The organism is Streptomyces sp. NPDC087420 (assembly GCF_044744165.1).
Taxonomy (GTDB): Bacteria; Actinomycetota; Actinomycetes; order Streptomycetales; family Streptomycetaceae; genus Streptomyces.
In genome coordinates this window covers 1-57,671 of record NZ_JBIUXU010000024.1, presented here as the reverse complement: position 1 = coordinate 57,671, position 57,671 = coordinate 1, and the positions used below count along the sequence as shown (strand labels likewise).

The window sequence follows — 57,671 nt, the reverse complement described above, 5'->3', positions numbered from 1 at the left end:
GTGCGAGGGCGCCACCGCGCACCGGTGGTACCCCACGACGGCGTTCGACAGCCGGGCCGGAGTGGTGGAGAAATCCGCGAAGACCGGTTCCATGAGCGTCCCTCAGTAAGCGAGCAGTGGTCCTGCGCTGACGGCCCGTGGACAACCCCCGTCCTCGGACACCACGAAGCTACCGGCACCCACTGACAACGCTCCGACGCGTCACGCCCCGACGTCACGCCCCGACCCGTCACACGGCGACCCGTCACGCCCCGACCCGTCACACGCCGACGGCGTCCCGGATCGGGGTGTCGTCATCCAGCTCGCCGCGGAGGGCGCCGAGGGCGAAGGCCACCATGGAGGCCAGGAGGAGGAGCGCGAGCGGCCCCCAGACCGCCGGGATCGCCCACATCGGCCAGTCGTTGGCCGCCTGGGCCCAGAGCGCCAGGATGGCGGTGGCACCCAGGCCGACGCCGTGCCACCGCACGACGGCCGCCGCTTTCGCGTGACGCCGGTTGCCGGGTACGAAGAGGGGCCACAGGCCCCCGACCAGGGCGGCCAGACCGAAGGAGACGGAGGCGAGGGCGCCGCCGAGGCGGTCCTCGGGCCACCCCAGGGGCCCGTCGGACGTCTGCTGCCGCCGTCCGTCCGCGTCCCGTACCTCGACCACCCGCCCGTGCCAGATCACGCCGACGACGTGGTCGCCCCGCTCCAACACCGACACCACGGGATCAGTCCGCGGGAAGGTCACCTTCCACGGCTCACCGGACGGCGGCGACAACTCCGCTTCCGGCGGCTCGTTCTTCTCGCCGCGGTGCGTGTCGGCCGTCCGTACGGTGAATTCCTGTTCCCACAGGCATCCCGACGCCTTCACAGGTACGGAGGCGCAGGTCGGCGCGGCACGGAACTCCCGTTCCCGGTCGAGCGCTTCGCGGATCTGAAAGGCCGACACCACCCCGAGGGGGAGAGCCACGGCAGCGATCACCAGCCATGCCACGGTCCGTATCACCTTGTGCTGTGCCGAGCCCATGTGTCCCCCTCGACCCTTTCCCCGAGCCTCCGTATGTCTATGGGAACACAGGGGCCCACGGCGGCCCATACCCGTCACCCACCCCTCACCGGCGTCACCCACCCCTCACCGGCGGCGCGCGCCCGATCCGGCGGCGGCCACGCCCCCCGTCTGTCGCGGCCTTCCTCCGTTTGTCGCCGGGCCCCTTCGGATTCGTCTGCGATCGGTAACACAGGGAGCCCGCAGGGGCGTTCGTGTGTCTTGATGGGTGCACGGCAGGGTGCACGGCATCGGCGGAATCAGCCCACAGGAACAGCCGGCGGAGACAACAAGGGGCGGGCGACATGGCACGGCACAAGCGCATGGGATGGCACAGCAGGGTTCTCGCGGCGGCGCTCGGGGTGACGGCGGCGGCCGTCGCCACCTCGATGTGGACCGTGCAGGCCGCCCCCGCGGGCGAGTCGAAGCCGCAGGCGCGCGTCTCGGCGCCGGACACCGGGGCCAAGGACCGTACCGTGGCCAAGGTGGCGGCGGACATCGCGCACGCCTCGGACCGCGGTGCCCGGGGCGTCAACATCACCATCGACGACGGACCGGACCCGGCCTGGACGCCGCAGGTGCTGCAACTGCTCGAGGACAACGACGTGAAGGCCACGTTCTGCATGGTGGGCACGCAGGCCAAGGCGTACCCGGACCTGGTCAAGGACGTCGTGGCCGCCGGGCACCGGCTGTGCAACCACACCGTCTCGCACGACACCACCATGGACACCAAGTCCGAGGCCTACCAGTCCCAGCAGATCCTGGACGCCGAGCGCATGATCACCGAGGCGTCCGGAGGCGTCCGGCCGCAGTACTACCGGGCTCCGGGCGGCGCCTTCACCCCGTACAGCCGGAAGCTCGCCGCGTCCCGGGGGATGCGGCCGCTGGGCTGGAACGTCGACTCCAAGGACTTCGAACGTCCCGGCGTGGACACCATGGTCGCCACCGTCCAGAGGGAGATCACCGAGGGGCCGACCGTCCTCTTCCACGACGCGGGAGGGGACCGCTCCCAGACCGTGGCGGCGCTGCGCGAGGTGCTGCCCTGGCTGAGGGAGCAGGGGTACTCCTTCGGTTTCCCCGTACGGTGAGTGTGACCCGCGCGGTGTGACACACGCACGCACGCACGCCTCCCTCCCTTCTCAGCGGATGAGTGAGCGGACTGTGGGCGCCAGCCGCAGGAGTTGGGGAGCCGCGGTCTGCGCCCGCTCGACGGCCGGGAGAATCTCGTTCCGTACGAGGGGATGGGCCGTCGTGTCGGCGAGGTGGCGGCGGTGAGCGTTCTCGTCCGGGTACGAGGTGAGGACGGCGACGACGTTCTCCCCGGTGCGGACCGGGAGCCTGGGGAAGGTGTTGGCCGCCGGCTCCGTGGTGAGGACCGCGAAGGGCGCGGGCCCTGTCCGCCGCAGGAGTGGGACGAGGCCGTCCTGGATCAGTTCGCCGCCGTGGTGGGTGCCGGGAGGGAAGTGCCACAGCGCGGCGGCCACGAAACGGTCCGGTGCCGCGGCGCCCGCCCGCCGCCGTCGGGACGGGTCCCTCGCGTCCATTGCGTCTGCCGCGTCTGCCGCGTCCGTCGCGTCCGTCGCGAAGCCGCGCCCGGCGGGCGAGGGCCGCAGCAGCAGGACGTTGTCGGAATCGACCATGGTGGCGTTGGCCTGGGGGCCGTACGCGGCCCAGACCGGCCCGCCGTAGAAGGCTGACAGAGCCTCCCGCCGGGCCTCCATGTCCGTGAAGCCGCGCAGCCAGACGAAACGGTCCGGGTGGTCGAGGTCGCGGAACTGGCCGAGCACGCTCATCCCGGCCTCCTCCTGCGTTTCGACGAACTCCCGCTCGAACAGCTCGATGAGCTCGTCCCGCCGGCCGGGGCGCAGGGTGTACTGGCGCAGCTCGATCACGGCGGGGTGGCCGGCGGGCTCGGTTCTGGACACAGCGGACTCCGTTCTTTCTCGTACCTCGTGGGCCGGGTGGACCGACCCCTCCCGACGGTAGGGCCCGGGTGTGCCAGGACCTGTCAGTGTTCCGGAGCAGAATCGGCGTATGCCCGCCCCCGACCGGTTGCTGCTGACCCTGCTGTTGCTCCAGACCCGTGGCCGCATGTCGGCCCGCCGGCTGGCCGACGAGTTGGGGGTCTCCGTACGTACGGCCTACCGCGACCTGGACCGTCTGCGGGCCACCGGGGTCCCGGTCTACGCCGAGCAGGGCCGCGCCGGCGGCTACCAACTGCTCGACGGTTACCGCACCCGCCTCACCGGGCTGAACGAGCGCGAGGCCCGGGTGCTGTTCCTCGCCGGACTGCCCACGCCCGCCGCCGATCTGGGTCTCGCCGACGAAGTGGCCGCGACGCGGCTGAAGTTGCTGGCCGCTCTGCCCGAAGGCATGCGCGAAGAGGCGACGCGGACGGACGCGGTGTTCCACCTGGACGCGCCGGGTTGGTACCGGGAGGCCGAGGCGACCCCGTATCTGCCCCTGCTCGTGGACGCGGTGTTCGGCCGGCGGGCGGTGGACGTGCGGTACCGCCGCTGGCGCGAACCGCGCGAGGTGGAACGCCGGTTGTGTCCCTACGGCGTGGTGCTCAAGTCCGGCACCTGGTACCTCGTGGCAGCGGCCGGGGGCCGCACCGCCACGTACCGGATCACCCACATCCTCGACGCGGTGCTGAGCGACGAGCGCTTCGAACGGCCGGAGGACTTCGTCCTGAGTGCGTACTGGTCGTCCTACCTGGACGACTTCGAATCGCGCCGTTACACGGGCACCGCCACCATCCGGCTCTCGCCGAGGGGCCGCGAGCGCCTGGCCGCCAACGTCCCTCCCGAGGTGGTACGGGCATGCGCCGCCACCGCGACCCCAGTGGGCGGTGACGGCTGGAGCGAGGCGGTCATCCCGACCGAGAGCACCGCGCACGCGTGCGGCGAGCTGCTACGACTCGGTGTCGACGTCGAGGTCGTCGCCCCGGAGGAGCTGCGCCGGGCCATGGCCGACGCGGTGGGCGTACTCGCGCGGACGTACGGACACCTCGGCCCCGGCGGGACGGAGGCGGGGGTGTCCGGGGTACGTGGCGCAGAGGCGCGAGATGCCTGAACGTCCGCGCCGGCGCGTCTGTAGGCGCGCGGCCACGTCGCTGTCAGGCCCGTTCCGCCCGTTCCGCCCGTTCGGCCCGCTCGGCCAGGCGGTTCACGGTGTCGGTCACTTCGGCTACCAGGGACTCGGTGTCCCCGACGGTGAGGCAGACCCCGCGAGCAGCCCCGGCCCGGCTGCGGGACCCCCGTACCGGACACCATTTGGCGGGATTTTGGTGAGGTTCTGGAGCGCTCCCCGAAGGTGAGTGAGTACGTCCGATCCGCCACTCCAGGAGGTAACCCATGAAGAAGATCCAGATCCGCAAGGCCGGTCCCGTCCGTCTGACGACCGCGGGCTGCTCCGTCTACCCGAGCGCCTGATCCAGGCTTAGGGCGGAAACGCCCTAGGGCGCACCGCCGTCCCGCAGACCACCGCGGGGCGGCGGCACCCGCCCGCCTCAGGGCGCGCGGCGGTACAGGGCGACCGGGGGCGGTCACGGAGAAGCGAGGGTGAGCGGTGCCGGAACAGACCACCAGCCAGGGCACGGGGAAACCGGTCCTCTTCCACCCGTTGGTCTATCTCGAAGACGGCGACGACGTGACGATCGGCCGCGCGGACATCGACTCGTACGCGGTCTTCCCGCCGGACGGCGCCCAACTCGTCCGCTGGCTCGAAGCCGGCGCGACCGCCGAAGAGGCCGCGGACCGCTACCGGCGCGCCTACGGCGAGAGCGCGGACGTCGAGGACGTCCTGGCGGCGCTGGAGGAGCTGGGCTTCACCAGGACCGCCGACGAAGCCCCGGTCGAGACCGCTCCTCTGCGGTGGACGCGCCTGAGCCGCGCGGTGTTCTCGCCGTACGCCTGGTTCTGCTACGCGGCGCTGGTGCTGGCGGCCGTGGTGATGATGGTGCGTTCGCCGAGCCTCGTGCCGACGTCGTACGACCTGGTCTTCAGCTCCTACTACTCCGTGGTCAATCTGACCCTGCTGGTCGCGGTCACCCCGCTGATCGCCCTGCACGAGATCTTCCACGCGCTGGCCGGACGCCGGCTCGGCATCCGCTCGCGCGTGTCGATGTCGTACCGCTTCTACTTCCTGGTGGTCGAGACCGCCCTCGACGGACTGGTGGCGGTGCCCCGGCGCAAGCGCTACCTGCCGATCCTCGCGGGCATGCTCGCCGATGTCCTGGTGCTGAGCGCGCTGGTGGTCCTCGCCGGTGTCCTCGGCGGGGCGGGCGCCGACCCGTCGCTGGGCGGCCGGATCTGCCTGAGCGTCGCCTTCGCCACCTTCACCCGTCTGCTGTGGCAGTTCTTCTTCTATCTGCGTACCGACATCTACGTGCTGATCACCACCGTGCTCGGCAACGTCGACCTGCACACCGTCGCGCTGAAGACGTTGCGCAACTGCTTCTTCCGCCTCGTCGGCCGGCGCGACCGGGTCACCGACCTCAGTACGGCGTATCCCGTGGACCTCAAGGCGGCCCGCTGGTACTCGTGGCTGGTGCTGGTCGGCTACACGATCAGTCTCAGCACCACGCTGTTCGCCCTGCTCCCGGTCTTCGTCCACATGTTCCTGGGCTCGGTCGAGCGCTTCGGCTCCGGGGAGTCGAGCGGTCTGCGCCTGCTGGACGCGGTGGGTTTCCTCGTCCTGTTGCTGGCGCAGATCCTGCTTCCGGTGTGGATCGCGTTCAGGGACCGCCGCGCGCGCCGCCGTTCCTCGTCCACCCACCTCACCGCCTGACGGCCCCCGCCGCCCGACGGCCCCTCACCGCCCGACGGCCCCCGCGCCCCGAGGCACAGACCATTCCGCCGCTCGAAAGGCAGGCTCATGAGCAGCCACTACTGGATACAGGCGCCGCTGCGGGCCGACCGTGACCGGCTGATCGCCGGCCTCGTGCTGCCGCCCGTCCTCGCGACGGTCAGCGCACACCGCCACCTGCGCGGGCCGTACACGGCGGTCGGTACGCTCCTGCGGCGGATCGCTCCGGAGACGCTGCGGCGCGACCCCGGCCTCGCGCAGCGCCACCGCATCGAACTCCAGGAGACGACACCCGAGTTGGCGGGCCTGGTGCCGGCGATTCTCCGTCCCCTGGAGGCGAACGCCACGGGGCCGGTCGCGCTCAGCCGGTACCCCGCGCGCCTGCACTCGCTGCGCGTCTGCCACGGTCTGGTCGACTTCATCGAGAGCCACCTCGGCGAGGCGGGCGGACAGGGGCCGGGGGACACCCCGTACACACTGGTCGTGACCGACGTCGAACACGCCGACCCCACCGACCAGGAGTTCCTGGCCGTGCTGCTCCGGCGGATTCCCGCGCGGCTGCTGACCGTTGTGGTCGCCACCGGCCTCGACACACCGCCCGAGCAGCCGGGCCCGGTCTCCGAGTCCCTGCCGCAGGCCCTCCTCGCTCACACCGAGCGGATCGTGTCGTCCGACGTAGCGCCCGCGTCCGACGTAGCGCCCGCGTCCAACGGGGTGTCGGCGTCCAACGGGGCCCTGCCCGCCCCGGACGACCTCGCCCTGGCCTTCGTCGAGTCCGACGGCGTCTCCGACGATACGGCGGTGCTTGCCGCGTACGAGGCCCTGGACCCGGCCCGGCGTACGGCGCTGCACGACGCGCGCGCCGCCGTACTGGCCGCCGCCGCCGAGGCGGAACCGTCGCTGCGGCTGGGCTCCCTGCCGTACCACCTGGAACGCGGCAGCGCTCGCTCCACCGATGGTGTCAAGGCGCTGCGCTGGGCCCAGACCCGCTGCAAGTACCTCGGTCTGTACGCGACCTCCGTCGAGTACGGCAGGCGCGGGCTGCTCCTGGTCGACCCGGAGCGACAGCCGGACTTCTGGTGGGAGTTCACGCGGGACACCGCGGTGTCGCTCGCCGCGGCCGGCCGTGCGGACGAGTCCGCGGCGCTCCAGGACGAGGCACGGCGGATCACCTTCGACCCGTCCGTGCACATGAAGCTCGCGTACGAGACCGGCATGCTCTACGCCCGCCACTTCGGCCCGGAGAAGCGGGACCCGGCCGTGGCCCGGGCCTGGATCAACCAGGCGATCGCCATCGCGTCGATCCTGGAGGACCCGCGGGAGCGGACGTTCTTCTCCGTCTTCAACCGCAACGGACTCGCCCTCGTCGCCACCCGCACCGGCGGCATCGACGAGGCGCTGCGGCTGCTCGACGAGGGGATCGAGCGGCTGGACAAGGAACTCGGCCTCGGCGAGCGCAGTTGGCACCGGGTGGGCCTGCGGTACAACCGCGCCCAGGCCAACGCGATGAGCGGCCGGCTGGACGACGCGCTGGCGGACTACGCGGTCGTCATGGAATTCGACGACTCGTTCTCCGACCACTACTTCAACCGCGGCAACATCCTGCGCCGCCTGGGCCGTACCGAGGAGGCGCTGGCCGACTACGAGCACGCGCTGACCCTGGAACCGCCCTTCCCCGAGGGCCACTACAACTGCGGGGACGCCCGGTTGGAGCTGGGCGACATCACCGGCGCGCTCGCCGAGTTCGACCGTACGCTGGTCCTCGACCCCCGCAACACCGACGCGTTGCTGAACCGGGCGGGGGTGCACGCCGAACTGGGCGACGAGGAGTCCGCACTGCGCGACGTGGCGACGGGCCTCGAACTGGACCCCGGCAACGCCCAGTTGCTCTCTCTCAAGGGCCGGCTGCTGGCCGAGCGGGGTGAGGCGGAATCCGCGCTCGACGCGCTCGCCGCGGCCCTGGAGAGCGATCCGGCTCTGTCGGAGGCGTGGGCGGTCAAGGCGGAGATCGCCTTCGGCGCCGGCGATCTGGAGACGGCCGCGGCCGACTTCGACCGGGCGATCGGGCTCGGCGGCGGGATCGAGATCCGGTACAACCGGGGTCTGGTGTACGAGGCGGCGGGCCGTTTCGCCGAGGCCGCGAGCGACTTCGAGGCGGTGCTGGCGGAGACCGACGACGAGGACGCCCGCGCCCACCGCGCCTCGTGCCTGCGGGGCGAGCGGGCCGGAGTGTAGGGCGGACAGGCTCCAGGAGAGGCTCCAGGACACGCCTTACGACACGCCTTACGACACGCCTTACGACACGTCTTAGGAAACGCTTTAGGACACGCCGCCGGACGGACGCGGCGGGATCGGGGCCCGGAACCCCCCCGATCCCGCCGCGTCCGTCCGGCTCTGTCATCGGCAGCGCGGATGCCCCGTCCCGTACGGCTCACGGCCTTCCAGGGCGGCGAGTTGGGCCGCCTTGAGGCCGGGTCCCGGCTCGATGCCCAGCTCGGCGATCATCATGCCGCGCACCCGGGCGTAGACCATGAGCGCGTCGGCGCGGCGGCCGACTCGGCACAGGGCGCGGATCAGCTGCTCGTGGAACGACTCCCGCAGCGGGTGGGAGGCGCACAACTCGTGGAGTTCGCTGATGACATCGACGACCTCGTGACTTCTGCCGCGGCACAGGACGACGTCGATGTAGTCGCCGAGTGCCGACAGGTGTTCCTCCTCCAGGCGCACTCGGTACGAGCCGAGTCGGCCGGAGTGTTCCATGCCGGAGAACGGACGCCCGCGCCAGAGCGCCAGGGCCTGTCTGAGTGCCACTCCCGCCTGCTGACATCGCCCGGCGGCCAGGTGGCGGCGGCCGGCCGAGGTGAGGGAGCGGAAGCGGTCGAGGTCCAGTTCGCCCGGCGCCAGCCGCATCTGGTAGCCGCCCGCCTCGGTGCTCAGCAGCGGGTGGTGCCGGGGGTCACGGGACGCCGCGCCGTGCGCGGGGTCCAGGGCGCGGCGCAGGCCGGACACGTACATCTGAAGGGTCGCGCCGGCGGCCTGCGGCGGGCGCTCCCCCCACAGCCCCTCGATCAGCCGGTCGGTCGGGACGGGAGAGTTGGCGGAGAGCAGTAACAGGACGAGCAGAGCCCGCTGCTTGAGGGCGCTGGGCGTGCACAGCCGGCCGTCCTGGTACATCGCCACCGGCCCCAGCACGAAATAGCGCGGGCCTTGCGTTTCGTGTGAAGCGACGATTCCTGGTGACGCTGAGGTGAGCTGACTGACCACGGCAGGTCTCCGAATTCTGTGTCATCTGACTGATCGTTCCGACAGAGCTGATATCGTCCTTGTTTCGCGCGCGTGACGCGCGTAGAAAAAACGTCGGATCGCATGTTTGCCGCAGGAGTGGGGCGCATCGTGCACCAGACGGATTCCGGGTGGGCAAGGGCCATTGAGGGGATCTGTTGCGGTGCCATTTCGACACCATGACCAGTGGCGTTCATCCGGCGGCCGAAAGGCGAGCCGACGTACTTTGTACGGGGTAAAGCCTCCCCAGAATGGGGTGCTTTCTTACGACCTTTCGACGGGAGCAAACCCTTCCAGGAACCGGCTATGCGGCACAGCTGGATTCAGGACAAAAGAAGGGTTGAGGCCCCCCTCTCGGCGGGGGTGGCCGACTGGCTGGTCAGGACGGGTCGGCGCGGTTCCGGGTTGGCCGGTTCGGTCGCCGTCTGTCGGCGTGGAGCCTTCCCGCCCAGCCCATGGATGCCATGGATACCCGCTCGAATGGGCGTGTTGTGAACTTGACAGACCTCCACCGAAAGTGCGGTGACCGGCAGGTCGGCGAGCCGCTGCCCCTCGGTCCTATGGTCGTCACCGAGGCGCTTTTTGGCGACTCTGCAGCCCAGTTCGAGCGAAGCTCGAGTTTGGTACGGCACAGGCACGGCACGGGCCCGGCACAGCCCGGCGGCTCGGCGATCCGCACATCCGCCACCCGCTGCTCACCGCCGATCGACCCCCCGCCCCCTAAAGTGCGGAGTGGCCGCGTTCGTACCGCGCGGACCTGAACGCTCGAAAGGGAAACCGTCGTGAAGACCTTCACCATGCCCGGCACCGACATCCTCGCCCCGAACGTCGTGCTCGGCCTGATGCGTATCACCGACAAGACGGACGACGAGATCCGCGAACTCGTCCGCACCGCGCGCGACGCGGGCATCGACTTCCTCGACCACGCGGACGTCTACGGCGGCGAGTTGCACCACTGTGAGCGCCGCTTCGCCGAGGCGATGGCGCTGACCCCGTCGCAGCGCGACGAGATCACGATCCAGACCAAGGCGGGAATCGTCACGGACGGGCCGTACTACGACTTCTCCTACGAGCACATCGTCAAATCGGTCGAGGGCTCCCTCGCGGCCCTGGGGACCGACCGCATCGACATCCTGCTGCTGCACCGCCCCGACGCGCTGGTCGAGCCCGAGGAGGTCGCCCGCGCCTTCGACGAGCTCGAATCCGCCGGCAAGGTGCGCGCTTTCGGTGTCTCGAACCAGACGCCGCGCCAGATCGACCTGCTGCGCAAGTACGTACGCCAGCCCCTCGTGGCCAACCAGCTCCAGCTGTCGATCACCCATGAGCCGATCATCGCCCAGGGGGTCTCCACGAACATGCTCGCGGAGCAGCAGTCGGTCACGCTCGACGGCGGAGGGATCGTCGACTACTGCCGTCTGCACGACATCACCATCCAGGCGTGGTCCCCCTTCCAGGCCGGCTTCTTCACGGGCGTCTTCCTCGGCTCGCCGGACTACCCCGAGCTCAACGCCGTCATCGACCGTCTCGCGGGCCAGTACGACGTCCCCGCCATCGCGATCGCGACCGCCTGGATCACCCGCCACCCCGCGCAGATGCAGGTCGTGCTGGGCACCACCAGCCCGGAGCGCGTCGCGGGCGCGGCCCAGGGCTCCGAACTCCCCCTCACCCGGGCCGAGTGGTACGAACTGTTCCGCGCCGCGGGCCACCTCGTCCCCTGAGTCCGGACGCGCGGCGGGAGCGCCGGGGCACGGCGGGTGCCGCACCGTAGGTGCCGGGTTGTAGGACCGGGTTCCGTGGCGCGCGTGGATCAGGACGAAGCGGCGGGGGCGTCAGGGGGCGGGGAGGCGGGGGAGCCGTTCCAGCGGAGGGTGACGTCGAGGTGGGCGCCGGCGTTGGAGCTGGCGATGACCCCGCCCAGTTTGGCGTCCAGGACGACGCCGAAGGTGACTTCGACCTCGTCGGGGCGGTGGGCGAGGGTACGGAACCCGTCGATCACCTCGACGGCGGCACCGGTGATCGGGGCCAGGGCCTCGCGAAGGCTCTGGCGCGCGGCTTCCAGGTGGCGGCCGAGGCCGACCGCTCCCGTGCCGGCCCGGGCGGGAAGTGCCACGAGGACGACGGTTCCGTCGGCGAGGGTGAACTGGACGGCGTCTGGCATGAGATTCCTAGGGTGAGGCGGCGTCGGGGATTCAGGGGATTCAGGGATTCAGGGGGTGGGGGGGAAGCGGGCACGCGGGGTCAGGACGGAGGGGCGCACAGGCCGTCCGGCGGGACCGGCGACTCGCCCCGGTCGGCCTGGACCTCGTCGAGCCCCTTGAGGAGATCCGGCAGCAGCGACTTGTCGGCCGAGTAGTCGAGGACCGCCCGGTAGAAGGCGGCGGACAGGTCCGGTGTCATCGCGTCGGCGGCGCTGAAGCACAGCGTGTAACCGGATTCCGGCCGCAGCATCGTGGCGATCCGCCGCTGCGCGGCGTTGCGGTACTGGGCGGGCAGCACCTGACCGTCGGCCGAGAAGCCGTACCCCCCGGGCTGGTTGACCCAGGTTCGCTGAGCTTCGGCGCTGGAGAGGTAGGTGATGAGTTCGGCGGCGTTCGGGTTCTTGGTGAACCTGCCGACGAAGTCCGCCGAGACCTCCAGCCGGCGCGCGGGCTCCGGCGCCGACGTCACGAAGTCGTACGCCGTCCCCGCGGCGGCGGAGCTGGGGAAGCCCATGGCGGACAGGGTGCCGTGGCCGAGCGAGCAGGTGGGCGGCTCCGTGCTCATGCCCTTGGCCGCGTCGGTGAACTTCCTGACGGACGCGTCCTGGACACTGTCGGCGACGATGCTCCGCCACGCCTTCCAGGCGGCGGAGACCTGCGGCGACTTCCACTCCAGGTCGCCCGACAGCCAGTCCCGGTAGGCGTCCGTACCGCTCTGGGAGAGCAGGATGTCGGCGATCCAGTCGGCCCCGGGCCAGCCGGAGGTCGGACCGGACGCCAGGCCCAGGCACCAGGTCTTCGGTGCCTCGCGGGACAGGGCTCGGAGGGCGGGCAGCGTGGTGGGCGGCGGCTCGCGGGTGACCGCGGGGTTGTACCAGACCAGGCTCTTGACGTCCGCCTTGACGGGTACGGCGTACACCTGGCCGTCCACGGTGCCGAGTCCGCGGAACGGCTGCGCGTAGTCCTCGGTGATGGCGTCGCCGAGCGGCTGGAGCCTGCCGCCCTGCGCGTACCGGTCCAGCGCTCCCACACTGGGGAGTACGGCCAGGTCGGGCGGCGCGCCCGCGGCGACCGCGGCGTCGAGCTGCTGGGTCTGGGCCCGGGTGACCTCCATGTCGACCTGGATGCCGGTGTCCTCCTCGAAGGTCCTGATCACCGAGTAGAACGCCTGGAATTCGGCCCCCGACCAGGGGACCATGACGGTCAGCCGGTCGTTGCGCGGCCCAGTGCCGCAGGCGACCGCGGTCAGGAGCAGGCCGAGCGCCGCGGCGCAGCGCGTCAGGCGCGCCTTCAGGGTGCTCATGAGCGCGGGAACCGGTACTCGGCGAGGCGGGGACGGTAGGCGAGGTACGCGAGTACGGCCGCGCCGGCGAGCAACGCGAGCGCGAGGGTCAGCGTCAGCGGGTGCCCGGCCAACGGCTGCGAGGCGAGCTGCTGTTGGGCGTCGAGGTCGCTGCGGACGGCGGTGGCGGCGCCGGCCGACGCGGTGGCGAGCAGCGCGACGGCGAGCCGCGGGCTGACGTACCGGCGGAAGTGCCGGGCCACGATGTAGCCGGTGGCCAGGACGAGCAGCAGCATGACGGCCGCCGGTCCGACGAGCAGGGGGTAGACGTGGGCGGGGTCCAGCCAGGCCGAGTCGCGCTGCCGGGTCAACGCCTCGTCCTGGGTGTTCCTGAGGTCGTTGAGCGTGGCCGTGAGACCGCCCGTGCCGGGGATGGCGTCACCGGTTTCGGGGTCCACCTGCGGCCGGTCGGTCAGCGCCGCGTGGGCGGCCTGCTTGCCGTTCGGGCCGGTGCGGGGGTAGTCGCGCACCGCTGCGTCGGCCAGTTGCAGACAGGTGGTCAACTGGCCCTGAACGAACTGGATCTGGGTCAGTCCCCGCTCGCCGGCCGCGTTGCCCTCCGCGGCCGACGTGACGTTGGTGTAGACGCTGGCGGTGTGGTTGGCGAATTCGGTACCGGTGCCGATCAGGGAGACCTGCCCGGTGTCGAAGGCGGCCGTGAGCGCCGAGTCGGCCAGCCTGGCCGCCTCGTGCGCCGCCGTGATGTCGCTGATGGCCTCGCTGGTGCGCCGCGCGTCGGCCAATTGCTGTTCGGCCTTGGTCGACACCACCAGGTACAGAAGCGCCGTGGCCGCCACGGTGGCGAGGACGCCGGCGCGGAGCCAGCGCAGCAGTGTGGTCGGGTGGGTCGCCCGGAGCCTGGTCCGCCATCCGGTCGGAGTCATAAGGCGTCCACCGGAGTGCCGCCGCCAGGACCCTTGCCCGGACCGTTGCCGCCCGGACCGTTGCCGCCAGGACCGCCGCCATCAGGGCCGCCGCCGTGATCGTCCGCGCCGCTGCCGAACTCGTATCCGCACTCCTCGCAGTGCCGCGGCCGTCGCGCCGTGGTTGTCGTGCCGCATCGCCGGCAACGCCGCCGCAGCGGGCCCCCGTTCGGCGGCGGATGGATCGGGTCGGCGTCCGGAGCCCTGGTCCTGGTCGACCGCAGGCCGAGCTGCTGCATGATCCCGCGCGGCGCCGAGCGGCTGAGCCGAGGCCTGCCGTCGGGGCCGGTGACGGTGACGGTACGCAGCAGCTCCAGCCGTGCGGAGTCCCCGAGGGCCTCGGCCAGTTCGAGCGCGATCCGCAGCTCCCGGTCGGCCTGCTCGTACCGTCCGCTCTGCTGCGCGTCGGCGCAGGCCCGCATCGCCAGGCCCAGCTCGTGGAGGTTCTCGACCCGGGTGTGGCTCTCGGGCGTCCTGACCGGGAAGTCCGCTGTGGCCCGGCGCACCACGACGAGCGCCTCGGGGTCGGCACACGGTTCGCGGGTGCCGTCGTCCCGTTCGGCGCGCAGTGTGATGCGGGCGGCGCGCAGTTCCTCGCCGACCCGCAGCGTCGCGGGGTCGAACCGCAGCGACACCAGGTACTGGCGGTCCTCCGGCGGCCAGGATCCCAGCGGTACGTGGATCTCGTCGTCGCGGCGTTGCTGCTGGGCGGTCAGGTGGGCCTCGACGGGCAGGGTCTGCCGGACGAAGCCCAGCCGGAAACGGTCGTTGAGGCGCAGGCCCAGGTAGACGCGGGGGACGACGATGCGGCGGGCCTGTTCCATGAGCAGGGTGAAGTCCCTGGTGAGGTCGGAGACGGTGACAACCGCTTCCGCCGTGCCGTGCAACGCCTCGGTGATACGCAGCAGTTCGGCGTAGTGCCAGTCGTTGCCGAGCCCGCGGGCGTCGCACACGAACCGGTCGGCGCACGCGTCGAGCGCGCTGCCGAGTTCCTCGGGTGTCTCGTGCTCGTCCTTGCCGTCCGTGTAGAGCACGGCGTGGCGTACGGTACCGCGCGCGGTCACCGTGGCGAAGAGACGGTCGGCGCAGGTCAGCCACGTGCCGATGGCGGTGCCGCCTTCGGGTGACTGGTCCAGGACGCGGTTCTTGGCCGCCGTCCTGGCCGCGGCGTCGACACGGGCGAGGCCGCCGGTCGCCGGGAAGATGACCTCGGCCTCGTGGTGTCCGGCGACGATTCCCAGATACGTGCCGTCCTGGAGGGCGTCGACGGCCGCGCACATGGCCCGCTTTGCCTCGTTCAGCTTGCCCTGGCCCGCCATGGACAGCGACTTGTCCATGATCAGGATCTCGGCGATCGGCGCCGCGGAGGGCGCCCGCGCGGCGGTACGGGCCCTGATCGTGAGCAGGGCGTCCACCCGCTCGTCGTCGAACGCGACGTCCGAGGACGCGTCGACCTCGAGGGAGAAGCTCAGCCCCAATCGTGACGTGTCCCCCGCCGGCGTCACCTGACCGCCTCGTAACATGTCATGTCCCCCTCCAAATTTGAGCCTAGCGGCCCGGTTGTCTCTCCGAAACGCGTCGGCTGTTCCCGTTGTCGGTTCCGTTACGGCGTTCGTCACGGCGTTCGTCACGGCGTTCGTCACGGCGTCCGCGCCATCGCCACGCCAGCGGCGGACGCAGCCGGTTCGCCAGGTCGACCAGGGCGGTGTAGTCGCGCTCGGTGGCGGCATGCGGCCCGAGCCGGCGGACCGTCTCCGACAGCGTCAGCCGGTCGCCGGTGCGCAGATACTCCGCGTACTGGAGTTCGGCGCGCAGCCCCGCGGCTGCCGCGGTGCCCACGTCGAGCCTGGCCAGCGCCTCGCGGGCGCGCGCCAGATCCGCCTCCGCCGGGTCGGCGGGCCGGGCCGGGCCGACCGCGTCGCCGGCCGCCGCTCCGGAGCCCGGAGCGCCGTTCCCCCCGGGCTCCGGCGCGGCGACGGTCACCAGCAGCCGTACCGCCGCCACCCGCGCCTCCCGCTCGAAGCGGAACTCCTGCGACAGCCGTTCCGCCGTGGCCACCGCGTCCGCGCGCCGGCCGGACAGCAGGTGGACGCGGGCCAGGCCGAAGCCGGCCGCGCCGAGCGCCGGGGTGGTGTCGAAGACCGTGCCGTAGTGCGAGCGGGCGACGGCGAGGTCACCGCGCAGTTCGGCGCACAGGCCGAGCGCGAGCTGGGGGATGAGTTCGCCCGGCAGCGCGCCGCGCACCTCGGTGAAGTGCGCGGTGGCCGCGTCCGCGTCCGCGCGGGTCAGGGCGATCAGACCGGAGTACCAGGAGTGCAGCCAGTGCCACCGGGGCAACCCCGCACGCGCGAGGGCCTGTTCGGCCAGGTCCGCGTCGTCCCTGCGCAGGGCGAGCCGGCTCTCGGCCAGCGAGCTCTCGGCGGAGTCGGCCATGTCCGGCTCGTCGGGATCGCCCAGCGGCGTCGGGAGCGCCACCGCGATGGTCGCGGGCGGCGGCGAGGAGAACGTCGGCGGCAGCGTCAGGGCCCCGTCCCCGTCATCGGGCAGGGCCGCCGTGAACCAGTGGGCGAGCGGGCGCGCCGCGCCCAGGCCACCGTGCAGGGGTTCCGACATCGAGCCGAAGAGCGCCGACGGCCTGGTGACCTGCCGCAGCGTCGGCGGCGCCGCCACGACCTGCCGGATCACCCCGCTGAGCTGCTCACCGAACTGGCGGGCCGAGACGAACCGGCGCCTGGGCACGGCGGTGTCGGTGGCGCGGGCCAGCAGCAGGCGCAGTGAGTCGATGCCGGGCGCGGTGCGCTCCAGCAGATGGAGCCGGGCCACCTCCTTCAGCGTCATGCCGAGGCCGTACAGGTCGAAGCCGGGGGTGGGGCGTACGTGCTCCGGGTCGTGCTCCGGAGGCGCGTAGTCGTCGGTGTACGCCGTGACAGGACCGGTGTCCTTCCGGGTCCGTACCGCGCCGAAGTCGATGAGCCGCACCCGGTCGCGCGGGCCCGCGGAACTCTCCTCCTTGAACCGGATGATGTTCAGCGGCTTGACGTCGCAGTGCAGCAGCCCTCTGGCGTGCAGGTAGTCGAGCGCCTGGAGGATGCGGACACCGTGCGCGAGCAGGAATTCGAGCCGGTCGCCGGGCAGCGCCTTCAGCGGCGCGCCGGGCAGGTACTCCAGCACCAGGTGCGGGCCCTCGGTCTCGTAGCCGAGGATGCGGACGATGCTGTCGTGACGCAGTCCGACCAGGACCGTCCGCTCGTGGTGCGCCGTCGTGGCCACCGCGGTGTTCCTGAGCTTCTTCAGGACCACGTCCGTGGCGAGGTTGCGGTCGCGGGCGAGGTACGCGGCGCCGTACGCGCCGGCCCCGAGGTAGCGCTCGACGTCGTAACGCCCGGCGATGGTCAGGCCGCGGGGCTGGGCGAAGTCGAACGGCCCCCCGCAGTCGGGGCAGTAGCCCGAGACGCGGCCCGGTACGCCGTCGTGACCGCGGCCGACCGGTTCTCCGCAGGCCGTGTTGTCGCAGAAGCGATACTCCTCGGCGATCGCCGTGGGCTCCGGGGCCGGGGTGTCGAGGGTGTCGGGCAGCTGTCCCGCCTCGGCGAGGTCGAGGCCGTACCAAGGATCGGGGCGTACGTTCGCCACGCCGACGCTCACGCCGTGTGTCCCGGCCTCCCGGTCCGGCGGCGGGAGCGGGGCCCGCTCCAGCGGGCGCCGGTCGCACACGGCGCAGAAGCCCTGCTCGTCGATCGGGCCGCGACCGCAGTCGGGGCGGTTGCACCGGCCGGCGGCGCCGGCGTCCCCCGAGGCGTCACCCGGTTCCGCGAGGTGCCCGCTCCCGGCTGCCTCACCCTTCTCTGTCGCCCCACCCTTCTCTGTCGCCCCACCTTTCTCCGCCGCCTCACCCTTCCGCACGCCACTCCCCCTCCTCGATCCGGCGGTTGACCTCGTCGATGTAGCGCCTGACTCGTTTCCGTGCCGCCGCCAGGTCGATCGGCGGGGTCTGGAGCTCGCGGGCGGCGGGCGCGTAGAGGTCGCCGAGCGCCAGGTCCTCGTCGCCGAAGTACCGCGCGGCCCGCACCCGGTGCACATCCAGGGCCTTGCGCAGATCCTCAAGGGTGGCGACCATCAGCTCCAGCTCCTTCGCGAACCGGGCGACCTCGGCGCGGGCCGCGGCGGCATGGAGGTGGATCGCGGCGAGTTCCGGATCGGGCCCGGCGCCGCGAGCGACGGCCGTGCGGACCCGCAGGCGCGGCGCGGCCGCGATCGGTAAGCGGGGTGCGCCGAAGAACTTCCGCCCCGATTCGGCCTGGAGCCGGGCCGCCGCGTCCTCCTCGGCCGCCAGTTGCCCGACGGCCGCCTCCGCCACCTCGGCGGTCACACTGCCGGTCACACCGCCGGGCACGTTCGCGGTGAGCCGTTCGGCGTCGAGGGACACCTCGTACGGCATGCCGGACGGCGGCCGGTCCTCGAAGCCAAGGGCGAGACGCAGGCCCCGGGTCCGGGCGCGGACCGCCAGCGGCCCCAGCAGTCTGCGCACCAGTTCCCCGGGGTCCTCCGCCCGGTCGACACCGCCCACCACCAGGCAGGCGGGCGGGCGGCGGCGCAGCAACTGGTGCACGATCTCCCGGTCGTCGCCGCCCGGAAGCCCGAACCGCTCCGTCAGATAGCCCTGTACGTCCTCGACGCTCCTGCCCCGGGCGTCGTACGCCGCGTCTATCGCACCGAGCCCGAGGACGGTGTCCCCGGGTGCCCCGGCGATCTCGGCGTCGGACAGGCCGGCCCTGGCGGCGGGATCGGCGGTACGGACCAGGCGCACCAGCCAGGAGCCGCCCGCCCCGGTCGCGCCGCCGGTGCCGACGACCACCGCGCCCGCCCACCTCCCGTCGAGCAGCCGGGTCAGCTCCTGGGTGAGGGCGAGCCGCAGCGAGTCGCCCAGCACGTCGTCGGGCCACTTCCCGCCGGAGGGTCCCAGGTCGTTGGTGCGCACGCCGTCGGTGAACGGCTCGATCTGCGGCAGGTACGCCTGGATGGTCTCGGTCGGCAGCATCCAGGCGGCGTGGGCGTCGCCGTCCACGTAGTCGGCCACCACGATGCCGATGACGCGGTCCTTGAACTCGCCGTCGCCGACGGCCACTCCGGCTCCCGAATAGCCCGGCTCGATCCACGGACCGCCGGGGCGCACCCGGTTGAGCAGTCCCCACTCGCCCTCCCGGCCGCCGGAGCCGGCCAGTTCGGCGTCCGCCCCCATGCCGAGCGTCCTGGACGCGTGCGGGAAGCCGTACACACTCACGCTGCCGCCGGAGAGGGGCACCCGCCACAGGGTGGTACGGGTCCCGCAGTCGGCCGGCTCGTCCAGCCGGAGCAGCGCCACGTCGCCCCGGTGGGTGTCGTTCTTCTGCACCCAGGACCGCGGGGCCACCCGTGCGGTGCGGGTCCATTCCGGGCGGCAGGCGACGCTGGTGATCCGGAGACCGGCGGCGCTCCCGCCGGGTGCGGCCCCCGCGTCCCTGACGACGTGCGCACAGGTGAGGACGTGCCATTCGTCGAGCAGCACCCCGGCACCACAGGGAGTCCCGTCCGCGTCGTCCACCCTGACCCGCCAGGGTTTGTCGCTGTGGTGATGCAGCCCCATGTTTCCCACCGTAGTACGACAGAGGGCACGACGTACCCGCCCGGGCGAAACCCGTACCGCCGGGGCCTTTCCGTACCGGCACGTGTCTCCCGGGCGGGTGCGGGCCGGCCGACGCCCGCCGGACGTCCCTGAATTGGGGAGGGGGCGGGGGCAACCCTGTCCTCGTCCCATGGGTCACACAGCTGCCACCTGTTTCACCTGTTTCACCTGTTCTCCTTCTCCCTCGGTCCGGAAAGGGCCCCACCCTCAGTGATGACTCGTACCCGGCCGGCCCGGCCGTCCCGCCCGGCCCGGCTGGCCGCGCTGGCCGCGACGGCCGCCCTCGCCGCCGCGGGCGGCCTGATCACCGCCGCCCCCGCCTCCGCCGCCGTCACCTGCGCCTCCCCCGTGTGGAAGGCGCAGTACTTCGCCAACACCGCCTTCAGCGGCACGCCGAAGCTGACCGCCTGCGACTCCGCCGTCTCCGAGAACTACGGGGCCGGCGACCCGCCCGGCGTCACGCTGCCCAAGGACAACTTCTCCGTCCGCTGGTCCCTCACCCGGGACTTCGGCTCCGGCGGCCCCTTCCGGCTCTCCGCGGCCACGCAGGACGGCATGCGCGTCTACGTCGACGGCGTGCGGAAGGTCGACCTGTGGAAGAACGTCTCCACCACCGTCCGCAAGACCGTCGACCTGACCGTCCCGGCGGGCAAGCACACCCTCCGCGTCGACTACGTCGCCTGGACCGGCGTCGCCAACGCCTCTTTCACGTACACCCCGCGTACCGAGAGCACCGTCGACAAGGTCAAGCCGCTCGCCCCGGCCGGCCTCACCGCCACGTACAACCGGGACACCTCGAAGACCACCCTGCGCTGGGCCGCGAACAAGGAGATGGACCTCGCCGGTTACCGCGTGTACCGGCGGCCGGGCGGCGGCAGCACCACGCAGTGGGCGCGGGCCGGCGGCTCGCCGCTGCTCACCTCCACCTCCTTCGTGGACGCGACACCTGCCACGGGCCAGACCTTCCTGTACGAGGTCCGTGCCGTCGACAAGGCGGGCCACGAGTCCGCGGGCAGCTCCGACGCCACCGCCGCGAGCGTGGACCGTACGGGCCCGGCGGCGCCGACCGGCCTCAAGGTCACCGGCGACGCCTGGTGGGCCACCCTGGCCTGGCAGGGGGCCGCCGACGCCACGACGTACGAGGTGTACGCCGCCGCCGCGGCCACCGGCCCGTTCGAGCTGCTGGGGACGACGACCTCGACGTCGTACCGTACCGACGCGCCCGTGAACACCGTCCGGTACTACCGGATCCGCGCCCTCGACGCGCTCGGCAACCCGTCGGCGTACGCCGCTGTCACCGGCGACGGCGTCGACCGGACGCCGCCGTCGAAGTCCCCGGCCTCTCTCGGCGCCGTCGTCCGCGTCGGCTACACCGACGTGTACTGGAAACAACCCGAGGGCTTCTACGAGGACTTCGACAACGGCGGGACGTACCGCGTCTACCGCTCGCCCGGCAAGACCCTCGACCCGGCCGCGCTCGCCCGCGTGACCTGCCCCCGCGAGGAGAGCGAGGAGACCGCCACCGGCGGCATCTGCCACGACCTGGACATGCCCGTGGGTACGTACGTGACGTACGCGGTCGCGGCGGTGGACCCGGCCGGCAACGAGTCGGCGCTGTCCGCCCCGTTTGTCGTCCGCACCGCCGACCGCGTCGCACCCGGCCCGGTCACCGGCGTGAAGGCCGTCCCGCGCGCCGACGGCGTGCTGGTGAGCTGGACGGCCTCGACCGAGGACGACGTCGACGGCTACGTGGCCCGGACCGGCACCCGGCAGCCGGACGGCACGGTCAAGTGGCTGGGCTCCGCCTCCTGCCGGGAGGGCACGAGCGACCCGCTCGCGGTCCTCTGCGGCGAACTGCCGGACGGCGAGACGTACGTGTACGCGGTCGTCGCCAAGGACCGCTGGAGCAACGCCCTGCCCCCGACCGACCCGAGCGTGCCGGTCGTCGAGGCCACCGAACTGGACGTCCGGCCGTCCGTGACGGTCACCTCGGACTGGGACCTCGGCAGCATGGGTCACGGGACGGTCGTCGGGGGACCCGACCTGCCCGGCCTCACCATCAACTGGCGGTGCGACAAGACGGCCGAGTGCGACACCGTCGCGGGCTACCGCGTCAGCCGGTGGAACCCGGCCACGAAGACGTACGAGCCGCTGCACGCCGGTCTGTTGCCGGCGGATACCCGCACCTACACGGACGCCATGGCGGCGCGGGGAGCCACGAACTTCTACACCTTGGAAGCGGTACGCACCGACAACAGCGTCGCGGGCACGTACGCGTGGTACTGCGTCTTCCAGAACCGCGTGTGACCGGGTTGCGGTCCGTGTTGTCCTCAATCGCCGGACGGGCTTGATTTTGCCCGCTGCGGGCCGGCCTTTATCCGCAGGTCGGTTGCCGGGGGCCGGGCAGGGGTCGTGTCCTGCACTGCATGTTTTACGTCGCGTTCAGCACCTTGTTTGGGTCAACGTTCGCCATGCGACACAAAACACGCTCTACGTTCCGGACACGACCCCTGCCCGTCCCCCTTCCAGGCCCGCGTCAAAACAACCCGGCCCACCCCGGGTCTTTAAGCCCGTCCGGCGCTTGAGGACATCCTTGACCCGCGCTGGTGGCACCACCCGGGCCCACTTCAAGCCCGTCCGGCGTTTGAGGACATCAGTAAGCGGCACCCGCACACCGGGGGAACGGCAGACGTTCCGGGGTGGGCGGCGGACGGTAGGGGGCGCCCCCGTACGAAACGCCGGCTCCGCCGCGTCGACGCCGCGTGCGAAGTACACGTCCAGCAGCCACCAGAAGACCGACGAGCATGGTGAAATCGCCATCGAGAGGATCTGATGACCGTGACGTCCGACCAGCAGGGAGCCCCGAGGCGGCCGAGCTCCGAGCCGACCGCGGGTGAGCGCGGGGAGCGCGGGACCAGGGACACCGAACTGTTCGACTACGACGCGGAATTGCGGCGGTACAACGAACACTTCCGGGCCGCTGCCCGCGTCGGCTCCCGCGACCGTGTGCTCGACGTCGGCTGTGGCACGGGCCAGACCACGCGCGAGGCGGCCCGCGCCGCTGTCGGCGGAAGCGCTCTGGGCGTCGACCTCTCCGCGCCGATGCTCGAACGGGCCCGTCGGCTCAGTGACGACCAAGGACTGTCCAACGTCGTCTACCAACAGGCGGACGCCCAGGTTCACCGCTTCGCACCGATGGATTTCGACCTCTGTATCAGCAGGTTCGGAACGATGTTCTTCGCCGACCCCGTCGCCGCGTTCACCAATGTCGCGCGCGCTCTGCGCCCGGCGGCGCGCCTGGTGCTGCTGGTCTGGCAGGACCGCGAGCGCAATGAATGGGCTTCCGCGATCCGCCGGAGTCTCGCCGCCGCGACAGCCACACCCACTCCCCCCGCCTCCGGCCCGAACGCGTTCTCACTCGCCGACCCGGCCACCACGGAAGGCATCCTGACGGCGGCGGGCTTCACGGACGTCAGCTTCACCGACGTGCACGAACCCGTCTACTACGGCCCCGACACCGCCACCGCCCTCGACAACGTGCTCCGCCTGCTGAAATTCGAGGCCCTGCTCACCCACCTCGCCCCCACGACGGCCGAGCAGGCACGCACACGGCTACGCACCACCCTCGCCACCCACGACACCGGCAGCGGCGTGTACTTCGACGCACGTGCCTGGATCGTCACCGCCCGCCGCCACTGACGCGCCTGACGGCCGGAGGTGCTGCTCGTGGGGGAGCCGGCCAGGTCGAGACAGGCAGTGCGCCAACACCTGCGCGAGCCCAACTCCGGCCGCCACCGCCCGATTCACCACTGTCCGAAGGTATCCCCGACGGCAACGCGGCCGAACCGTGGCGTCCTCAGAAGAGGCCCTTGTACCCCTGCCATCCGGTGGCGATCTTTGTCCGGGCGCCGAAGGAACCCTTGCCGTTGCCGTTGGAGCGGTAGAGCGTGCCCGCCTTGTCGCGCATGACCACGTCGTTCTTGCCGTCACCCGTGAGGTCGCCGACGCCGACGATCGCGTTGTACGTGGCGCCCCAGTCGGCGGACATGGTCACCCGCGGCCCCAGGGTTCCCTTCCCCGTGCCCTCGTACCGGTACAGGGTGCCGTTCTTGCCCCGGGCCAGGATGTCACCGAAGCCGTCACCGTTCAGGTCGCCGGCACCGACGACATGCGTGTAGGCCGACCAGCCGGAGCCGATCTTCTTACCGCCGGCGAGCTTGCTCCTGCCGTCGTTGGCGAAGAGGTAGAGGTCGCCGGTCGACGCCTTGCGCGCGACCAGATCCGCACGGCCGTCGCCCGTCAGATCACCCGGAGCGGTCAGCACGTTGTACGCGTTCCAGCCGGTCCCCAGCGAGCTGTGGCTGTTCGTCGGCTTGTACGGTTCGCCGCACCGGCCGGCGTACCGGCGCAGCTCGCCGTTCGGCATCCGTACCAGCAGTTCCGCGCAGCGGTCGGTCCCCATGTCGCCGAACGGGACGGCGACCGAACCGGCCGGCCAACCGGAAGCCGACCGCTTCCAGTCGAAGGCGCCCTTCCCCTCGGTGTAGTGAAGGGTCAGAGCCCCCTGGGAGTTGAGCGTGAGCAGCTCGCCATGGCTGACGCCGCCCTGGTCGTGGTGGCCCTGCCGCCCGCCGGTCAGACCGATCTTCCCGCCGGTGCTGTACGTCCCCGCGCCTTCGGCGGGCGTGGCCGTCAGCGTCCAGGTGTACGCGCCGTTGTACGCGTACACCCCCGCGCCGGTCTTCCCGTCCCAGGCGACGTCGGCCTCCGCGGTGCCGGCTCCGGTGAGGGTGCGGACGGTACGGCCCCCCGCGTCCTTGACGGTGAAGGTCCACGCGACGGGCTCGCTGAACTCCCAGGTGCTGTTCCACCCGTTGTGCTTGACGTCCAGGTAGTCGTCCGCGACGTCGGACTCGGTCCTGGCCAGGGGCTGGGACGGCACACCGCTGGGCACGATGTGGATGCCGTGGTCCGGGCCGACATAGGCGATGTCGCCGCCGAACTTGTCCACGGCCCAGGTGAGCCGGCGCTGGTCGGCGGTGTTGCCGGCCGGCAGATCCGCGATCGGGCGCGGCGCCGCACTCGTACCGGTGTGGAAGTCGGTGAGCAGCAGTTTCCCGGCGGTCCTGTCGTGCTGTACGAGGTAGCCGTCGCCGACGAGGGCGGGGCCCGGCGGGACGGCGACGCTCTTCTTCGCCGTACGGTCATAGACTCCGGCGCGCCCGTTCGTACCGCCGCAGTTCCAGTAGACCCACCGCCCGACGGCCCGCAACTCCTTGATCACGCAGCCCGATCCGGTGGAAAGCGACTCCACGGTCTTCTTGGTCTTGATGTCCGTGGCGGTGACGGCCCCCGCGGTGGCGCCCGCGGTCCACAGCTGTGTGCCCCACACCGACGCGGCGACGACAGGACGGGTGATCCGCACGTCGGTCGTGCGATAGGGCTGGACGTCGTCGATGTACTGCTTGCCGGTCGACCGCGCGTCGTAGACGAAGTAGCGGCCGGACATGTCCACGATCTCCGCACCGGTGACGGCGGGTTCAGTGCCGTGATGGCTGTTGGGGCTGACGTGGATCTGAACGCGTTCCTGTCCGGCGTCGCTCACCATGACGTATCCGACGTCGCCGTTGCCGGCACCCATCAGAGGCACGCAGGAGCCCGCGTCGCAGGGCACTCGCTTGATGTGCGAGCCGTCGGCGAACGGGTCCGCGTATCCCATGGAGACCCGGTCGGACGCCGTCGATCCGTCCGGCGCGATCTGCCGGCCCAGCACGAGCGCGTCACCGGACCCGCCACGCTCGACGGTGTGGAGCGTGCCGCCCGCGAAGTCGATTCCCCAGACACCGTCGGTCGCCAGGGGCAGGGGCGTGACCGCGGCGCCGGCGACCCCCGCGGTGGTCATCGAGGCGAAGCCCGCGACCACGGCGATCACGGCGGCCAGGGCCGTGGACCGGCGGGTCGGCTTGCGGTCGCGCGGGAGGGTAAGGCGTCTCAAAGGGTGTCCCAGCATGTCTGATCCGCCACGGCGGCACGTATGAACCGGTGAACTACGTGAACCACGTTCCGGGGTGTGGGGCCCCTCGATCGCCTCGAAGCGAGGCGGATGGATTTTAGCAGTGGAGGGTGAATCGATTCTCCCAGGCGGGGCGTTACCCCCCCGCGACAAATGCGGTGACGCCGACGGTCATCGCGGGATACTGGTCGCCATGGATGAGGTGCGGGTCGTCGTCGCCCATTCCGAGCGCGCGACCCTGCGCGTCGGCGACGTGTTCCTGAAGGTGGACGCCGATCAGTCGCGTATCGACGTCGAGGTCGAGGCGATGGCCCTGGTGCCGGTCCCGACGCCGGAGGTCCTGTGGCGCCAACCGCCCGTGCTCGCGATCGCCGCGGTCCCGGGGACGGCGCTCGGCCGCCTCGGCGAGCCGTCGACCGCGTCCCCGGCGGCGTGGGCCGCGGCGGGCGCGGCCATCCGGAAGCTGCACGACGCGCCGTTGCCGTCCCGGCCCGGCGGCGCCGGCCGGGACACCGGCGAGCTGGCGGCGGAACTCGACGCCGAGTGCGAACTGCTTGTGAATTCCGGCGTCCTGCCCGCCGACCTGGTCACCCGCAACCGCCAGGTCGCCCGGGCCGCCCTCCGGCCGTGGACTCCGGCGTTCACCCACGGCGACCTGCAAATCGTTCACGTTTTTGTCGACAACGACGAGGTCACGGGCATCATCGACTGGTCCGAGGCGGGCCGGGGCGATGCCCTGTACGACCTCGCCACCCTCACGCTCGGACACGAGGACCGCCTCGGCGACCTCGTCGCGGGCTACGGCACCGGCGTCGACCTCGACGTGATCCGCGCGTGGTGGTCGCTGCGAAGCCTGCTGGTGGTTCGCTGGCTGGCCGGGCACGGCTTTGACCCGTTCGCGCCGGGCTGTGAGGTCGACGTGCTGAGATCCCGGATGTGAGGAGCGCGGGCGCGCTCCCCGAAGACCCGAACTCCCTGGGAACAGGGTGTGAATTCGACGGTCACGAGGGGAAGGTGGCGTCGAAAGCTGTGTGAGTTCTGTTTGCCCGCCGTACGCCTCGTCCCTGTCTGATGGCGCACGGTCGTTGAACGCGACGGGTGTTGGCCCGCGCGTCCACCGCCGTCTCGCTCCGCACGCTCCGGTGTTCGGTCTGACAACGTTGTCTTCCTCCCTCCCCGCAGGCGGACTGTGCGGGCACATCGCGACGCTGGAGAGGTTACGTGCCCATCACATCCCGAACTCCCTTGCCCCGCGCGGTTCTTCCGCGGTCCGCCCGCCGACGTCATCGGCCCCTGTACACGACGGTCGCCGCGCTGCTCACCGGCGCGCTCGGCTTCGGCACGCTGGCCGGCGCCGGTGCCGGCACGGCCGCCGCAGCGCCCGTCGCGACCACGCGGGCCTCCGCGGAGACCTCCCCGGGGACTTCCGCCGGGACCTCCGGCGGTACGGACTACACCAAACTCGTCGACCCGTTCGTGTCGACCGCCGGCGACGACGGCAACGACCTGCCGGGCGCCCAGGCGCCGCACGGCCTGGCCAAGGTCAACCCGCTGACCACGCCGAACCGCAACCACACCGGGTACGACTACAACGAGGACCACATCGCCGGGTTCACCGCGACCAACCTCGACGGCGTCGGCGGCTCGGGAGGCGGCGGCGACCTGCTCGTCGTCCCGACCTCCGTCCAGTACGACAGCCGCCCCGCCGCCGCCACGTACGCCCACCCGTACAGCCACGACGACGAGACCGCGACGCCCGGCTCCTACCAGGTGGGCCTCGGGGGCATCTCAGGAACCGGCTCGTCGGTGAAGCAGGACCCCGGCACCATCCAGGCCGAGATGGCCGCGACCACACGTACCGCGCTCCAGCGGTACAGCTTCCCCGCCGGGTCGAAGCCCGAGCTTGTCCTCGACCTGGCGAACAACTTCACCAGCCGTGCCCGCTCGACCCTGAAGGCGACGACGCTCCCGAACGGGACCACCTCGATCACCGGACTCGTCGCGGGGTCGTTCAACGGCGCCTCGTACCAGCTGTACTACAACGCCACCACGAACGTCCCCGTGACCTCGCTGAAGAGCTGGGGCAACGACGGCAGGCTCAGCGACGCGACCACGCGGGACGGGTCCGACACCGGCGCCGTCCTCGGGTTCGACACCTCCGCCGGGGACAACATCGAACTGCGCGTCACGCTCTCGCCGATCAGCGCGGAACAGGCCGTGACCGACCAGCGCGAGGAGGTGGGCGGCCTCACCTTCGACCAGGCCCGCGCGCGGACGAAGGCGGAGTGGAACAGCGCGCTCGGCGCCGTCGCCGTACGCTCCTCGGCGAAGTCCGACCCCGGGTCGACGCTCACCAAGGAGTTCTACACGCACCTGTACCGCATGTACGCGCTGCCGGTGAACGCCACCAGCACCAGCGGTACGTACCGCGGCGCCGACGGAGCGGTGCACCGGGCGAACGGCTTCACGTACTACGACGGCTGGTCCACCTGGGACGACTTCCGCAAGTACTCCGTGGAGGCGTACATCGACCCGTCCACCTACCGGGACATGGTGCAGTCGCTCATCGTGCTCTTCGCCGACGCGCGCGCTTCCGGCAAGAGCCTCGGCAGCCTCACCCACTCGGTCCCGACCGTGCGTTGGGAGCGCTCGGCCGTGCTGGTCGCCGACGCGCTGTCGAAGGGCTTCAAGAACTTCGACCGGCTGGACGAGGCGTACCCGGCGCTGCTGTCGTACTCCGGCTTCTACACCGGGGCGCAGTTGCGCCAGGGGTACGTCACCGGGGATCCCGGTACGACCGTCCAGCGCGGCTACGACCAGTGGGCGCTCTCCGTCATCGCCGACGCGCTCGGCAAGAAGGCGGACGCGAAGAAGCTGCGTACCCAGTCGACCATGGCGATCGACAACCTCGTGAAGTCCGGCGCCTGGACCGCGGCCGACGGCACCGAGGTCGGTCTGCTCACCCCGCGCGCCGAGGGCGGTGACTGGCAGAGCGCCGACTACGAGAAGTTCGAGGCGGCCGGCCTCTACCAGGGCACGCTGTGGCAGTACCACTGGTACGACGCGTACGACATGGGCGGCCTCATCGAGGCCATGGGCGGCCCGAAGGCCGGGAAGGCCGCCGTCCGGCACATGTTCGGCGAGGACTCCACGGCCGACGACGGCTCGACCATGCTGCACTCCAACGCGAACGAGATCGACTTGCAGGCGCCGTACCTCTTCAACTACGTCGGCGAGCCGAGCCTGACGCAGAAGTGGGTACGTGCCATCTACACCGGTACGACCTGGAACCGCTACATCGCGACGGGCTCCACGAACGAGGCCCCCAGCTCCGGCGGCCAGTTCACCCCGCCGGTCAGGACCCAGGTCTACAAGCTCGCGCCGAACGGCTTCCTGCCGACCATGGACAACGACGCCGGCACCATGTCGACCATGTTCGTCGGGGCCGCGCTGGGCCTGTTCCCGGTGACCGCCGGCTCCAGCCAGTTCCAGATCGGCAGCCCGTTCTTCGACTCCACGACGATCACGTACGCGCATGGCAGCCGGTTCACGGTGAAGGCCGACGGTGTCTCGCCGAGCGCCTACTACGTGCAGAGCGCGACCCTCAACGGCAAGCGGTTCAGCAACACGTGGCTCGACTACTCCCAGATCATCTCCGGCGGAACCCTGGACTTCACGATGGGTTCCAAGCCCTCCCAGTGGGGCGCCCGGACGAAGCCCGCGTACTCCCTGAACACCGACTCGGGCGGTACGGGCGACGGCGGCGCGGGTGACGGGGGTACGGGCCACGGCGGTACGGGCCAGGGCGGTACGGGCCACGGCGGTACGGGAACGGGCAAGGGCGACACCGTCGTCTCCGCCCACCCGGCCACCGTGGCGACCGGCGCGGACGGCACCGTCGACGGCAGTGTGAAGCTGACCCTGGACGGCCCCGCGTCGTTCGCCGCCCGCAAGGGAACCAGTCTCACCAGGACCGGGGCGGCGACCGTGACCGGCCTGCCGGGCGGGGCCACGGCGGACCTCCGCGTCGGCGGCCCGCGCACGGCGACGCTGTCGCTCACCGGTACGGCGAAGGTCGACGCGCGCTTCGGCGTCACGTTCCAGGACGTGGCCTTCGCCCACGGCGTACGGGCCTCGACGGTGAGCGGCACCGGGATCTCCCCGACCGACCCGCTCCTCATCTCCGCCGCCGCCGTGCCTCGCAAGGCCCTCGGCGTACTCGTCGGCCAGGCGTCCCTGGTGCGGGGCGACAACTACTCCGACGGCTCCTGGAGCCTGTTCCGGTCGGCGCTCGAACGCGCGCGGACCGTCCTCGCACAGACCGTCCTCGCGGACACCACGTCGGCGACCGGCACCACCACGTCCGCGACCGGCACGCTCATGGCAGCGGACGACGCGCTGCACTCCGCCATCGACGCGCTCACCCTCGACGAGGGCGGCTACGCCGTCCTCCAGGCCGAGGATCCCGACCAGAAGGAGGGCCCCAGCCTCGTCAGCGAGCGGAACAACTCGGACGGCAACCTCGGAGGCGTCACCGAGGGATCGTGGGAGCGGTTCACCAAGCTGGACTTCGGCGGGGTCGCCCCGCAGAGCGTCTCGGTCCGCTACGCCAACTCGCAGGCGGCGGACGCCAGGCCGAGCAGCGTCGACATCCACGCCGGCGCCGCCGACGGCCCCGTCGTGGCCACCGTCCAGCTCCCCGGAACCGGCGGCTGGCAGTACTACAACACAGTGCAGGCGGCCGTCACCGACCCGGACGCCCTGCTGGAGGCGGAGAGCGCGACGTTCGTGTTCCACGCCCCGTCCGGCCAGCAGTGGGTGTCGAACTTCGACTGGCACCAGTTCTCGCCGTACGAGGTCTCCGCTTCGCCCACGACCACGCTCGCCACACTGACCACGGCCAACACCACCACAACCGGCGGCGGTTCGCTCCCGCTCAACCTCTCGAACGGCATCTTCGAGAACGTGACGAACGGCGCGTGGGCGCGGTGGAAGGACACCGACCTCCGCGACGGCGCCGACACCCTCACCGTCCGCTATGACAAGCCCCAGTCGCGCGCGGCGTCGGACTCGCACATCGAACTGCGCCTCGGCTCGAAGGACGGCCCGAAGAGCGTCGACATCCCCCTCGACTACAGCGGTTCGGGCTGGGGAACCATCGCCACCACGAGCGTGCGGCTCGACCCGGCCGTCCTCACCGGCGTCCAGGACGTGTACGCGGCCTTCCTCTCCAGTACGCAGACGGACGCCCAGCCGTACGTGGGCAACGTCTACTCGCTGACCCTGACGCAGGAGGCCGGCGGCCCCGTGGGCTTCGACGCCACCGCGTTCCGCTCGCACAGCGGTGGCGGGCTCAAGAGCGAGCCGGTCGGCTGGCCCGGGTCCGGTTCCACCACCGACCTCGGCGGCACCTACGACGGAGCCTGGGTCGACTACGGGGAGATCGACTTCGGCGGCTCGCCCAAGAGCGCCGTCACGATCACCTACGCCAACAACTCCGCCCGCTGCGGCACCGGTTCGGCCGTCCAGCTCTACCTGGACTCCTTCGACGCGGCCGACCCCGGCACGCCGTACGCGACCGTACCGCTGCCGGTCACGGGCAGCGCGTGGTCGTCAGGAGGGACGACAAGTCTGGCCCTGCCCAAGGCGATCACCGGCAAGCACGCGGTCCATCTGCGGCTGACGACACACCCGGACGCCGCCCACCCGTACGTCGCCAATCTGGCCCGTATCACCTTCGATCACGTCGACGCGCCCGCCGTCACGGACAAGTCCGCCCTGCGCAAGGCGATCGACCAGTACGAAGGGCTCTCCGGCGACGCGGAGCGCTACAACACGATCGACTTCGGCGTGTACGTGCGCGAACTCGCCGCGGCGCGCGCCCTGTTCGACGCCGACGACGCGACGCAGCTCGAAGTCGACACACGGACGCGTAGCCTCACCCTGGCCGCCGGACAGCTGGTCCCGCTGCCCAGGCTGCGACTGGAGGACCTGGTCACGACCGCGTCGGCCCTCACCAACGACCGCTACACAGAAGCGTCGTGGAGGGCGTTCACCACGGCACTCGCCGAGGCGAGGACCGCGGTCGCGGACGGTACGGCCACGGACGCGGCCCTCACCGCTCGGTACGACGCCCTCGATCACGCGAGGTCCGCGCTCAGGACGAAGCCCAAGTCGGCGCCCGCCACACCTGACGCGGTGTCGGCGACGTCGTCCGGCTCCAGCGTGACCGTCGCCTGGTCCGCGCCCGAGGACACCGGCGGCTCCCCGCTCACCGGCTACGAGATCACCCTCAACGACGGCCACCAGGTCGGGATCCACGATCCGGACAGCCGGAGCACGACGTTCACCCGGCTGCGGGCGGGCCGGTCCTACACGGCACGCGTCCGGGCGGTGAACAAGGTCGGGGCCTCGCACCCGAGCGCCGCCACGGCACCCGTGGTGACCGGCGGCGGCAAGCCGCAGAAGCCGGCCGTGCAGGGGGTGATCACCGACGGCGACCAGGTCCGCGTGACCTGGCGGGCGGCGGGCGACGGCGGATTCCCGGTCATCGGCTACACCGTGGCCCTCGGCGACGGGACCACCGCGCACGTGCCCGCCACCACCGGCACGGCGCTGCTCACGACCACGGGCACCGCCAAGGCGCACACGGCCACCGTGACCGCGGTCACCCTGGCCGGAACGTCGGACGACTCCGGCGTGACCGCCTCCGACCCGGCGTACGAGCCGACCGCCTCCGACCCGGTGTACGAGCCGACCGTCTCCGACCCGGCGTACGAGCCGTCCCCCTTCCCGGACGACACGCTGAACGCGACCTACGCGTCCGACAAGTGGCCGGGGACCGGCGACGGCACGGACTACTTCAACGCCCTGCTCAACGGTTTCGACGACCTCCCCTCCGACATCCTCGGCGCCAACACCGAGGTGCCCCACGGCACCGCGCTCACCGCCGAGAACGACGAGATCGCCGTACGGATCAACAACGCGGCGACACAGAAGGAGGTGGACCGCGCGGAGGTCGACGCGACGAACAGCGCCACCGTCACGCTGGCCGACGGCCTCGGCTCCCGGCTGGGCGAGATCTACCGCGATGCCCTGACCAGCGGTCAACTGCCCAAGACCAGCGCCCTCTTCTCGCGCGTCACGAAGAACCTGGACAAGGTCGACGCGGCGAAGAACCACTACGCCTACCAACGCCCCTACGTACGGCTCGGGTTCGCCGGCGACGGCGGCGACATCTACGAGTCGCAGGACGGTTCGTACGGCAGCCTCGCCACCAGCGGCTCGTACCCGAGCGGCCACACCTACGGCGGCTACGAAGCCGGAACCATCCTCGCCACCCTCCTGCCGGAGCTGGCACCGTCGATCCTCGCGCGCACCTCGGAGTACGGGAACAACCGCGTCGTCCTCGGGTTCCACTACCCGCTCGACGTCATGGGCGGCCGTATCACCGGACAGGCCACCGTCGCGCACCGATGGGCGGACCCCGACTTCGCGAAGCTGCTGACCCAGGCCCACACCGAGATGGAGAACGTGCTGCTCGCGCGGTGCGAGAAGGAGGGACACGGCGGCACGCTGGCGGCCTGCGCGGGCGACTCGTACGGCGGTCTGAGCGAGGCGCAGCACGTCGACCTGTACACGCGGCGCCTGACCTACGGGTTCTCCCGGGTGGGGAAGCCCGGGCAGGCTCTCAGGACACCGTCCGACGCGGCGGCCCTGCTGATCACCGCGTTCCCGGCCCTCACCACCGGGCAGCGCACGCAGATCCTGGAGCAGACCGCGACGGACTCCGGGTACCCGCTCGACCTCACGGCGGACGGCGGGGCGGGCTGGGAGCGGATCAACCTGGCGGCCGCGATGACGGCGAGCGTGGTGGTCGACGCCGAGGGGTCGGTCACCGTCACGAACTTCCCGGACGCCACCCGGGCGAGTGTCGCCGACGCGAGGACGATCAAGGCCGGGGGCGTCGCGATCGACGGCTTCGACCCGACGGTGTCCACGTACGTGGTCGACTGGCCGAAGGACGAGAGGATCCCGGCCGTCTCCGCCGTACCGGCCCGGTCCGGCGCGCGGGTGAAGGTCACCGACGGCGGTTCGGTCCTCTCGTCGACCGGGCCCCGGTTCACCACTCGTACGATCAAGGTGACCTCGGCCAACGGTTCGGCCACCCGGACCTACACGGTCGGCTTCCGACTGACGGACCGCGACGACCGGCCGTCGCGGCCGGCGCGGACGGAACCGAGGTGATGTCCAGGGCGCCGGGCACGACGTGACCACGGCCGCGGGCGCCGGACGACCTGTTCGTTGGCGGGTGGGTGATCGAGTTCGAACGGATGCGCCCGCGGTCCGGGCTGTTCCGGCACCTGGAATCCCTGGCGTGGCCGCAGCCGATGAGCGTGCAGGTCCTCATCCATGACGAGGAGGACGGTAAGGCACACGCGGCTGCCTCACGGGTGTCGGACACCGGCCCGCGCCGACGCCGTCGGCGACGGCCTGGACGCGGGCGGCCGGAGCGGAACTCGCGTGGACAAGCTTCCGGCTCCCGTGTGGCTTCCGTGTGTGTGACGGTCAGCGCAGTCCGGCGAAGAGATCGTTCTCGGGTACGGGCGCACCCGTCGCGTCCTTCACACGGAGGAAGGTCTCCGTGCCCATCAACTCGCCGAACCTCTCCTTGCCCATCTTGAGGAAGAAGATGTTCTCGCCCTGACTGGCGTGCGCGGCCAGCGCGTCGAACTTCTGGCCGCTGAACGCGGTGGTGTCCACCCACGTGGTGATCTCGTCGTCGGGGAGGCCGATCTCGGCCATCGCGGCGGCCTCGGCGGGATCCAGTTCCAGTTCCAGCTCCGGCGCCGGCTCCGGCACGTCCTCCTGAAACTCGCGCATGGTCTCCCCGAACCGCTGCATCACCGACCGGGGCATGGTCGTCCAGTACACCTTCGGCGTCAGCTCGGTCATCTCCAGCGCCGCCATCGTGACGCGGTGGGCCTGGATGTGGTCGGGGTGGCCGTAGAAGCCGTTCTCGTCGTAGGTGACGACCACATCCGGCCGGTAGTGCCGCATGAGCTCCGCGAGCCGGGCGGCGCCCTCCTCCACGGGGGTCTGCCAGAACGCCCCGGGAGCGTCGTTGGTCGGCCAGCCCATCATCCCGGAGTCGGCATAGTCCAGCATCTCCAGATCGCTGATCTTCAGAACGTCACAGCTCGCCTCGAGTTCTTGACGACGCATCGAGGCGACGGCCACCGGATCGTGGCCGGGATCGCCCGGCTTGACACCCCCCGGTCCGTCCCCGCAACCGCCGTCGGTACAGGTCACAAGAACCGTACGGACGCCTTCCGCCGCGTACCGCGCGAGGACCCCTCCGGTTCCGGTGGCCTCGTCGTCGGGGTGGGCGTGTACCGCCATGAGCGTCAAGGGTCGGTCAGTCATGAAACAGTCCTCCTGCGTGAACCCGGATCCTGGTGGGGCGGAAGACCTCTGGTCTCCGTACTTCCGGCCCGTACGGCGCCGGTCCCTCGGCCAATGCAACGGTGCCGCCCGGACCTGCTGTTCCCGACGCGGCCGTTTGGCCCTCATGGCGTCGCCCAGGGGCCCGGCCGCGGGTAGGGAGTGTCAGTCCCCGAGGCGAGAATCTCACCATGGCAATCACGTCGGACTATGTTCTGGACTTGCACATGGTGCAGATCGAGAAATCAGCGGTACACAGTGATGTAAAGGGCGCAATCGGTGCCGTTTTGGGGTACGCGCGATCTGGGCGGGGCGGCCACAGGCGAGGCGGCCCAGCGCTTGTCAGGCTCCTGGAGGATGCCCGCCGGCTCGCGGCTTCGACAGGCGAATGGCACGTTGTGCGGCTGCTGCAGGACTCGATCGACTACGCGCAGGGGCTGATCCTGCAGCCGGAGTTCGATGAGAGGTATCGGCTCTTCCGAGACGGTATACGCAACGACCGCCTGCGGAGGCACGTCTCCGAAGCGGTGTCACTCAAATACTGGCTCGCTGCCGCAGACGGGCGAAAGTACCTGGACGCCCATCCCGAGGCTGGAGCGGAGGAAGTGTTGGGGTACATCCGCTCGCTCGCCGAGGACGCCCGTTTCCTGGAAGCTCCGCGAGATCGCCCGGGGCGCTACCGGATACCGCGGGGGCGCGCTGATCTTGTCATGTGGCTCGAGCGCGTCCTCGAAGAACGCGTCGATATCGAGAATACGGCGCAGACGGCTCGGCGGATCCTTGCCTCAGCGGACACGCTGGCACGTCTCGCTGAAGATGACGAGGGCCGGATGGTTCTCAGGGCAGTGGAACTCCGGCGTCGCTCCCAGGGACTTGCTTCCCTACGTCGAGCTGTTGAGGATCGCACAGCTTCGGAACGAGACCTTCAGCGTGCCCTGGAGGGACAACCCTGGATCTTCGGTGGCCAGTTCATAAGCGAATCAGCCCGCCGAAGGCTCGTTCCGGGAGATGAGGTCGACATCTCTCTCATCCGCGGTGACGGGGCGCTCCACATTGTCGAGCTCAAGCGATCAATGAGCCTGGTAGGCCCATTGGTCAAGCGACATCGGAACGCCTGGGTTCCCGCAGGGAATGTGCATGACGCTGTGAGTCAAGCGGTGAATTACCTTGTGGGGCTGGACGAGAACCGCCGGCGCATACGTGACGAATTCGGGATAGAGACGCGCCGGGCCAGCGCGCTTGTATTGATTGGGCATCCGGCTGTGCAACCCAACGTGCCCGAGGAGACGATCAACGAGGCCCTACGGACGCTCAACGCACACATGAGCCGTGTTGATGTACTGACATACAAAGAGCTGGTGGACAGCGCCGATCGTTCGTTGGGGGACGTCGAGAGGCCGTAACGATTCCTACAGGGTCGCCAGAAGCGCAGCGCTTCGATCAATCTTGGCCCTGAAGTCGGCATATGAGACACGGTGTGAGCGTGATGTGGCTCGCTACTGGCCCCGTGAGACCGGGCTTCACTCCTTGCGCAGGCGCGCATGGGGGCAGGATTTCCACGCCCCGATGCTCCGTGGAGAGCCACCTTCTGTCATGCGGTCGTCGCCTCGTCAGGACTCGGTGAGGTGAAGGTGGACGGCAACTGGTTGGGCAGAACGGGACCAGGATCGGCCTGTACCTGGGCGAAGACATCCACGGCGCGTCTGCCGAGACTGTGTCGGGCATACTCCGCAAAGTGCTTGCGGGAAGCAGCGAGTTCCCGGAGGGCCCGCTCGTGTTCCTCCTGTATCTCCGTCGTCCAGCGCTCTCCTACGGCCCACTTCCTGATCCGCTCCCAGCCGTTGCGTGTGGGCGACTGCGCGATGTTTGCGCCCAGGAGGTCCATACACCTGCCGACGACATCGTTGGCCAGTCGTACGCCTTCTTGATCCGCCCGAGCCCAGATCTCCATCTGCGCCGCGTTCAGGGGCGCGATTTCCTGGGCCATCCAGTCGTGCAATTCGAGAGGATCGACGGGTTTGCGCTGGCGCGCCGCTACTTCGAATCCCTCGACCAGCCCGGACCGGAGCCGCATCATCTGCCCCAGTGCCTGCGCTCGCATACCCACCGCGAGCGACCGGGTGAGGACGCTGTTCATGGCCACGTGCAGCGCGTCGGTGTCGCTCGCCCGGCCCCGCAGCCACTCTTGAATCCAGATCACGCCCAACGATGCGAATGCCGTCAAGGCTGAGGCTCCGAGCGCTGCCGTCAGTGCTACTTCATTCGGTGTCATAGTTTCAGGTTACGGGTGAGCAAAGCAGTGCCCGGGCGGAGTTGACACAGCCAGAGGAACGGGTGTCACGGTGTACCGCCGCAGAGTGGGCACGGTTCGCCTTTCCCCTCCGGGACCGCCTCCGCAACGTCGGCCTTCCGATCGGGGAAGTCCTTGCCCGACCGGCTGGCTGGTTGATGGGACGGAAGACGCAGACGGCATGACGGAGCGTGACGCGGCGGCAGTCGCCGGAGGCGGTGCGCCGGATTCCCGCCGGTGGCTCCGCCGGCCGAACCACCCCCCCGGGAGGCGTCGACGGAGGAGCGGAAGGGTACGCCGCCGATTGATCCGTCCGGCAGGTGGAGCCCACGGTGGGAGGCGGCGGTCGGGGCCGCGCTCGCCCACCGCGCTCGCCCATCTGCTGGCGGTCGCGGCAGGCGCACCCGTGGCTGTCCCTGACGGTCTCGTCACGGACACGTTCGGCCGCGCGCTCGAAACGCTGCTCCCGCCTGGACCGTCCCGGCCGCCGGCGAGGCGAGTGGTCCTGGCGGGACCGGGCCTGGCTGCCCCTGACCCTGTTTCCGTCCCTGACCCCGCTCCTGCTCCTGCTCCCGCTCCCGCCTCTGCCCCTGCCCCTGACATCGCCCTCGTCCCGAGGCATCCACGGACGGGGAAGGCATGGCAGCTGCCCGGCCCCGCCGAAACCGTGCCGTTGGCCGCCGACGTATGGATCCATCTGGCCTTCCCTCGTGCACGGGCGCTGGTCCCGGTGACGGGCGGAATGCCCGACGGTGTCCTCCGTGACGATCCGTTGCCGCCGTACCCGCACGAGGTGTTCCGCCCGGACGCGGGGGTGTTCCTCCACACGCTGGCACGGTTGCCCGCGGTACGGCAGTTGTGGCTGCGCGGGATCTACGACCGCGTGAGGGAGCACCCGTACACCCGCCCGTTCCAGGGCGACCGTCTGCCCGAACCTCGGTCTCAGCGCCGGGCGGGTGCCTCCTGACCTGCTGGTACGCCGCTACGGAGGTGATTTTGGACTGGTCTCCGGCACCCGGCCGCATGCGGGTGATCAGTTGGCAGGCCGCCCCACGAGGGAGGCTGATCCGGCTGAGGGCGGCGTCCTGGAACACCGAATATCCGATGGTGCTGACACCGAACAGACGCAGGCGTGTTCCGGACAATCCCCGCTGTGGTGCCCATAGAGGGGGGCGGGGTGGAAGAGGCAGGGAGAGACGACAGATGACAGGGCAGCGGCCGGAACGGCTGACTCACGCTGCGGGCCAAAGGAACGGAGTGGGCCCCGGGGCCCCAGAGGTGTGTGCGTCGAGCCCCGGAACGGCTGGCCAAGAGCGTTGTGCCGGGCCGTACTTCTGGGACAGTGAGCATCGGATTCCGAACCCACGGCACACCGTCGGAGCGTGTGCTCCGCTGTTCTTCAGAACTGCGGGAGGGCTGAACCGAGGCTTTTTCCCGCGACGCGGCACGTGTCGGGCGTTCGTACTCAAGTACCGGATCGCGCAGGCAGCACTCATCAACAGGAGGCACGCCCATGCACGTCCGCACCGCAGATCTGTCGACCAGACCCGTCCGGGCCGTACTGCTCGTCTTAGGCATGCTGGCCGCTCTGCTGGCCGCAGCCCTTCCCGCCGCCGGCCCCGCCCAGGCGGCCGTACCCGACCGGTGGGGATTCGCGTACCTGGACAGCGCGACTCCGCCTCCCGGCTACGTACCCGATCCCTCTCGGCAGTGGGGCAGTTGGGCCTCTCCGTCCGCCAACCCCGTCAAGGTGGACCAGATCGGCCTCGGTTCGTACGTGGTGCACTTCCCGCTGATCGGCGGACCGGGCGGAATCGCCCACGCCACCGCGGTGAACAGCGCCGCCCAGTGGTGCCAGATCGCCGACTGGAAGACCGTCGGGTCCGGTCAGGACGTCTACGTGAACTGCTACCTGCCCAGCGGCGCACCCGCCAACTCCACCTTCACGGTTCTCTACACGAGCAGCAGCGGACTGCCCGCCACGCCCTCGGGCTCGTACGGCTACATCAACTCGGACAGCAGCGGCACGGTTCTCACCCAGTACAACTCCACGGGTGCCACCAACGCGGTGAGCAAGGGCTCGACCGGTATCTGGAAGGCGTGGCTTCCCGGTCTCGGGCTGTCCACCAACGCCGGCAATCTTCAGGTGACCGCGGTCGACGCGCTACAGGGTGCGCGATGCAAGGTGTCCGACTGGGCACCGGGCACGACGGGGCAGACCGTCCTGGTCGCCTGCTACGACGCGTCCAACGCCCCGTACGACACCGAGTGGACCTTGAGCTACTCCTACCTGCGAGCGGTGCACGGACCGGCCTTTCCGCCGAGGTCCTTCGGATACCTCTGGTACAACGGATCGCTGCCTCCCCTGACCAACTACAACTCCAGCGGAGCCACCAACACCCTCGGCGGCTCGGGAGCGCCCTTCACCGTCACCATGCCGTCGGTGGCCGTCCCTTCGGACACCGCCCAAGTCACCGCCTACGGCAGCGGCTCCGCGTACTGCGGCCTGCAGATGCCCTGGGCCAGGACCAGTGGCTCGGCCCGGCTCTACGTAAGTTGCTTCGCCCCGGGGGGAGCACCGGTGAAGACCCCCTTCTTCGTCGCCTACACCTCGGCTTTCTGACCTGAGGCACAGGCACCGCGGAGCACCTCGCGGGGAAGGCGCGCTTCGCGAGACGCCGGAGGCACCGAGGGGGCAGTAAGCGGCGGTGGCCCCGACGCACGGCGCGTCTCCCCGAAATGATCCAGACACCAAAGGGGCCCAGGTCACCGACCTGGGCCCTAGCTGCTGGAGCGGGTGACGAGAGTCGAACTCGCGCTCCGAGCTTGGGAATCACCCGGTGCTTGATTGCCGGGGATAGGCCTGACCATCGAAAACCCTGTGCGGATGTGCTCCTGGTCGGCGGCCGGAAAGTGCCCGTAGAGACCGCTGTTCACCCGTATGAATGGCACGTAGGGGCACGCGGCACTCGACGAGGACCCACCCCGCAGGGCCTGCCGCCCCGTCCGGGCGGCAGGTCCTGCTTGATCCCGTCGTTCTCGGAGGCGTGCGAGTCGGGCGAGGGACGCGCCGGTAAGGCTGTTACGGCTGTTACGGCCAGAACTATCCGTGTGCGGGGCGCGGCGGCGCCGTCTGCGTCGCCAGGACGGCTGCCTGGACGCGCCGCTCCACGCCGAGTTTGGCGAGGAGCCGGGAGATGTTGTTCTTGACCGTCTTCTCCGACAGGAAGAGGCGTTTGCCGATGGCGGCGTTGGTCAAGCCTTCGCCGATCAGGTCCAGGATCTCCCGTTCCCGTGGGGTGAGACCGGCCAATGCCGACGGTTTGTCTCCCTGAGACGGTTCCTTACCGCGCAGGCTGCTCATCAGGCGGGTCGTGGTGGCCGGGTCGAGCATCGACTGGCCCGAGGCGACGGTACGGATCGCCGCGACCAGGTCGTTGCCCTTGATCTCCTTGAGCACGTAGCCCGAGGCCCCGGCCATGATCGCGTCGAGGAGAGCGTCGTCGTCGTCGAAGGACGTCAGCATCAGACAGGCGAGACGGGGCATTCTCGACCGCAACTCCCGGCAGACCGTGATGCCGTCGCCGTCGGGCAGCCGTACGTCCAGCACGGCGACGTCGGGGCGCAGCGCCGGCCCCCGCGCCAGAGCCTGTTCCGCCGTCCCCGCCTCGCCGACCACCTCGATGCCGGCCTCCGCGTCCAGCAGGTCGTGCACACCTCGCCGGACCACCTCGTGGTCGTCGAGCAGGAAGACCCGGATCGGCTCCTGAGGTGAGGAGTCCTGACTGTCTGTCATCGTGGCCCTTCGCGGTCTCGGGAGTACGTTCCCCGGCACTGCCCATAGTGGACCGTCCCGCGGCGGGCGAACAGGGTGGGCAGATCCACGGCAGCCGGCGGGTGCGTGAAGGTGTCGGGGGTGCGTGAAGGTGTCGGGTACGTGAAGGCGTCGGCGACGGCCCCTCCGTCGGCGACGGCCCGTCGGGGTCCACCCACCGACGGGCCGTCGCCGAAGACCTCAGCCGTGCGGAACCACCGCTACCGGGCATGCGGCGTGAGCGATCACCGAATGGGCCACATGGCCGAGACGGGCCCCCAGGCGGGACGTGCGCTCCTGTCGGCCGAGGACGAGCAGAGCCGCGCCTGAAGCCGCCTTCACCAGCCGGTCCGCCGCCGGGTCCATGACCGCGTCGGCCGTGACGGGCACCTCCGGGTACTTCTCCTGCCACGGCCGCAGTACGGCCGCCAGGTCATCGCCATGCTCCGTGGCCAACAGGTCCAGGGCCAGGGGTATTTGGGCGGAGGCGATCGAGTAGGCCAAGGGCAGGTTGTAGGCGTGCAGGACGTACAGGGATGTGCCGCGGCGGTGGGCCGCTTCGAAGGCGAACCTGATTACCTCGTCGCAGGCGTGCGCCAGGTCGATTCCGAGGACGACCCGGCCCGGCGAGGTGGCGCCGGGAGACGCGTCCGCAGTGGTGCCCGGGTGGGGCGCCGGCCGTACGAGAACCACCGGACACGCCGCGTGGGCCACGACGTCCGACGCGACGGAGCCCGCGAGATATCCGGCCGCACCGCTCAGGCCCCGCGACCCGAGCACCAGTGTCTCGGCCTCCTCGGCGGCTTCCAGCAGGGTGGGTACCGGCGGTCCTTGGACCAGCTCACCGGTCGGCCGGGTGCCGGGGAACCTCGTCGTGAGGCGTTCCTCGGCCTCCCGCAGGGAGCGGCCCGCCCCGTTCTGCCCGGCGGCCAGGTCCGCCGAGGAGCCCGACGGGTACGGAACTCCTTCCCAGGCACGTACCAGCCGCAGGGGAAGGCCGCTCAGTGCGGCTTCCGCGGCGGCCCATTCGGCCGCTGCGAGACTCTCCGGGGATCCGTCGACGCCTACGAGTACGGGGCGAAGCATGGTGTACCTCCTGGTGGATTTCACGATGAACGCGTGCGGTCAGGTCCGGTGTCCGCCGTACGACGGAGGCGGGGGCGGGGGCGGGGGCCGGCCGCAGAGGTCCGGGCCCGGACGGCCCCGGCCGTCGTGGTGCGCGGACGGAGCCCGTCAGACCAGCCAGCGGTGGTCCCGTACGACCGGGAGGTTCTGCCACACCCGGCCCAGCCCCCACGTACGGCCCGCTGCGGCGACGGCCAGGGCGATCATGACGACCGCGTACACGAGGTGGTAGTCGACGACCGGGTTCGAGGACATGCTCGGCGCGCCGTCGGACAGGCTTTTGGCGGGGGGCCATTCGGCCGCCCACATCAGCGCCATCATCACCGTGCCGGCGGCGGCGGTCAGGCGCAGGGCGATGCCGCTGGTGAGGGCGAGGCCGATGCCCAGGAGTCCCAGCATGAAGAGCCAGTTGGCCCAGGTCGCGCCGGCCCAGGAGTGGAACGTCGACTCGAGCGGTCCTGCGGCGACGCCGCTCAGGAATCCCTTCGTCGGGGAACCGCCGTTGATCCAGGCGCCCTTGGACGGGGTGGCGTACCCCCAGCCGAACGCCTTGTCGAAGAAGGCCCAGAGGAAGACGAACCCGAGCAGGATGCGTGCGGTGGCGGCGATCCGCGCGAACGTTCCGCCGGCGGCCAGGGGCTCGGCGGCGTGGTCCGTCGTGGTGGAGTGTGTGGCCCCCCTCAGCGAGGGGAGGCGGAACCCGGTGTGACGGGGGCTCTGGTGAACGGCCATGTCTGTCATCCCTTTCAGGGGCGAGCGGCGCGGTGAACAGGTCCCCGTCGTGCGGTGGCCTGTCGTGTCCGATCCGGTGTGTCCTCAATCTCCCGCGGCGGGCACGGGTGGCGCTGCTGCCGCTCGGGTCCCCGACGCAGGGCCGAACGTCCCTGCGTCGGGGACCGGTTGGGCCCCGTCGGACCCGGCGCGTCGGTCCGTCGCCGTGTCAGTCCGTCGTCGCGTCAGTCCGTCCAGGTCCAGTCGGCGACCTCGGGCAGGTCGGTGCCGCGTTCGCGGAGCCACGCGTGGTGGCGGGTACGGGTGTCGGCCGTGGCTTGCCGTACGGCGACCGCACGGGCCCCGAGGCCGGGCACCGACCCGGTCGATGACGTCCATCACGAGGCGATAGCGATCCAGGTCGTTGCGGACGACATGCCGAAGGGTGTGGTGGTGCCCATCTCCTTGTAGCCGCGTACGTGGAGGTTGGCGTGGCCGGTACGGCGGTGGGCGAGGCGGTGGATCAGCCAGGGGTAGCCGTGGTACGCGGACACCACGGGCTTGTCCGGGGTGCCCGGGTGCCGTCCCCCGTACCCGCCCACTTCCACAGGCCCGCGCCCCGGGCGCAGTGCGCGCGTGCCTCCTCCATGCTCACCCGGCCGCCCCGGGTCAGGTTCTCGAAGAGTTCTTCGGGCCGGTACGAGCCCAGCCGCGCCTCCAGTTGGGCTCGGTGGTCCGGGTTGTCGCGCACGCCGCTCAGCGGCACCTGGTGAGCGCGCCAGGTGCCTTCGACCGGTACACCGTCGACCTGCCCGGGGCCGGTCCAGCCTTGGGGAGTACGGAGTACGGAGCACGGAGCACGATCATCGGCCAGGCCGCCCGGTCGCTCACGCCGTCGTGCCGGCGGCCCGTTGGATCGGCGCGATCCGGTCCGCCGCCCGGTCGAGCGCGGCGGCCATGGCCCGGTGCACCTGGAGCGGGTCGTTTCCCGTCACGTACAGCGGGTCGGGGCCGTATCCGCGCAGCAGGCAGTCCAGCTCCTCCTCGGAGATCCCGGTTGAGAGGGTGAGAGGGGTGTGGACCAGGTTGAGCCCGGGGGACGTGCCCCGGTGTCCGAGCAGCCGAGGCTTGATGTACTCCGGTTTCAGCGGTCGGTGAGCAGCGGGTGCCCATGCGGTAGATCTGCCCGGCGGCGCGGTAGTTGGAGGCCTGCGGGCAGCCCGGGATCACCACGCGGTTGATCACGGCCGGCACATGAGGGCCGTTCGGCCCTCCGGTCGTACCCGGACAGCCCTGGAAGGGATGAGATCGCGGGCCGGAATCTGGTGGGACTCCCGCCGTGCCGGGAATCCGCGACAAGGAGACACAAGCGATGACGACGAAGGCCGCCACCCTGATGAGCGCCCTGCCCGCCGCCCCTCGTGAGCGGCTCATGCGCTTCGCCCGCGAGGTCAACATCCCCCAAGGCACCCGGCTCTTCGAGGAGGGGCACCGTGCCGACCGCTTCTGGGCCGTGCGTACCGGCTGCGTCACCCTCGACATCCATGTGCCGGGCCGTCGCTCCCCCGTGATCGAGACCTTGGGCGCGGGGCAGCTCGTCGGGTGGTCCTGGCTGTTCGCGCCGTTCGTGTGGCATCTGGGTGCGGAGGCCATGACCCCTGTACGCGCATGGGAGTTCGACGCCGTCGCCGCACGTCTCCTCTGCCAGGACGACCCCGTCCTCGGCGCCGCCGTAGCCCTGTGGGTGGGCCAGGTGGTCTCCCTCCGGCTGCACACCACCAGGACCCGGCTGCTCGACCTGTACGGCCCCTACGGCAGCGGACCCGCCCCCTGAGCCGATGTCCGCGAGGGGTGACTGCCGCCCCGACCCGTCCGCCTGTTCGAGAACAAGGGAACTGCCATGGCCGCCGTCGGCGCCTTCTCGGAACGGCATCCGATACGGGTGTTCCTCGTGGACGGCCATGAGGCGGTCCGGCAGGGGCTCGGTGATCTGCTCGACGCCGAACCGGACATGATCACGGTCGGTACGGCGCACTCCGTCGAACAGGCCCTGGTCCGGGTCCCGGTAACCCATCCCGACGTGGCCGTGGTGAACGTCCGGCTGACCGAGGACATCGTCTCCTGTCGCGCTCTGCGCTCCGCCGAGCCCGCGCTCTCACTGCTCACGCTCGCCTCGTTCGACGACGACACCGCACACCTGCACGCCGTCCTGGCCGGCGCGTCCGGCTCCGTACTGAGGCAGATCCGGGGAACCCGACTCACCTCCGCCGTACGCTCGGTCGCCGCCGGCCACTCGATGCTGGACCGGACGACCACCGCGCGACTGCTGGAGGGCCTGACCCTTGAGGGAAGGGACCACGGTACGAATGGCCTCGCGGCCCAGGAGCGCCACCTCATGGTCCTGATCGGGGACAGGCTCACCGACCGGCAGATCGGCCGGAGGTTGTTCCTGTCGGAGGAGAGCGTGCGGACGTGGATCTCGCGGCTGCTGACCGGCGGAGTACCGCGCAGGCACAGCCTGCCCTCGGCGCTCCCTCCCCGGCAGTCGGTACTGCCGCCCTGAGGGGGACCGTACGGACAGCCCCTTGCACGGTCCGGGCGAGCCGGATCGTCGGGCAGCCCCTTGCACGGTCCGGGCGAGCCGGATCGTCAGGCTGCCCCTTCCACGGTCCGCACGAGCCGGATCGTCAGGCAGCGGACACGTCCCGCAGCGGCACGTGCCACACCAGTCGGGCGCCGCCGGACGGCGGGGAGTCGTGGGTGAAGGTGCCGCCCAGTTCCTCCGCCCGCCGCGCGATGTTCTTCAGTCCGCTGCGCGCCGCCCTCGGCGGGATGCCGGTGCCGTCGTCCGCCACGCTCAACGTCAACCGGCCCTCCCTCACCGTGACATGAACGTCCACCGTGCGCGCCGCCGCGTGGCGCGCGGCGTTGCTGAGGGCCTCCACCAGCACCGCGATCAGGTGATCGGCGATGTGGTGCGGGACCTCGGTGTCGACGAGCCCTTCGACACGTACGGCCGGGCTGAAGCCCAGCGCGGCGGCCGCTCCGTCGACCGCGGACGCCATCCGGGCGCGTACGCCGTCGTCCGACCCGCCCGACTGCTGGACGCGCAGGCCGAAGATGGTCGAGCGGATGATCTTGATGGTGTCGTCGAGGTCGTTGACGGCGCGCTCGATGCGTTCGGCGGCTCCGGGGTGCTGGTCGAACTTCTGGGCACTCTGGAGGGTCATACCGGTGGCGAACAGCCGTTGAATGGCGAGGTCGTGGAGGTCGCGGGCGATACGGTCACGGTCCTCCAGCAGGGCGATCTGCTCGGCGTCGCTGCGGCGTTCGGCCAGTTCCATGGCGAGCGCGGCCTGTCCGGCGAAGCCGAGCAGCGGTGCCGACTGCGTACGTGCGAACGGTTCGCGCCCCGCGGTGCGGGCCAGCAGCAGCACCCCGCGTACACGGTCCCCGGTGCCCAGGGGGACCGCCACGGCCGGCCCCATGCCCGCCCAGCGGGACTCGGAGCCGATGACGCGCTCGTCCGTGGCGATGTTCACGCTGAGGACGGGTTCCGCACTGGCGAACGCCGCGCTGACGAAACCGTCCTGGATCTCCGGCGCGGGGCCCCTGTGGGTCTGGGCGTCCTGCCCGACCACCAGGGCGGTGCGGAGGCCGCCGGTACCCGCGAGAGGTTCGGCCACCAGCCCCAGGTCGGCGGAGAGTATCTGTCCGGCGCGTTCGACGATCAGCTCCAGCACCTGCGCACGGGGGGCACCGGAGAGCAGGCTGTTGGTGACCTCGGCGCTGGCCGTCAGCCACTGCTCCCGGTTGCGTCCCTCCTCGTAGAGGCGCGCGTTCTCGATCGCCACACCGGCCGCGACCGCCAGGGTCGACAGGACCGACTGGTCCTCCGCGTCGAACTCCCGGGCGCTGCGCTTCTCCGTCAGGTACAGATTCCCGAACACCTCGTCCCGCACCCGGATGGGCACACCGAGGAACGAGTGCATCGGCGGATGGTTGGCGGGAAAGCCGGAGGACGACTCGTGGCCGCCCAGCTCCGCCAGGCGCAACGGCTCCGGGTGGCGGATCAGCTCACCCAGCAGGCCGTGCCCGCTGGGCAACTCGCCGATCCGGGAGCGCAGTTCGTCGTCGATGCCCACCGTGATGAACTCCGACAACCGCTGCTCGCCGCCGATCACCCCGAGCGCGCCGTACTCCGCGTCCACGAGCACCACCGCCGCCTCGACTATGCCCCGCAGCACCTGGGGCAGATCCAGCTCGCGGCCGACCGAGAGCACCGCTTCGAGGAGGCTGTGCACCCGGTCACGGGTGCCGCGTACGGCTTCGATCCGGACCTGGAGCTCCTCCAGCAATTCGTCCAGCCGCAACCGCGGAAGCCCTTGGTCCGTCGCGCCGTTCCCGTCTGTCCGCACAGATCCTCCAGCCACTTGCCCATCGCCCGGTGGAACACGGCACGCGCCACGATAGACCGCCCCCTGATTGCCGACGTCGCGTCGCACACGGTTCGGACGCGCTACGGCGCCGGGAACCTGACGTGGAGGGTGGGGTGCCCCGGAGCGCTGGTGAGGAGGAGCAGGTCGTCGGCGAGGCGGGTCATGCGCCGCGATTCGGCGTCGATGCGGTTCAGGGCGTGGCTGACTTCGGTGGGTAGGGGGCCGTGGTGGCGCAGGGCGAGTTCGGCGTGGCCGCGGATGTTGGCGACGGGGGGTCGGTGTCCGGAAGCGGTTCCGGCATGGCGATCTCGCCGCTGGCGAGCGGCGGCCCGGCGGCCTCCGCCGCCCGGGCCCTGTTGCCATGGGCTACGCCTCGTACGCGGTGGCATCGGACAAGGCCCAGGACATGCTCGCCACCGCCCAGAAGCACGTACGCGGGGCCGGTTATTGCCGCAGCACGTTCGTGGCCAGCTGCTCGCGAAGCCGAAGAGGCGGCCGTGATCGGTGACCGTGAGGGCGCGGTACGTGCCCTGGGCAGGGCCACCACTGCCTTCGTTTACGCCGACCCTGACGCCGGGCAGGCTTGGCTTCGTTTCTAGCAACGTCTGCGTCTGGACCCGTTGATGGTGTCGACCGACTCCCGGCTCCGCCGCCGTGACCTGAATCAGGACCAAGGCGTGGAAGTGGGGGCACCGCTTCGTGGAGGCCGCAACCGCCACCCCGACGACCACGGGGCACCAACGCCTTGTCGCCCTTGCCGAACCGCTTCCCCAACAGCACGGTGCGGCGCGGGAACTCGGCGAGAACATCCGCACCACCCTCGCCGCCTGATTCACTCCGTGGCGGTCTCCGCGCTCACCCACGACAGGTAGGAATCGCTTCCGTGCGTGATCGGGGTGGCGATGATTTCCGGTGTGTCGTAGTCGTTCTTGATGTGCGTTTCCAGGGCTGAGTACCGCTCGGTGGTCGTCTTGTACAGCACCCGCCACCCCTGGTCGGCCCGTACGGCGCCTTCCCAGCGGTAGACGCTGATGATCGGCCCGTCGATCTGCGCGCAGGCCGCCACCTTGGCCTCCACCGCGCCGACGGCCAGGGCCTGGGCCTTCTCGGCGGCGTCGGTCGTGGTCAGAACGGTCAGGTACTCCACCACAGTTGGTCTCCTTCGTACGGCGTCCCCGGGAACGTACCCGGCCGGACAGCAAAGGCTGCCTGCTCTCCTTGCCACTGTCGGGTCGGAAAGGCTTGTGCCGGCCGGTCCAAGCGGCGGCGAGTGCGTACGCACCATTGCCAAGGTCTCGGTCATCCTTGAGGAAAAGAACGAGGCCAAGGCCCCCTTCGCCGCCTACCTGTGTTGCGCGCCGGCCGAGGCTGACCAAGTCGCCACCGTCTGACCCCACCCCGATCAACGGCCAACGCGGCTGGCCCTGTTGACCGTCGGGGGAGACTGTGACGCATGGATTGGATCTCCCCCGTTTCCGGACTCGTCGGCGCCCTGGTGGGCGCCGCCGCTACGTACAGCGGCACCCGTCAGGCACAGAACAAGGCGCTGGAGGACACCCGCCAGGCCCGGCGCGAGGCCAAGCAGGACCAGGCCGTGGTCACGCTGGCGACAGCCTTCGGTGATCTTCACCAGCATGTTCGGAGTGTTCCTGACGACCGAGAGCCGGGAATGGCCACCGAGGCAGCCGCCGCGCTCAAGGTGGCGCGGCAGACGTGGGACGAGAGGTTGCAGGACCACATCGCACCCGCCCGGTTGGCGATCGGCGTCATCCGGGACAGCAAGGTTCGCAGCCGCCTCAACGAGGCCATGACCTTGCTGGAGGCCTGGGACAGCGGGCTGGTGTACGCGTTCCACGGCCGGTCTCGCGTGTGGGTGCTGCGCGGGGTGGTCTCCCACGCTGTGGACTGCGTGGGGGCGTGGCAGCGGGAGGAACAACTACCGGAGCCGAACCCCGCCTTCACCAAGGCCCGGGAGTCGTTGGCCGCCAAGCGGGACGAGTGGGAGGCCATCGACGACGCCGAGCAGGAGGACCGACGCCGACGCCGCGCCCAGCACGTCAGCAGGGCCACCGAGCCCCCGTCTGTGGCTGGGTGAGGGGGGCTGATAGCGAACGGAGGGTTCGGAACTGGTTCATCGGGGTCGCACAGAGTTCGCGGAGGCCTTGAATCGTGCCGCCATGCCTTCGGCGGAACCCTCATCCTGGCCGCCGTTTGCGCCCCTGCTCCGGCGTCGCTGATCCAGTGAGGTTCCTTCGAACCCGAACGGGACGCCGCACCACCCCGGCCAGGTCACGGAGGTCAGCCGGCGTGCCGGTCCGGTGGACCTGGTTGCCGCCGAACAAGGAAGATTTTCTGGGAACTCGCCTCCACGAGCGGCACGTTGAACGGATGCTCAGGACCCCGCGGCCACCTCACGCGTGCCACGGGTCAGCCACGCCGACGAGAAGGATTCAACACATGGACGACATCTTCGGGGAACTCATCGAGGAGATCGCGGAAGAGACGGCCGAAGAGATCGGCGGCGAGGTCGCCGAAGAGGTCGTCGAAGGACTCTTCGACTGACCAGGCGTCCATGGGATGCGGCAGCGGTCCGGCCCGCACCGCATCCCATGGACGACGCCGACGCCGACGCCGCCGGTGGCACAGAGGACGGGCGCTTCCCGAACCGCGGAAGCCGTGGCAGGCGTGTCCCACGCCCAACGGGAACTGCCGCACGGAGACCCCAGGGATCAGCTGCCTTCACCGCATTGTCGTGGAACTCTTCGCGCGCCGCTCGGAGGCAAGCGCACATGTGAGCAAGACACCTTCTGAGCAACATGTCTGTACGTACGTCTGCGGGGCTGGGGAGGTCGTAGTCGGTCATCCCCTCCCGTTGACCGATGTTTCCTCCGCGATCCGGTCGAAAGCGCAAGGAGCGTTCGTCAAAGGTCGATCGGGAGGTGTTCGCCGGGCGCTCCGAGCTTCGACGGCACGATGAAGATCGCGGTGAACGCCGCCGTCGGTGGTCGTCCTTCGCCGGAGCCCGGCCGCCACAAGGCGCTGCGGACAACGGCCCGATGGCCCTGACCTGTCAGGCTGCCCAGCGGATCAACGCGTCCGCAGCCGCAGCGCCGGCAGACCGATTGGTCGGCGACGACGATCGGGCAACTTCCTCACGGGCACCCGGATCAGTGGCCGGCCCGTCCCGCACGCCGCAGGGCTCACCGATCACGCCGATGAGCCCTGCGGGTTGCCGCTCCCACCGCCTCGCGGAAGTCGCCGGGGCGGGAATCCGTATCGGCCCCCACCACACCCGTGAGACCCCCGGACCGTCAGTCCGCCGTCGGCGGCGTCGGGACCCAGTCCGCGCCGGGCGCGGTCTCCGTACCGTCGGCGAGGACAGCCGTCACCCAGTAGTAGTGAGTCGTGCCGGAGGCCGCTGTTGTGTCCGTGTACGAAGTGAACGCATGCGGGTCGGCACCGGTCAGCGGCTCGTACCGGGCCGCAGCCCGGTCCCAGCGGTACACGCGGTAGCCCGTCGCCCCCTCGACCGCGTTCCAGGACAGCTCCACCGCGCTCCGCGTCCCCGTCTGGGCGTTCAGGTACAGGGGCGAACCCGGGGGAGTGGGGACGGTCGGCGTCAGGTCCAGCGCGGTGACGATCCTGACGTCGGCCGCCTTGGTCCATCGGTAGTTCGAGTTGCCGCTGGTGTCGACGGCGTCGATCCAGAAGCAGTGCTCGCCGCCGTTCGGCTTCGCCGAGTACAGGTAGTGCGTCGTGGACTTGTTGAGGTAGGCGTACTCCGTACCGCTGCACACGGTCTCGCCGTCGTCCCCGCGCATTACCGTCCCGACGTAGACCACGTACCGCGCGAGGTCGGACTCGGTGTTCGCCCTCCAGTTCAGCGTGATGCCGTACTCGGTCGCCTCGGCGGTGACCCCGCTGACGGCGGCCGGCGGGGTGAGGTCGCGGTCGGAGACGAGCGTGGTGACGGACGCGGTGCCGGAGGCGGCCGACTCGTGGAGGCCGCTGTCGTAGCCTTTCACCACGTAGTGGTAGGTGGTCTCGGCGGCTGTGGTCGTGTCAGTGCAGCTGTACTGCTTCTGGCCGTCCGCGAGAGTGGTCAACCGCGCGTCGCACCGCACCGGCTCGCCGGTGGTGTCCACCGGCAGGGACGTGGAGCGGTAGACGTGGTAGCCGAAGTAGGCCCCGCCCGTGGCCGAGTTGACCTTCCAGGTCAGTGCCGCCCGATGGGCGTCGGCCCGGGCGGTGACCTCGTGCGGCGCCGCGACGGGGCGCGAGACCTCCACACCGGCATAGCCGGAGTACCGGCCGGCCCCGCCGAGGGACCGCACCAGGTACGTCCGCTTCTCGGACCGGGGTGCCGCGGTATCGGTGTAACCCGGGGTGGTCGTCGCGCCGAGGAAGCGGATGCTGCCGTCGGTGGCACGCCACTCGACGGAGTACTTCACCGCTCCCGGCGCCCCCTTCCAGGTCAGTTTGTTGCCGGCGTCCAGGCCCTGCGCGGCCAGTCCGGCCGGTGGGCCAACGGCGATGCTGGTAACCGGTACGTCCGCGCTGCCCGCGGAAACGTTGCCGGCCTTGTCGTACGCCCGGACCTCGTAGTAGTAGGTGCGGCCGGCGTCTGTGGGCAGGTTGGCGAGCGAGGTGCCGGTGGTCACACCGACATAGCTCCAAGCGGTTTTGCCCGACTCTCGCCGGTACACGCGGTAGCCGGCGAGGTCCATCTCCTTGTTCCGCCCCCAGGACACCACGGCCTTGGCGGTGGCATGGTCGAGCCTGCCCGTCACCGCGGTGGGGGCGAGTGGCCGGACCTTGTCGACCGTCGCGGTGCTCCGGGGGGCGTACGAGAACTTGACGTTCGCGGACCCGGTCCAGGCGACGAAGTCGACGCGCAGGGTGTGCTTCCCGGCAGGGACAGTGAGATTGAGGGTCTTGCTCTGGGTACTGGAGACGTTCCGCCACAGGTCGATCTTGCGGACGCCGTCGAGGTAGACGCGGATGCCGTCCTGGGACGCGGCCGAGAACGTGAACGGACCACCCGAGCCGAAGTCGCGGGCGACGCTCCAGCGCACGGCGAAGCTGTCCCGGGGCAGGGTGACTCCCGCCGGGTCACCGGTCCCGTAGCTCTCGCTGACGGCACTGTCACAGGTGGTCAACTTGGGGGTGCCACTGAAGGTGGTGTTGGCGTAGAACTGCACCTTCCAGGCCGGAGAGGTACAACTCACTTCCGCGATGGCTGGGGTGGCCGTGGCGCTGAGCAGCGTGCCCGCGACGACGCAGACGACACCCGCCGCGCTGACGCCGCTCAACCGGTTACGGGGTCTCACAGAAAGAGGCATCCTTCCCACAATGATCAACTGGACCAGGAGGTGACCCTCGGAACCCTCATTTGGTTGTAGATCCGGTCCGGCTACTCCTTCTCCTCCTCCTCCGCACCGATCGCAGGATCCCCCCGTTCCCGGCCACGCCGGATCCCGGGCAGACGGCCGTCCGACGGGCCTCCGGACGGAGCAGGCCCGAGCCGGGGTCGCGGCCGGGCGCATCAGGTCACGCGGGACGTCGGTGAAGACGACGAGCCCGGCCACCGACTGGTACGCCCGCGAGGACCGCTCCCACCCGGAGTGGTGGGAGCGTTGAGCCGCTGGTTCGTATCCGCAACCAACCATCTCTTCGACGTACAACCAGACCACGAAGATGCCCCCGGCTTGTGCGCTCCTCCTTCGGACGGAAGTGGCGCCGGCCCCGCGCCGCGGTCGGGCCCCTGAACGGGTCCGGACGACAAAAAAAAGGCCCGGGCCGCTGGCCTGGGGCTTTTGCGTGGAGCGGGTGACGAGAATCGAACTCGCGCTCTGAGCTTGGGAATCACCGGGTCCTGCGAAGCCGATGTGTTGTCTGACCTGCGAGAACGGGGGCGCCAATGGCCCCTCGCGCAGACCGGATTGCACCGCTGTTGACTGGGGTTGTCCGGTCTGGAGGGCACGGTTGGGACACGCCGTGGTCAAGGTGGTCCGTTGAGGTGCGATGAGCTGTCGGATCTGCCCCGTAGCGTGTGCGCACTCTTGTGCCGGGAGATCGAGGTTGCGGGAGCAAGGATGCCCACGAACGGGCTGTTTCGCCGCGCGGCGTGGTCCTCTCCTGCCACGCTGCTCGTCGTGACCTATGTCGTGGGTGTGGAAACCCACATCCCGCAGGACTCTCCGGAGACGGACCCCCTCTGCAACGCGCCGGCGCGGTGGCCATCCTCGAATCCGGGCTCGACTCGGTGGAGGGCATCGAGGGCCTGGGCGGGATGGAGGCGAACCTCCACTAGTCGCTTGTGGCCGTCCATCCGGGCGGGGCACTGCTGAGGATCTTCGTGGATGCTCCGGCGCTGGAGTTCGCAGAGGAGGCGGTTCGTTCGGTGGTCGGGGAACTGCTGGAGCGCTCGGAGCTGCTGGCCGGGTGGACGGTGGACAAGTGTGAGGTGCAACTTCACCCCGGCTTGGTCCGGGAGGGCCTTGCGGCCGCCGACGGCCCGGATGTTCCTCCCGATGATTCCGCTTCACGACTCGACGGATGGGGTCGACGAGGACGCGGTGGGTGCCCCTCGGCATTGCGCCCATGGCGATCGGATCCTGGTTCACGCCTTCAACGAAGGCCGGTACGTCCATCCCTATGCTGCCGACGCGTCGTCGGCTGGGTAAGTGAGAGCGGGCGTCTGTCGTCCCGAATGAGGTCCACCCAAGATCCCTGCCAGGTCGGATGGGGATTTGCGCTGGTCAGGGGTTTGGGCTGGGGCGGTTTCGCGTGCCCTCGGTGGGCCTTCAGGGGAAGATCATCTCTCAGATTTTTTTCTTCCAGGCCACGGATCGGTGGTGCTGTCCCTGCGGCCGCAGGCCGCCAGACCCTCCGAGTCCGCGTTTTCTGGCCCCACGTTGGGCCGCTTCCACCCGGTCCTTCCAGCCTGGCTTCGCGGTGGATTACCTCGCCGCCGAACGCGCGGAAATCTGTGTCGGCTGGAGTAGACATTGAGTGGCTGTGTGGTTATGGTTTCTCTCGTAGCCCAGAGAGACGGCAGGGCCTGGCAGGGAGAACTGCCGGGCAGGAGTAGAGCAGTTGTGGTGTGCAGGGCGGTGCGGTGGTGGAGTTGCGAAGCCAGAGTGGTTGCAGGACGGCGACGGGACTGGCGACCGGACCGGGTGGCCCGCAGTGATCAGGGGCCGCCGTGAGCAGTACAAGCAGTGCGAAGTGCTCAGCAGCGGAGTAGGTGAGTGGTACCTCGGTGAAGGCGTCGGCTGCGGGCGCGCGTACCGGGAAGTTCGGCAGTGGGGTTCTAAGCCAGAGCAGGAGCAGGACGGGCGACGGGGCTGGCTGCCGGAGAGTGGTGCTGTGACAGGCCATCAGCAGTTCGCAGTACAGGCAGTGCGAAGTACCCGTTGGTAGAGGCTGATCAAGAGGGAAGAACGGAGGAGCCGAGCGCCATCAGGATCGCCCGGGCGGAAATCTTGAGCCCGGGTACCGCAGGACATCGATAGTGAGGTGGTCTCCGGTCAAGCAACCGCGATCCCCGCATTCCCCACCCTCCCCCGGGTGGCCGTGCGGACACAGAAGGCCGGCGCAGCATGAGGGCCGGCGGATGGTGTAGCAGTTCCTTCGGGGCCTTGGTGCCAATCGGCACCAAGGCCCCTCCACGCGTTCCACAGAGAGGTGCGATGACAGCAAACGACTCCTACGGGCGTCTCGACGACGACGACTACCCCGCCTACACGATGGGCAGGGCCGCCGAGATGCTCGGCACCACCCAGGGCTTCCTCCGAGCCATCGGCGAAGCCCGCCTGATCACCCCGCTGCGCTCGGAGGGCGGACACCGCCGCTACTCCCGCTACCAGCTGCGCATCGCCGCCCGCGCCCGCGAACTCGTCGACCAGGGCACCCCCATCGACGCCGCCTGCCGCATCGTCATCCTCGAAGACCAGCTCACAGAAGCCCAGCGCATCAACGCCGAACACCACCGCGCGGCGGAACCGGCGAATCCCACGACCGCGGCCTGAGGCGGCCGGCCACCGGCAGACGGCGCTCTGGTAGCACTGGGAGACCGCCGATCAGGATGCGTCGCTCGACGCGTCCATGCTTGCGTGCGCCGCGCTCTGGAAGCGACTCTCCAAGGTGGTTTTCTCCGCCACGATGTCGGCGGTGCAGGGCTATGCCCGGCTGGCCTCCGGCGGCTTGGCAGAGGAAAACGAACGCTGCGAGCCGAGCCGGGGGACGGCAGCATCGCGATCGACGGCGCGGCTCTCGCGGCCGAGGCCGCCACGTCGGGGCTGATCGACGGGTACCGGCCCCGGTGCTGGTCGGCGGTGGCATTCCGTACTTTCCCCGACGCGAGTGTCAGGCGGGTCTCGAACTCTTCGAGACCCGTACCGTCAGCTCGCGAGCGTCTACCTCCGCTACCGCGTTCCCGCCCTTACGGGTCCGTACAGAGAGTCCACCTCGCCTGCGACGAGAGGGATTGGAACGCTGAGGGCTCTTGAGGGGGTGAAGCTCCGCGGCGGCTGCATCGCATCTGGAACGGGACTTGAGCGGCAAGTGCCAGTGCAGATCGTATAGCTCCTGGTGTAGCCCTCCATCGTCGTTCGATCAGTTTGGCGCCGGTACCGCGCGGGAGTAGATCGTGCTCGACAAGGTTCGACGCGACATCCAAACACCCAAGGGGCGAGGCGCCTTTCTCGCCGCGCATGGCGCCAGCGCCGGGCGGAACGCCGCCGCGGCGACGAAGGGCGAAGAGGGTGGCGCCTGCTGCTCGCTGTTCTGCTCTACGGCGGAACACCCCGCGGCGCTGACGAGGGGCGCGGATCCCCGGCGCCCCGCCGCTGCACGACCGGGGGCTCACGCCCTCCAGGCCGGTACCGGCGGCACCCGATTCTCATCTCAGGAGCCGGCCCGTCACTCTGCTGACCTCCTCAGGTCACGCAAGGCGCCATGCGGCTCGGCGGCCAAGAGGCCGGGGCAGCATGCCCCTGCCGGGAACCGCAGGTTCTGTTCTGCTCACGGACTTGAAGCTATCGCGGCAGGCATAGATATTTACCCAATGCGCGGTCAGGGTTTATGGAACGCCTGGTGGAACGATATGGAATGCCTCGCAAGGCTCTTTGGTTGGCTCTTTGGTTCATGCTAGTGTCTGTCTCAGTTGCAGTTGTGGATCCCAAAGACTTCAAGCGTTTTCGTTCCGGATTTTCTTTCGGGTAAGGCGCTTATGTATTTCCGGTCAGGTTTCCGGGTGGGTGATCATTGTGGCGATCAAGTTTCGCGCAGTGCGAAGCTCAGGGTTTTGCCCCGAAGGAGATCAAAATGGCCAGTGGCACCGTCAAGTGGTTCAACGCGGAAAAGGGTTTCGGCTTCATCGAGCAGGACGGTGGCGGCGCTGACGTCTTCGCCCACTACTCGAACATCGCCGCCCAGGGCTTCCGCGAGCTCCAGGAGGGCCAGAAGGTGAACTTCGACGTCACGCAGGGCCAGAAGGGCCCGCAGGCGGAGAACATTACTCCCGCCTGACGCTTAGGCGCATGACAAGCTGGGGTCCGCTCCTTGGGATGCGGACCCCAGCTCGTTGCTTTTTGCAGGACCCGCCCGGACCGCCGCAACGGCCGCCTCGGGCGACGTGAGACCAAATACGCCGGCTCAGGCTCTTTTCGCCCCGGCGTGGCTTCGTTCAACGAAATTTCCGGCTCGTTCTTGTGATTCTCTGTGCGGCCACCTCTGCCAAGAATTCTCGATACGTGCCGCATCGAGAAAGGTTCGGAATTGAACCGCACACGCACGAACGACCGCTACTCCCGTACTCGTACGGGAGGATCTGGCACGGGCTCCGCGGGTAACGGCGGCGCCGGCCGCTTCCGCTCGGGCGCCGCTCCCACCCGCTCGGGTGCTCCCGGCCGCTCCGGCGGTTCGAGCCGCAACGGTGGCTCCGGTGGCTCCTACGGGCGCCGCCCCTCCGCCGTCCAGGGTGAGTTCGCCCTGCCGGTGACGCTCACCCCCGCGCTGCCCGCCGTGACGAGCTTCGCGGAACTGGAGATGCCGTCCGCGCTGACGGACATGCTCACCAGCCTCGGCATGAACGAGCCCTTCCCCATCCAGGCCGCCACGCTGCCGAACTCGCTGGCCGGCCGGGACGTCCTGGGCCGCGGCCGCACCGGCTCCGGCAAGACCCTCGCCTTCGGCCTGGCCATGCTCGTCCGCACCGCGGGACAGCGCGCCGAGGCGAAGCAGCCGCTGGCCCTGGTCCTCGTTCCCACCCGCGAGCTGGCGCAGCAGGTCACCGACGCGCTCACCCCCTACGCCCGGTCGCTGCGACTGCGGCTCGCCACGGTCGTCGGCGGCATGTCGATCGGCCGGCAGGCCGGTGCGCTGCGCGGCGGCGCCGAGATCGTCGTCGCCACCCCGGGCCGCCTCAAGGACCTCATCGACCGCGGCGACTGCCGCCTGGACCGGGTCGCCATCACGGTCCTCGACGAGGCCGACCAGATGACCGACATGGGCTTCATGCCCCAGGTCACCGCGCTGCTCGACCAGGTGCGCCCCGACGGACAGCGGATGCTGTTCTCGGCGACCCT

At 70.4% G+C, this 57,671-nt stretch carries 39 protein-coding genes and 2 pseudogenes (1 of these 41 running past the window's edge); 20 read left to right on the top strand and 21 right to left on the bottom strand.

The window, feature by feature from the left end; all coding sequences use genetic code 11:
- Positions 1-93, bottom strand: partial view of a discoidin domain-containing protein gene (locus ACIO1C_RS34660; RefSeq protein WP_401871489.1) — the 5' end (the start) only. Its footprint begins 1,536 nt before the window's first position; only the first 93 of its 1,629 coding nucleotides appear in the window; it begins with the start codon at positions 91-93; its stop codon lies off the left edge, out of view.
- Between the two features lie 166 nt (positions 94-259).
- Complete coding sequence (locus ACIO1C_RS34655; RefSeq protein WP_401871486.1) at positions 260-1,009, bottom strand: hypothetical protein; 750 nt, start codon at positions 1,007-1,009, stop codon at positions 260-262.
- Between the two features lie 323 nt (positions 1,010-1,332).
- On the opposite strand from ACIO1C_RS34655, the gene ACIO1C_RS34650 reads away from it, so the two are divergent.
- Positions 1,333-2,115, top strand: coding sequence for a polysaccharide deacetylase family protein (locus tag ACIO1C_RS34650; protein WP_401871485.1), 783 nt, complete (start codon positions 1,333-1,335; stop codon positions 2,113-2,115).
- A 51-nt stretch (positions 2,116-2,166) separates the two neighbouring features.
- Here the strand turns inward: ACIO1C_RS34650 and ACIO1C_RS34645 are convergent, their stop codons facing one another.
- On the bottom strand, positions 2,167-2,952 hold the full coding sequence (locus tag ACIO1C_RS34645) for an NIPSNAP family protein (protein ID WP_401871482.1): 786 nt from the start codon (positions 2,950-2,952) through the stop codon (positions 2,167-2,169).
- A 109-nt stretch (positions 2,953-3,061) separates the two neighbouring features.
- Here ACIO1C_RS34645 and ACIO1C_RS34640 point away from each other — a divergent pair, with 109 nt between their 5' ends.
- The 3 genes from ACIO1C_RS34640 (at position 3,062) to ACIO1C_RS34630 (ending at position 8,071) form a co-directional block, all read left to right on the top strand.
- A complete protein-coding gene (locus ACIO1C_RS34640) occupies positions 3,062-4,102 on the top strand; it encodes a helix-turn-helix transcriptional regulator (RefSeq protein ID WP_401871479.1) in 1,041 nt (346 codons plus the stop codon).
- Between the two features lie 495 nt (positions 4,103-4,597).
- Positions 4,598-5,818: a hypothetical protein gene (locus ACIO1C_RS34635; protein WP_401871476.1), complete on the top strand. Its 1,221-nt coding sequence runs from the start codon at positions 4,598-4,600 to the stop codon at positions 5,816-5,818.
- Positions 5,819-5,905: 87 nt separating this feature from the next.
- Complete coding sequence (locus ACIO1C_RS34630; protein ID WP_401871473.1) at positions 5,906-8,071, top strand: tetratricopeptide repeat protein; 2,166 nt, start codon at positions 5,906-5,908, stop codon at positions 8,069-8,071.
- 162 nt (positions 8,072-8,233) lie between these two features.
- Here ACIO1C_RS34630 and ACIO1C_RS34625 read toward each other — a convergent pair whose 3' ends face one another.
- The gene (locus ACIO1C_RS34625) at positions 8,234-9,010 is read right to left on the bottom strand and encodes a BTAD domain-containing putative transcriptional regulator (protein WP_401871497.1); all 777 of its coding nucleotides are present in this window, start codon (positions 9,008-9,010) and stop codon (positions 8,234-8,236) included.
- 890 nt (positions 9,011-9,900) lie between these two features.
- Between ACIO1C_RS34625 and ACIO1C_RS34620 the strand changes: the two genes are divergently transcribed.
- Positions 9,901-10,836: an aldo/keto reductase family oxidoreductase gene (locus ACIO1C_RS34620; RefSeq protein ID WP_401871470.1), complete on the top strand. Its 936-nt coding sequence runs from the start codon at positions 9,901-9,903 to the stop codon at positions 10,834-10,836.
- 89 nt (positions 10,837-10,925) lie between these two features.
- Here ACIO1C_RS34620 and ACIO1C_RS34615 read toward each other — a convergent pair whose 3' ends face one another.
- The 6 genes from ACIO1C_RS34615 to ACIO1C_RS34590 form a co-directional block, all read right to left on the bottom strand.
- Entirely contained in the window at positions 10,926-11,276 is a 351-nt protein-coding gene (locus ACIO1C_RS34615; RefSeq protein ID WP_401871467.1) for a CU044_2847 family protein, read from the bottom strand.
- A gap of 80 nt (positions 11,277-11,356) precedes the next feature.
- Positions 11,357-12,619, bottom strand: coding sequence for an ABC transporter substrate-binding protein (locus ACIO1C_RS34610; RefSeq protein WP_401871464.1), 1,263 nt, complete (start codon positions 12,617-12,619; stop codon positions 11,357-11,359).
- Positions 12,616-13,542: a hypothetical protein gene (locus tag ACIO1C_RS34605; protein ID WP_401871461.1), complete on the bottom strand. Its 927-nt coding sequence runs from the start codon at positions 13,540-13,542 to the stop codon at positions 12,616-12,618. The genes ACIO1C_RS34610 and ACIO1C_RS34605 overlap by 4 nt, the downstream gene beginning before the upstream one ends.
- Positions 13,539-15,104, bottom strand: coding sequence for a VWA domain-containing protein (locus ACIO1C_RS34600; RefSeq protein ID WP_401871459.1), 1,566 nt, complete (start codon positions 15,102-15,104; stop codon positions 13,539-13,541). Before ACIO1C_RS34600 ends, ACIO1C_RS34605 begins: the two co-directional genes overlap by 4 nt.
- Before the next feature lie 25 nt (positions 15,105-15,129).
- Positions 15,130-17,484 (bottom strand): tetratricopeptide repeat protein, encoded by a 2,355-nt coding sequence (locus ACIO1C_RS34595; RefSeq protein ID WP_401871457.1) that lies wholly within the window; start codon positions 17,482-17,484, stop codon positions 15,130-15,132.
- A complete protein-coding gene (locus ACIO1C_RS34590) occupies positions 17,471-19,204 on the bottom strand; it encodes a trypsin-like peptidase domain-containing protein (RefSeq protein WP_401871454.1) in 1,734 nt (577 codons plus the stop codon). The genes ACIO1C_RS34595 and ACIO1C_RS34590 overlap by 14 nt, the downstream gene beginning before the upstream one ends.
- Before the next feature lie 252 nt (positions 19,205-19,456).
- On the opposite strand from ACIO1C_RS34590, the gene ACIO1C_RS34585 reads away from it, so the two are divergent.
- Both ACIO1C_RS34585 and ACIO1C_RS34580 read left to right on the top strand, forming a co-directional pair.
- Positions 19,457-21,550, top strand: coding sequence for a PA14 domain-containing protein (locus ACIO1C_RS34585; protein WP_401871453.1), 2,094 nt, complete (start codon positions 19,457-19,459; stop codon positions 21,548-21,550).
- A gap of 525 nt (positions 21,551-22,075) precedes the next feature.
- Positions 22,076-22,942: a class I SAM-dependent methyltransferase gene (locus ACIO1C_RS34580; RefSeq protein WP_401871451.1), complete on the top strand. Its 867-nt coding sequence runs from the start codon at positions 22,076-22,078 to the stop codon at positions 22,940-22,942.
- 157 nt (positions 22,943-23,099) lie between these two features.
- Here the strand turns inward: ACIO1C_RS34580 and ACIO1C_RS34575 are convergent, their stop codons facing one another.
- Positions 23,100-25,238 carry an FG-GAP-like repeat-containing protein gene (locus tag ACIO1C_RS34575; RefSeq protein ID WP_401871449.1) on the bottom strand — a complete coding sequence of 713 codons (2,139 nt, stop codon included), beginning with the start codon at positions 25,236-25,238 and terminating at the stop codon, positions 23,100-23,102.
- Positions 25,239-25,449: 211 nt separating this feature from the next.
- On the opposite strand from ACIO1C_RS34575, the gene ACIO1C_RS34570 reads away from it, so the two are divergent.
- Positions 25,450-26,196, top strand: coding sequence for a phosphotransferase family protein (locus ACIO1C_RS34570; RefSeq protein WP_401871447.1), 747 nt, complete (start codon positions 25,450-25,452; stop codon positions 26,194-26,196).
- A 281-nt stretch (positions 26,197-26,477) separates the two neighbouring features.
- Positions 26,478-33,503, top strand: coding sequence for a glycoside hydrolase domain-containing protein (locus tag ACIO1C_RS34565; protein WP_401871444.1), 7,026 nt, complete (start codon positions 26,478-26,480; stop codon positions 33,501-33,503).
- Between the two features lie 321 nt (positions 33,504-33,824).
- On the opposite strand, the gene ACIO1C_RS34560 is transcribed toward ACIO1C_RS34565, so the two are convergent.
- On the bottom strand, positions 33,825-34,682 hold the full coding sequence (locus ACIO1C_RS34560; RefSeq protein WP_401871442.1) for a PIG-L family deacetylase: 858 nt from the start codon (positions 34,680-34,682) through the stop codon (positions 33,825-33,827).
- A 209-nt stretch (positions 34,683-34,891) separates the two neighbouring features.
- Between ACIO1C_RS34560 and ACIO1C_RS34555 the strand changes: the two genes are divergently transcribed.
- Positions 34,892-36,103: a Shedu anti-phage system protein SduA domain-containing protein gene (locus ACIO1C_RS34555; RefSeq protein ID WP_401871440.1), complete on the top strand. Its 1,212-nt coding sequence runs from the start codon at positions 34,892-34,894 to the stop codon at positions 36,101-36,103.
- A 188-nt stretch (positions 36,104-36,291) separates the two neighbouring features.
- Here the strand turns inward: ACIO1C_RS34555 and ACIO1C_RS34550 are convergent, their stop codons facing one another.
- Complete coding sequence (locus tag ACIO1C_RS34550) at positions 36,292-36,972, bottom strand: hypothetical protein (RefSeq protein WP_401871437.1); 681 nt, start codon at positions 36,970-36,972, stop codon at positions 36,292-36,294.
- Positions 36,973-37,663: 691 nt separating this feature from the next.
- On the opposite strand from ACIO1C_RS34550, the gene ACIO1C_RS34545 reads away from it, so the two are divergent.
- Both ACIO1C_RS34545 and ACIO1C_RS34540 read left to right on the top strand, forming a co-directional pair.
- Positions 37,664-37,957: a hypothetical protein gene (locus tag ACIO1C_RS34545; protein ID WP_401871435.1), complete on the top strand. Its 294-nt coding sequence runs from the start codon at positions 37,664-37,666 to the stop codon at positions 37,955-37,957.
- Between the two features lie 546 nt (positions 37,958-38,503).
- The gene (locus ACIO1C_RS34540; protein ID WP_401871433.1) at positions 38,504-39,613 is read left to right on the top strand and encodes a hypothetical protein; all 1,110 of its coding nucleotides are present in this window, start codon (positions 38,504-38,506) and stop codon (positions 39,611-39,613) included.
- A 480-nt stretch (positions 39,614-40,093) separates the two neighbouring features.
- On the opposite strand, the gene ACIO1C_RS34535 is transcribed toward ACIO1C_RS34540, so the two are convergent.
- The 4 genes and pseudogenes from ACIO1C_RS34535 to ACIO1C_RS34520 form a co-directional block, all read right to left on the bottom strand.
- Complete coding sequence (locus ACIO1C_RS34535) at positions 40,094-40,786, bottom strand: response regulator (protein ID WP_401871431.1); 693 nt, start codon at positions 40,784-40,786, stop codon at positions 40,094-40,096.
- Positions 40,787-41,005: 219 nt separating this feature from the next.
- Positions 41,006-41,890 (bottom strand): universal stress protein, encoded by an 885-nt coding sequence (locus ACIO1C_RS34530; RefSeq protein WP_401871428.1) that lies wholly within the window; start codon positions 41,888-41,890, stop codon positions 41,006-41,008.
- A gap of 147 nt (positions 41,891-42,037) precedes the next feature.
- The gene (locus ACIO1C_RS34525; RefSeq protein WP_401871425.1) at positions 42,038-42,661 is read right to left on the bottom strand and encodes a hypothetical protein; all 624 of its coding nucleotides are present in this window, start codon (positions 42,659-42,661) and stop codon (positions 42,038-42,040) included.
- A 224-nt stretch (positions 42,662-42,885) separates the two neighbouring features.
- A pseudogene (locus ACIO1C_RS34520) lies at positions 42,886-43,707 on the bottom strand (hypothetical protein); the annotation flags it as partial.
- A gap of 305 nt (positions 43,708-44,012) precedes the next feature.
- Between ACIO1C_RS34520 and ACIO1C_RS34515 the strand changes: the two are divergent.
- Both ACIO1C_RS34515 and ACIO1C_RS34510 read left to right on the top strand, forming a co-directional pair.
- Positions 44,013-44,474, top strand: coding sequence for a Crp/Fnr family transcriptional regulator (locus ACIO1C_RS34515; RefSeq protein WP_401871422.1), 462 nt, complete (start codon positions 44,013-44,015; stop codon positions 44,472-44,474).
- Between the two features lie 66 nt (positions 44,475-44,540).
- The gene (locus tag ACIO1C_RS34510; protein ID WP_401871420.1) at positions 44,541-45,203 is read left to right on the top strand and encodes a response regulator; all 663 of its coding nucleotides are present in this window, start codon (positions 44,541-44,543) and stop codon (positions 45,201-45,203) included.
- A gap of 124 nt (positions 45,204-45,327) precedes the next feature.
- Here the strand turns inward: ACIO1C_RS34510 and ACIO1C_RS34505 are convergent, their stop codons facing one another.
- Positions 45,328-47,058: a GAF domain-containing protein gene (locus ACIO1C_RS34505; RefSeq protein ID WP_401871417.1), complete on the bottom strand. Its 1,731-nt coding sequence runs from the start codon at positions 47,056-47,058 to the stop codon at positions 45,328-45,330.
- Positions 47,059-47,159: 101 nt separating this feature from the next.
- Positions 47,160-47,468: a histidine kinase dimerization/phospho-acceptor domain-containing protein gene (locus tag ACIO1C_RS34500; protein ID WP_401871415.1), complete on the bottom strand. Its 309-nt coding sequence runs from the start codon at positions 47,466-47,468 to the stop codon at positions 47,160-47,162.
- A 310-nt stretch (positions 47,469-47,778) separates the two neighbouring features.
- Between ACIO1C_RS34500 and ACIO1C_RS34495 the strand changes: the two genes are divergently transcribed.
- A complete protein-coding gene (locus ACIO1C_RS34495) occupies positions 47,779-47,910 on the top strand; it encodes a hypothetical protein (protein WP_401871413.1) in 132 nt (43 codons plus the stop codon).
- Between the two features lies 1 nt (position 47,911).
- On the opposite strand, the gene cutA is transcribed toward ACIO1C_RS34495, so the two are convergent.
- Positions 47,912-48,229, bottom strand: a complete 318-nt coding sequence (cutA, locus tag ACIO1C_RS34490; protein ID WP_401871411.1) for a divalent-cation tolerance protein CutA — start codon at positions 48,227-48,229, stop codon at positions 47,912-47,914.
- Between the two features lie 303 nt (positions 48,230-48,532).
- Here cutA and ACIO1C_RS34485 point away from each other — a divergent pair, with 303 nt between their 5' ends.
- A complete protein-coding gene (locus ACIO1C_RS34485; protein WP_401871409.1) occupies positions 48,533-49,174 on the top strand; it encodes a hypothetical protein in 642 nt (213 codons plus the stop codon).
- Positions 49,175-50,390: 1,216 nt separating this feature from the next.
- Here ACIO1C_RS34485 and ACIO1C_RS34480 read toward each other — a convergent pair.
- Positions 50,391-52,409: a PA14 domain-containing protein gene (locus ACIO1C_RS34480; protein WP_401871407.1), complete on the bottom strand. Its 2,019-nt coding sequence runs from the start codon at positions 52,407-52,409 to the stop codon at positions 50,391-50,393.
- Positions 52,410-54,773: 2,364 nt separating this feature from the next.
- Between ACIO1C_RS34480 and ACIO1C_RS34475 the strand changes: the two genes are divergently transcribed.
- The 4 genes and pseudogenes from ACIO1C_RS34475 to ACIO1C_RS34460 form a co-directional block, all read left to right on the top strand.
- Entirely contained in the window at positions 54,774-55,112 is a 339-nt protein-coding gene (locus ACIO1C_RS34475) for a MerR family transcriptional regulator (RefSeq protein WP_401871405.1), read from the top strand.
- Between the two features lie 34 nt (positions 55,113-55,146).
- Positions 55,147-55,518 (top strand): annotated as a pseudogene (locus tag ACIO1C_RS34470) (dihydrofolate reductase); the annotation flags it as partial.
- 891 nt (positions 55,519-56,409) lie between these two features.
- Positions 56,410-56,613, top strand: coding sequence for a cold-shock protein (locus tag ACIO1C_RS34465; protein ID WP_401818435.1), 204 nt, complete (start codon positions 56,410-56,412; stop codon positions 56,611-56,613).
- 249 nt (positions 56,614-56,862) lie between these two features.
- Positions 56,863-57,671, top strand: an 809-nt coding sequence (locus ACIO1C_RS34460; RefSeq protein WP_401871402.1) for a DEAD/DEAH box helicase, incomplete at its 3' end; no start/stop codon positions are given.

What these genes read in the sequence shown, in the direction of transcription:
- ACIO1C_RS34655 (WP_401871486.1), bottom strand. Translation starts at nt 1,009, where the DNA reads ATGGGCTCGGCACAGCACAAGGTGATACGGACCGTGGCATGGCTGGTG.
- ACIO1C_RS34650 (WP_401871485.1), top strand. Translation starts at nt 1,333, where the DNA reads ATGGCACGGCACAAGCGCATGGGATGGCACAGCAGGGTTCTCGCGGCG.
- ACIO1C_RS34640 (WP_401871479.1), top strand. Translation starts at nt 3,062, where the DNA reads ATGCCCGCCCCCGACCGGTTGCTGCTGACCCTGCTGTTGCTCCAGACC.
- ACIO1C_RS34630 (WP_401871473.1), top strand. Translation starts at nt 5,906, where the DNA reads ATGAGCAGCCACTACTGGATACAGGCGCCGCTGCGGGCCGACCGTGAC.
- ACIO1C_RS34625 (WP_401871497.1), bottom strand. Translation starts at nt 9,010, where the DNA reads ATGTACCAGGACGGCCGGCTGTGCACGCCCAGCGCCCTCAAGCAGCGG.
- ACIO1C_RS34615 (WP_401871467.1), bottom strand. Translation starts at nt 11,276, where the DNA reads ATGCCAGACGCCGTCCAGTTCACCCTCGCCGACGGAACCGTCGTCCTC.
- ACIO1C_RS34610 (WP_401871464.1), bottom strand. Translation starts at nt 12,619, where the DNA reads ATGAGCACCCTGAAGGCGCGCCTGACGCGCTGCGCCGCGGCGCTCGGC.
- ACIO1C_RS34605 (WP_401871461.1), bottom strand. Translation starts at nt 13,542, where the DNA reads ATGACTCCGACCGGATGGCGGACCAGGCTCCGGGCGACCCACCCGACC.
- ACIO1C_RS34600 (WP_401871459.1), bottom strand. Translation starts at nt 15,104, where the DNA reads ATGTTACGAGGCGGTCAGGTGACGCCGGCGGGGGACACGTCACGATTG.
- ACIO1C_RS34590 (WP_401871454.1), bottom strand. Translation starts at nt 19,204, where the DNA reads ATGGGGCTGCATCACCACAGCGACAAACCCTGGCGGGTCAGGGTGGAC.
- ACIO1C_RS34585 (WP_401871453.1), top strand. Translation starts at nt 19,457, where the DNA reads ATGACTCGTACCCGGCCGGCCCGGCCGTCCCGCCCGGCCCGGCTGGCC.
- ACIO1C_RS34580 (WP_401871451.1), top strand. Translation starts at nt 22,076, where the DNA reads ATGACCGTGACGTCCGACCAGCAGGGAGCCCCGAGGCGGCCGAGCTCC.
- ACIO1C_RS34570 (WP_401871447.1), top strand. Translation starts at nt 25,450, where the DNA reads ATGGATGAGGTGCGGGTCGTCGTCGCCCATTCCGAGCGCGCGACCCTG.
- ACIO1C_RS34560 (WP_401871442.1), bottom strand. Translation starts at nt 34,682, where the DNA reads ATGACTGACCGACCCTTGACGCTCATGGCGGTACACGCCCACCCCGAC.
- ACIO1C_RS34555 (WP_401871440.1), top strand. Translation starts at nt 34,892, where the DNA reads ATGGCAATCACGTCGGACTATGTTCTGGACTTGCACATGGTGCAGATC.
- ACIO1C_RS34550 (WP_401871437.1), bottom strand. Translation starts at nt 36,972, where the DNA reads ATGACACCGAATGAAGTAGCACTGACGGCAGCGCTCGGAGCCTCAGCC.
- ACIO1C_RS34540 (WP_401871433.1), top strand. Translation starts at nt 38,504, where the DNA reads ATGCACGTCCGCACCGCAGATCTGTCGACCAGACCCGTCCGGGCCGTA.
- ACIO1C_RS34535 (WP_401871431.1), bottom strand. Translation starts at nt 40,786, where the DNA reads ATGACAGACAGTCAGGACTCCTCACCTCAGGAGCCGATCCGGGTCTTC.
- ACIO1C_RS34530 (WP_401871428.1), bottom strand. Translation starts at nt 41,890, where the DNA reads ATGCTTCGCCCCGTACTCGTAGGCGTCGACGGATCCCCGGAGAGTCTC.
- ACIO1C_RS34525 (WP_401871425.1), bottom strand. Translation starts at nt 42,661, where the DNA reads ATGGCCGTTCACCAGAGCCCCCGTCACACCGGGTTCCGCCTCCCCTCG.
- ACIO1C_RS34515 (WP_401871422.1), top strand. Translation starts at nt 44,013, where the DNA reads ATGACGACGAAGGCCGCCACCCTGATGAGCGCCCTGCCCGCCGCCCCT.
- ACIO1C_RS34510 (WP_401871420.1), top strand. Translation starts at nt 44,541, where the DNA reads ATGGCCGCCGTCGGCGCCTTCTCGGAACGGCATCCGATACGGGTGTTC.
- ACIO1C_RS34500 (WP_401871415.1), bottom strand. Translation starts at nt 47,468, where the DNA reads ATGCCACCGCGTACGAGGCGTAGCCCATGGCAACAGGGCCCGGGCGGC.
- ACIO1C_RS34485 (WP_401871409.1), top strand. Translation starts at nt 48,533, where the DNA reads ATGGATTGGATCTCCCCCGTTTCCGGACTCGTCGGCGCCCTGGTGGGC.
- ACIO1C_RS34475 (WP_401871405.1), top strand. Translation starts at nt 54,774, where the DNA reads ATGACAGCAAACGACTCCTACGGGCGTCTCGACGACGACGACTACCCC.
- ACIO1C_RS34465 (WP_401818435.1), top strand. Translation starts at nt 56,410, where the DNA reads ATGGCCAGTGGCACCGTCAAGTGGTTCAACGCGGAAAAGGGTTTCGGC.